Below are 56,849 nucleotides of genomic sequence, written 5' to 3' on the forward strand. Positions count from 1 at the left end.
CACCAGCCGGCCGAGCGCAGCGACATCCACCATGGGCATGAGCACCTCCGCTTGTTTACGGACAGTATGCGCCGATCACACAGCGAAACCACGCCAATGATCGAGGAGGCTCCGGCGGTCGGTGTCAGCCCGCCGGCAGTACCGCTGGGTCCGGTCGACCGTCCACCAGGATCGCCGAGCCCCCCTCACACGCAGGAAGCGGATTGCCGACGGAGGCGGGCCTCCACCGCCGGCCTTGACTCGGCGACCGCCGCGCGGTCCGAACGGGCCAGGCGGTTCCACGAGCGTTTCCGGCGCCTTGTCAGCCGTTCCCCCGGGATGTCGGGGAATTCGACGAAAGCCTCACCCGTTCGGCTTGCTTCCTTGACTGCCGGGCGAGGCATGACCGGGGCGCCTGCCACCGCCGAGTCTCGGCACCGCCCATCCTGGCCGCTACCGGATACGCGTCCGGTAAGCCTCCCGCGTCCGAACGGAGTTCCCGTTGAGTTACCTTCAGTTCCCGCGCCTCCACTTCTCAGGAAGGTTCGTTTTCGACCCTTCCACCGTCAACAACGATCCACGGCACTTCGACAACGACACGTTCCAACCTCGATTCCACAGACGCAGTGGTTCCACGAAGGACGGCTGGTGGAATCCACGGGGAAGCGCCTCGTTCCGCCTGCGCGACTGCAGGGTGACCAGCATCGTGGGGGCGGATGGCCGCCTGGTGACGTCCGGTGCGATCGAGCCCGTCGTCGGCGGCTCCCTGGTGGACGACGGCGATCGCGTCAGCGCGAAGATCCAGGACCTGGACCCGGTGCAGCAGGGTGTTTCCCAGATCTGGGGTCTGCGGCTTCGGTTGTTCGACAGCGGGCGGCGGCAGCTGCTGTACGGGGATTTCCGCCATGCCTCGTTCGTCGACCTGTGGGCGCGCTGCCCCCGGGCCGCAGGCCTGGACCGGTACTCCGCCGCCTACCAGTCCGTCATCAGGCTCAGCCCCGACCAGACGGACACGGGGTCGTCGCCGTTCCTGAAGGAGCTGGTGGAGAGCACGGCCGATGACGAGTTGTCCATCAGGTTCATGCTCGACGGTTACGAAGCCGACTGGCGCTCGCCGCGGTTCGCCACGGGCCGCATCGTGGGCTCCATCGGGCCGACCGCGTCCGGAGAGCCCCGGCACTTCACCGCGGCGCGCCGACTGCGCAGCCCCGCCGGGGGTGGACCCTTCATGGACGCGCCGTGCCGCATCGACGGGCAGGACCGGCTGCACATCGATCTGGGCAACAGCGTCCCCACCGGTACCCCCGGCGGCCCTCCCCTCGACAGCATCGGCCTCCTTCAGGTGGTGGCCCTGCCGAAGGGAGACGGTGAACCGGATGTGCTGGCTCAGCTCGGCCCCCTCGACGACGGGTTCCTCACCGAGCGCGCGGGCATCGCCACCATCCAACTCGGGCAGGACAAGGCGGTGTTCTCGGACCGTCGGCTCGCCCTGACGGCTCTCGACGGCACCGTGCTGCTGGAGGAGAACGGCGACGCCAGTTTCGCCCGCGCCGACGACGTCGTCTTCCACGTCTACCCCCCGGTGCAGGAGGGGGAGGGACCGACCACCACCGTCCACGCCACCCGGTTCGGCGAGCCGGCCGCCAACGTCAAGATCGTTTTCGGCAACGCCGCCATGGAAGACGCCAAGCGGCATTCCGACGACGAGTCGCTGGTCGCACCGCCGATCCCGATGGGCGAGCGAGGCGGGCTCCAGCCGATCCGGCCCGTGACCACCGATCAGCGGGGGCAGGCCACGGTCCGACTGGCGGCGACCGACCCGGGCAACCCGCGCGGTTACATCGACGGACAGGTCTACAACGTCGATTACGGCCCGGAGCACTCCAGCGGCAGCGGGACCGCGATGTACCAGGAGGACCAGCTCAACGTGCTGGTCTGGGACGAGTACAAGGAGCCGGCCGACATCGCCTGGATCCCCGACGTCAAACCGATCCTCCAGCAGTACGCCAACCTGTACCCGGTGATGCGGGACGTACTCGACCTGGCGAACTACCACGACGTCATCAAGTACAAGCACCGCCTGGAGCACGTCCTCGCCGAGCCCATGGATTCACCGAGCCACATGCCGGTCACCCGCGACCTGTCGCCGGGAAAGCGGGACGCCATCGTGAGGTGGCTGCGCCAGGAGCGGCCCCCCTTCCTGGCGCTCCGGAACGTCGACGACCTGCGCCACGCACTCCAGCTCGCCCTCGAGCTCGAGCACTCCACCGTTCCGGCGTACCTGTACGCGCTGTTCTCCCTCAAGCCCGGCAGCAACCGCGAGGTGGCCGAGATCATCCGGGGCGTGGTGGTGCAGGAGATGCTGCACATGACCCTGGTGGCCAACATCCTGACCGCGTTGGGCGGGAAGCCCCGGATCGGTCGGCCGGGATTCGTGCCGACGTACCCGAACCACTTGCCCGCCGGGGTACTGCCCGACCTCGTCGTCTCGCTGCGCCGGTGTTCGATCCAGCAGATCCGCGACGTGTTCATGGGGATCGAGAGGCCCGAGCGACCTCTCACCAAGGCGAGGACGCCCTATCCGGAGCCGGTCGTCCCCGAGCGGATCGAACTCAACGAGCTGGGCGAGGTCACGTCCTACCACTACGAGTTGCCCCAGAACAACACGGTCAAGACGGCCCAGGCCATTTCGGCGCAGGATCTGGACACCCATCTGTTCTCCCCGCTGAGGACCTTCTTCGAGGAGGCGGAGTTCGAGGAGTTCACCATCGGGTGGCTCTACACGCAGATGGCCAGGAAGATCAGCGAGATGGGGGACGGCGTCTTCACAGGAAGAGAAAGGCCCCAGGTGCTGAACTGGCCCGGCGAGGCGCCGGGGAACCTCCACAGGGTGTACGACGTCGCCACCGCCCACGCCGCGATCTACGAGATCATCTATCAGGGCGAAGGCACCATCGGGAACCCCGAGTACCAGGGGCGGCCCTCCCACTACTACCGGTTCCAGCAGATCGTCAGAGGCAGACGCCTGATCCAGAAGGACGGCGCATGGGTGTTCGAGGGCGAGGAGATCCCCTTCGACCCGGACGGCGTGTACCCGGTGATGGACGACCCCGATACGTCCGCGATTCCGCAGGACTCCCCCGGCCGGCTCGCGTCCGAGCTGTGCGACCGGACGTACGGCGATCTCCTCGGGGCCCTGGAGCGGGTCTTCGACGGGCACCCCGAGCACCTACAGGACGCGGTCTCGCTGATGTACTCCGTGGAGGTCCGCGCCAAGGAGCTGTTCCGCCACCCGTCCGCTCCCGGCGCCGACACCGTCCTGGGACCGAGCTTCCAGGTCTGACGCGACGCCAGGCGACCACCACCTCCACGACCGCCACTCGCGCAGGTGCGTCCAGGGCCCGGCCGGAGCACTGCCCGGCCGGGCCCTGACTCCTGTCGTTGCCCCAGGGCGAGGGAACCCGTGGGCCCGCCGTCCCGGCGACGGGCTCCCGGCGGGGCGGGCACGCGCTACCCGAGGCCCGCCAGCCGCAGGAGCAGCGGCTTCACTTCGGTGGCCCCGACCCGACCGCAGACGGCCCCGGAAGCCGAGCACACGATGACCGGCCCGTCGTCGGGGTCCTCGGGCAGGCGGCCGTGGCTGCCGCGGACGGGCGACGGGTCGAGTGGCACGACCGCCATGCGGTAGCGCATGCCGAGCTTCTTGCGGGCGAGCGCCCACATCGCCCTGGCTCTCACCCAGGGATCGAGGGGGTCCAGGAACAGCTCGGCGGGGTCGTAGCCGGGCTTGCGGTGGATCTCCACCGTCCGGGCGAAGTCCGGGGCGGCCGCGTCGTCCAGCCAGTAGTAGTACGTGAACCAGGCGCCGGGCTCGGCCACGGCGACCAGGTCACCCGAGCGCGGGTGGTCCAGGCCGTGGTCCTTCTTGCCCCGGTCGTCGAGGATTCGTTCCACGCCGTCGAGGGCCAGGAGCGCCCCGCGGGCAGCCTCCAGGTCCTCCGGACAGCGCACGTAGACGTGCGCCACCTGGTGGTCGGCCACCGCGAAGGCGCGTGAGGCCGCGGGGTCGAGATACTCCATGCCCTCCTGGGTGTGCACCTCGAGCAGTCCGGCGCGGCGCAGGGCCCGGTTGATGTCGACCGGGCGGCTCACACGGGTGATGCCGTACTCGGACAGGACGACGACGGTGCGGCCCTCGGCCTCGGCGTCGTCGACGAGCGGGGTGATCACGGAGTCGAGTTCGGCGGCGGCCCGCTGGGAGCGCGGGTCGTCGGGGCCGTACCGTTGCAGGTCGTAGTCGAGGTGCGGCAGGTAGGACAGGACGAGGTCCGGAGCGCTGGAGCGCATGATGTGGCGGGTGGCCTCGGCGATCCAGCGACTCGAGTCGATGCCCGCGCCCGGTCCCCAGAAGCGGAACAAGGGGAAGGTGCCGAGCGCCCGGGTGAGCTCGTCGTGGAGCCGGGGCGGGCGGGTGTAGCAGTCGGGCTCCTTGCGGCCGTCGGCGCGGTAGACGGGGCGGGGGGTGACGGTGATGTCGGTCTCCGCGCCCATCGCGTACCACCAGCAGACGTTGGCGACGGTGTAGCCGGGGTGGGCGCGCCGGGCCGCGTCCCACAGTTTGTCGCCGCGGACCAGTCCGTTGTGCTGGCGCCACAGGAGCACCTCGCCGAGTTCGCGGAAGTACCAGCCGTTGCCCACGGCGCCGTGTTCCGCCGGGAGCGCGCCGGTGAGGAACGTGGACTGTGCCGCACAGGTCACGGCGGGCAGCACCGTCCCCAGGTGCGCCCATGAACCGGACCGGGCCAGCGTCGCGAGGCGGGGCATGCGGTCGAGCAGGCGCGGGGTCAGGGCCGCGACGTCGAGGACGAGGAGGGGCCGTGGCGGGCGGTGACTCGTCACGGCAGCTCCTTGAGGCCCAGGTCGACGAGGAGGTCGCGGGCGAGGGCCAGTTCGGCGGCGATGCCGTCGGCGAGCCGGCCGGGGCCGCCGGGGCGCAGCTCCGCGGGGAGGACCTGCCAGGTGTAGGTCTCGACCTCGAGGTGGTGGCTCAGCGGCGCCGGGCCGCCGACGAGGTGTTCCAGGGTGTCCCGGAGCACGTCGGTGGTGGAGGTGAGCGGAGGGGAGGGCGGCGCGTGCAGGGGAACGTGGAAGTGCGCACGCCACGGCGACTCGTCCGGCAGGACGCCGCCGGCCAGCGCCTGCGCGAGGTCGTCGGTGCCGAGCAGGCCGGCGACGGTCCGGGTGCGGGTCTGGTGCAGGAAGCGGGGCTCGGCGAATGCCGCGAGGGCCTCGCGTACTTCGGGCAGACCGGGGTGCTCGGCGTGCAGCGCGGCGGAGAGCTGGACCTTGGGCACGGGGATCCGGGCGGCCTGGAGGGCGTCGAGCGCGGTGCGCGGGTCCTCGAAGCAGGTGGCGAGGTGGCATGTGTCCAGGCAGACGCCGATGCGGTCGCCGGGGACGGTGGTGAGCTGGGAGATGGCTTCGGCGGTGGTCTCGATCACGCAGCCGGGCTCCGGCTCCAGGCCCACGCGGACGCGGCGGCCGGTCTCCGCCTCGAGGATGGCGAGCCGTTCCGCGAGCGCGGCCAAGGCGGCACGGGCGGCCTGCGCCCGGGCTGCGTCGAAGGGGGTGCGCCAGGCGACGGGGAGAGTCGAGACGGTGCCCTCCGCGGCGTCGTCCGGCATCAGTGTGGTGAGGAGCCTGGCCAGGTCGGCGGTGTGGGCCAGACGCCTGGGGTCGGTCCAGTCGGGCCGGTAGACGCGGTACTTGACCTCGGCGGCGCCGAATCCTTCATAGGGGAAGCCGTTGAGGGTGACGACCTCGAGGCCGCGCCGGTCGAGTTCGGAGCGCAGTCGGCGCAGGGCGGCGGGGTCCGCGGTCAGGGTGCGGACCGCGTCCCTGGAGAGCCACAGGCCGACGCCGAGCCGGTCCCGCCCGAGCAGCCGTCGCACCGGCTCGCAGTGGTCGCGGAGTTGGGCGAGCACCCCGTCGAGGGTCTCGGCCGGGTGGACGTTCGTGCAGTAAGCGAGGTGGACGACGTCGCCGTTGGGGTGGCGGAAGCGCACGGGGGCGCCTACTGCTCGCCGCGCAGGACGGAGTTGCCCTCGTAGGGGGCGTCCGGTCTGCCGCGGTCGAGGCTCAGTCGTCCGCTCAGTCCGTAGAACGCCACGGGGTTGCGCCACAGCACCTGGTCGGCCTCGTCCTCGCCGAACCCGGCCCTCAGCATGGCATCGCCGACCTTGCGGGTCGTGAGGGGGTCGCTTCTACCCCAGTCCGCGGCGGAGTTGACCACGACGCGTTCGGTCCCGAAGTCCTTGAGGACGGCGACCATGCGGTCCACGTCCATCTTGGTGTCCGGGTAGACGGAGAAGCCGAGCCAGGCACCGCTGTCCTTGGCCTCCTTGGCCGTGGTCTCGTTGAGGTGGTCGAGCAGCACCCGCTCCGGAGGGAGGGCCGACTCGCGCACGACGTCGATGGTGCGGCGCAGGCCGTTGAGCTTGTCCCGGTGCGGGGTGTGGACGAGGGCGGGAAGCCCGTGGTCGTGGGCGAGCTGGAGCTGGGCGGCGAACGCGGTGTCCTCGGCGGGGGTCTGGGAGTCGTAGCCGATCTCGCCGACGGCGACGACGTGGTCCTTGACGAGGTAGTGCGACAGTTCGTCGATGACGGGCACGCACCGCGGGTCGTTGGCCTCCTTGGGGTTGAGGGCGATCGCGCAGTGGTGGGTGATGCCGTACTGGGCGGCGCGGTAGGGCTCCCAGCCGAGCAGCGCGTCGAAGTAGTCGAGGAAGCTGGCGGGCGAGGTCCGCGGCTGGCCCAGCCAGAACGAGGGCTCGACGACGGCCCGCACGCCCGCCGCGCGCATGGCCTCGTAGTCGTCGGTCGTTCGGGAGGTCATGTGGACATGCGGGTCGAAGATGCGCATCAGGGTTCCTCCGCCTCTGCGGTCAGGGCTTGGACGAGGTACAGGTCGACGGGTACGGGGCGGCCTGCGGCTGTGCTTTCGCCGGTGTGGTCGGCGAGCATGCGGGCGAGTTCGGCGTCGCCGCGGGCCCGCCCGGCCAGGCCGGCGACCGCGGCCACGGGGACCCCGGTGCACAGGCACTTGAGGACCGCGTGCCGCCAGGCGTGCGGGGCGAGGTGTTCGGCGGCGTACGGGCCGACCGCAGCGGCGATCAGGCGGGTGTCGCTCGTTCGCAACGCGTCCTCGACGAGCGGCAGCCCTTCCGCGGGGGCGAGCTCCAGGCCGGGCAGGGCGAGCAGCACGGCGCGGCGTTCGTCGGCGGTGCCCCGGTGGTAGAGCCGCGCCGCGGTGACGGCGCCGGCGCCCGCGGTGTGCAGCAGCAGGACGCGCGCCGTGTCGGCTGCGGCCTCGGAACCGCAGCGGCGGCCGGCCTCGGCGAAGCGCGACTCCCAGGCCGGCGGGCCCCGCCGCTCTCCGGCCGGGGCCGCGGGTGCGGCCGCCTCGGCAAGGGCCGCGCCGAGCCAGACCCGGGCGGCGGGCGGCAGCCGCTCGTCGAGGGCTGTGAACGGCTCGTCCGCTGCCGCTCTCGTGATGGCCGGCGGGGTGGTCACCATGTGCCTCCGTTCCGCAGGAAGCGCAGGGAGCGCTCGGCAAGGTCCGGGCCCCTGTGCGAGTGCCGGGGCAGTTCGACGACGGTCAGGCCCCGGTAGCCCACGGTGCTCAGGGCGTCGAGGACGGGCGGGAAGTCGATCTCGCCTTCGCCGAAGGGCAGGTGCTCATGGACCGCGCGGCGCATGTCCTCGATCTGGACGTGCCGCAGCCAGGGCGCGGCGGCTCGCACGCAGTCGGCGGGCAGCTCGGGCTCGAGGCACTGGCAGTGCCCGATGTCCAGGGTGAGGCCGAGGACATCCGGGTCGCCGAGGTCCGCGCGCAGGCGGTCGAAGTCGGCGAGGGTGCCGAGGAGGTGGCCGGGCTCGGGCTCGACGGCGAGGGGCAGCCCTTCGCGTTCCGCCGCGGCGAGCACCGGTTCGAGCGCTTGGCCGAGCCGCTTCCACGAGGTGCCGTCATCCGCTCCGTCCGGCACGGTGCCGCTGAAGCAGTGCACGGCGTGCGCCCCGAGTTCGGCGGCGATGTGGACGGCGGTCACCAGCAGCCGGGCCCTGGTGGCGCGTGCTTCGGGGTCGGGGTCGATCAGGGAGGGTCCGTGCTTGCGCCGGGGGTCGAGGATGTAGCGTGCGCCGGTCTCGACGGTCACGCCCAGGCCGAGCCGCGCGAGGCGCCGCGCCACCTGCCGGGCGCGGGCGAGCGCGTCGGGAGCTGCCGGGTCGAGGTGCATGTGGTCGAGGGTCAGCCCGACCCCGTCGTAGCCCAGGTCGGCGAGGAGTGCGAGGGCGTCGTCGAGCCTGAGGTCGGTCAGGCCGTTGGTGCCGTAGCCGAGTCGCAGGCTCATGTCGGACTGACCCTCCGTGAGAGCCTGCGCGCGGCCGGCGCCAGGGTGATGATGGCCGCCGCGGCACCGACCGAGCCGTCCCGCGCCGCCAGTGCGGCCTGCAGCGGAACCATCGCCCGGATCCCGCCGCCGACGGCCCGCCGGGTGAGGGCGGGCGAGGGGTCGAGCACTGCACGGATCAACGGCCCCGCGACCGTGGCCGCGAACCCGGCCGCGCACCAGGCTGCGAACCCGGCTGCGAACCCGGCGCGGGTGAGGCCCTCGGGGGCACGGCTCCGGCTCCGCCCGAGCCCGCGCCGACGGCTCGTCACGATCCCCACCGCTGCCGTCGTGCCGAGCGCGGCGAGGGGGGCGGTCCGCGAGCCTCCCAGCGCCTCGTGGCGGGAGACCATCGTGACGGCGAAGGTGTGCGCTCCCAGGGCGGCCGCCGGACCAAGCGCCGCCCGCGTTCCTGAGCGGGACGTGGCCGCGGCGCCCAGGAGCAGGTCCAGGCAGCGGGCCGCCGTCATGACGGCCGGGCCGGCCTTGGTCCGCTTCAGGCCCAGGTCGTACGCCCACGCCGTGGCCGCGAGGACCGCCGCGGTCCGCGCGGCTTCGCGGCCCGCCCGGCGAGCCAGCGCCAGGCCGGCCGCTGTCAGGCCGGCCGAGGCCGCGAGCGCGGTGCCCGGCCTGATCCGACCGGAGGGGATCGGGCGGTGCGGTCGGCAGGTCGCGTCCTCGTTCTGGTCCGCCCAGTCGTTGAGGGCCATCCCTGCCGCGTACAGGCACAGTGAGGCGCCCATCGCGAGCCCGGTGCCGCGGGTCGGCCGCTCCCCGGTGGCCGCCGCCCCGGCGAGCGCATCACCCGGAACCGTGACCAGGGCGGAGACTCTCAGGAGTTCTGCCCAGGCACGCAGCCGGGACGCAGGCCGCGCGGCGGTTCCCCGGCCGTCGCCCGGCATCACTGCGGCTTCCGCAGGCGCTCGGCGAAGCCCAGCAGGGCCGTGTACTGGTCGGCCAGCGCCGAGGAGCCGCCGTCGGGGTCCTTGAAGTAGAAGCCCAGCTCCGGGCGTGGGCCCGTGATCCCCGCCTCGTGGGCGCGGGCAAGCAGCCGCGCCAGGTCGAGGACCAGGGGTGCGGCCAGCGCCGAGTCGCAGCCCTGCCAGATCGTCTGCAGGAACATCCGCGCACCGAGGAAACCGTCGAAGGCGACGTGGTCCCAGGCGGTCTTCCAGTCCCCCAGCACCGGCACGTCGTCGATGTGCACCTTTCCTTCGGGCAGCGAACCGAGGGTGTCGTGCAGCGTCCGGTTCTTGCCGGCGTTCTTGGCGGCGGCAGCCCCGGGGTCCGCCAGCGCGGCGCCGTCCCCTCCGCCGAGCAGGTTCGTTCCGGACCAGGCGCGCACCTCCAGTGCACGCTGCCGGAACATGGGCCCGAGCACGGCCCGCAGCAGGGTCTGCCCGGTCTTGCCGTCCCGGCCCGCGTGGGGCACCGCCGCGTCGCGGGCCGCCGCGCGCAGCGCCGTGTGACGCAGGCCCGGGGACGGCGTGAAGTTGACATAGGGGCATCCGGCGCGCAGCGCGGCCGCCGCGTACAACGAGCTGGGGGGCAGACGGGCGTCGCCCTCGGCGGGCGCTGGCTCCGTGGTGGCGACGTTGACCACGACCGTGCGCGCCGCACCGCGGCGGCTCGCGAAGCCGGCGATGTCGGCCGCGAAGCCCGCGATCAGCTCCTCGTCGCCTCGGGGGTCCGCGGGCAGCGGTCCGCCGATCCGTATCTCCGCGTCAGCGGCGTCGAGTTCGGCGCACACCGCTGACGGCAGCCCGTGCGGCAGCACTCCCGCAGCGGCCAGCGACTCCGCCTTCTTGGACAGCGGGTAGCCCGCCGTGTCGTGCCCTCCGAAGACGAACGAGGACAGCGGGGGCAGCCCGCTCCCCTCGAACGGCGGGGTCTCGGTCACCATGCCGGTCGGCGGCAGCAGTCCGGCGGTGACGGCGGCGCACCCCGCGACTGCCGTGACGGCGACGGAGCCCCGGGCCCCGACGAACCACACTCCGGTCGGGGATCCGGCCTCGGGCCCGGACCCGTTGGCGTGAAGGGACACAGGGTGCCTCCCAAAGCCGCCGACTCTCGACGGTCTGTAATCCTGATATCACGGAATAAGATCCCATCGCATGTCTTATGTCCCTCTTGTGCCAGTGCCGTGCCCCGTGGCCGCGCGCCCCTCTCCGCCCTGCCGCCGCGGAGGGAAACGGTCGGCCGTCCGCTCGGGCTCCGCCCCTCGTCCGGGGTGCCGGACCACTCCGGACGGCCCAAGCCGACAGGGCGGCGGCGGCTGTACCGACGATCCTGCTGTGTGAGGTGCCAGCTCACAGCCGCTCGCGGCAGAGGAGGATCCCGATGAGCAGTGCGGACGTGCCGGCGGAGGATGCCGAGCGGTCGAGCACGGACCGGGCGGCGGACACCGCGCGGGCGGCGACCGGATCGCAGAAGATCACCTGGCTCACGCTGGCGCTGATGACCACCAGCTCCGTCGCGAGCCTGCGGGCCTCGCCCACCATGGCCGTCTACGGCCTCGCGTGCGTGTTCCTCTACCTGCTGCCGGCCGTCGTGTTCCTCATCCCCACGGCCCTGGTGTCGGCGGAGCTGGCGTCCGGTTGGAGCGGCGGGGTCTACAACTGGGTGGCGCAGGGGCTGTCGAAACCGCTGGGGTTCCTGGCCGTGTGGTGCCAGTTCGCGATGACGATCTTCTACTACCCGAGCCTGCTCGCCTACGTCGCCAGCACGATCGCCTACGTCGTCAACCCCGGCCTGGCCAGCAACGGCGTCTACACGGCGATCGTGATCGTGGTGGTCTACTGGACCGGCGTGTGGGTGTCCTCCCGCGGCACCAACGCGGTCGCGGGGCTCGCCTCCTGGGGGCTGATCATCGGCACGCTGATCCCCGGTGCGCTGCTGGTCGTCCTGGGCTTCGTCTTCCTCGGACAGGGCAACCCGTCCGCCGCGCCGATGGACGCCTCGCACTTCTTCCCCCAGTGGACCGGCATCGCCAGCCTGGTGCTGATCGTCAACAACTTCCTCAGCTACTCCGGCATGGAGATGAACGCCGTCCACGTGAACAAACTGCGCGACCCGGCCAGGGAGTTCCCCAGGTCGATGTTCCTGGCCATGGGCATGGTGCTGCTGATCTTCATCCTGCCCGCCCTCGCCATCAGCTGGGTCATCCCCGCCGACCAGCTCAGCCTCACCGCCGGCGTCATGCAGGCCTTCGACGCCTTCTTCCAGTACTTCCACATCGGCTGGCTGGTGCCGATCATCGCGGTCGGACTGTGCGCCGCCTCCGTCGGCGGCATGCTCACCTGGCTCGCCGGCCCCTCCAAGGGCCTGCTGCTGATCTCCCGCCAGGAGGGCTACCTGCCGCCCTTCCTGCAGAAGCTGAACGCCCACGGCATCCAGCAGAACATCCTCGTCACCCAGGGCCTCGTCACCACCCTGATCGCCCTGCTGTACGCCCTGATCCCCGACGTCTCCAGCGTCTACTGGATCTTCTCGGTGATCACCACCCAGGTCTACCTGATCGTGTACCTGCTGATGTTCGTCGCCGCGATCCAGCTGCGCCGCAGACAGCCCGACCATCCCCGCGGCTACCGCGCCCCGGCGCTGACCACGCTCTGCGTCGTCGGGCTCGTCGCCTCGGCACTGGCCATGGCGATCGGCTTCGTGCCCTCCTCGCAGTTCGGCGGGAGCAGCGCCTGGACCTACGTCGCCATCGTCGGCGGCGGTCTGCTGCTGCTCGGCCTGGTCATCCCGCTGGCCTTCCTCAAGGCCCGCAAACCCGGGTGGCGCCGGCCGGACGCCGCCGACGCCCAGGCGGAAGGGAGCGCCGCATGAGCCGCACCCTGATGGGATCGCAGCACCGCTGGATCTACGTCGGTGCGATCGTGGTGCTGGTCGGCCTGGTGGTCACCGCGCTGCTCACCTTCACCCAGCAGAAGGCCACCAACGAGGCCCACCGGAAGGCGAACCAGCTGAACGAGGCCCTCGTCGCCCGGGGATTCGCCTCACGCGACGCCGGCAACATCGCCGACACCCTCGGCACCGACGGCGGCGCGGTCTGCAAGGACCCCGTCTCGGCGCTGAAGCAGGGCCTGTGGCTCGTCCAGCTGGCCAACGGTGCGGGCGGACCGGGCATGCGCCCGGTCATCGTCGACAAGAAGGTCCTGGAGGCGGGCGCCGAGGTGGTCAAGGTGTACTGCCCGGAGAAGCTGGACGAGTACCAGCGCAAGATCAACGACCTCAAGACCTCGGATGTGATCAATGACTGAGGCCTCGCCCGAGAGCGCCCCGACCGACGACCTCGCCGCCCGGGTGGCCGCCCTGATGCCCCGGGCGAAGGCCGACCTCGCCGAGCTGGTCTCCATCCCCTCGGTCGCCGACCCCCGCCAGTTCCCGCCCGAGCAGTGCCTGCGCGCCGCCGAGTGGGTCGCCGCCGCCTTCACCGGGGTGGGCCTGCGGGACGTCCGGCTCGCGCGGACCCCGGACGGCAGCCACGCGGTGCTCGGCCACCGGCCGGCCCCGCCCGGCGCCCCCACCGTCCTGCTCTACAGTCACTACGACGTGCAGCCTCCCCTCGACGACGCCGCCTGGCAGTCACCACCCTTCGAGCTCACCGAGCGCGACGGCCGCTGGTACGGGCGCGGCGCCGCCGACTGCAAGGGCAACATCGTCATGCACCTCACCGCGCTGCGCGCACTGGGCACTGACGTCCCGGTGGGCCTCAAGCTCGTCGTGGAGGGCTCCGAGGAACAGGGCACCGGCGGGCTGGAGGCCTACGTCCCCGACCACGCCGACGAGTTGCGGGCCGACGCGCTGCTCATCTGCGACACCGGCAACGCGGCGGTGGGCGTCCCCACCGCGACGACCGCGCTGCGCGGCCTGGCCAACGTCGTCGTGACCGTCTCCACGCTGACCGGGGACGTGCACTCGGGCATGTTCGGCGGCCCCGCCCCCGACGCCCTGGCCGCGTTGATCCGGATGCTGGACACGCTGCGCGACACCGACGGCAGCACCCGCGTCAACGGCCTGGACGGGGCCGGAACCTGGCCGGGGATCGGCTACGACGAGCAGCGGTTCCGAACGGACGCCGGAGTGCTGGACGGGGTCGAACTGCTCGGATCCGGCAGCGTCGCGGACCGGCTGTGGGCACGCCCGGCCGTCACCGTCCTCGGCATCGACTGCCCGCCGGTGGTGGGCTCCGCCGCCGCCGTCCCCGCCCGGGCGCGGGCCCGGGTCAGCCTGCGCGTGCCGCCCGGCACGGACTCCGCCGCCGCGGCCGACGCCCTGACCGCCCACCTCAGAGCCGCGGCGCCGTGGGGCGCCAGGGTCGAGGTGGAACGGGAGAGCACCGGCTCGGCGTTCCGCGCCGCCACCGACGGCCCCGCGTACGCCACGCTCGACCGGGCGATGCGGGAGGCCTACGGCGAACCGGTCTCCTTCCTCGGCCAGGGCGGCTCGATCCCGCTGTGCAACGTCCTCGCCGGCACCTTCCCCGACGCCGAGCTGATCCTCATGGGCGTCGAGGAGCCCCGCTGCCTGATCCACGCGCCGAACGAGAGCGTCGAACCGTCGGAGATCGAGCGGATGGCCCACGTCGAGGCGCTCTTCCTGCGCCACTACGGCCGCGCAATCGCGCGTGGTGACACCGCGTAGGCAGCCGTCGGGCCCGCGGAGGGGCAGCCCTGGCCGGCCGCTCGGCACCGTGCCTACGGTGGAGGTACCAGGGCCTGCCCGTGCGTCGCGTTCCGCCCGGCGCGGGCCGGGACCGCGGCTCGCGTTCACCGGGGAGGGGCGGGCTTCGCCCGGGTGAGGCCAGACGTCCACAGGTGAGGACATCCCATGGAACTCGTCTCGACCGTGCGCGCGGGCGGATGGCTCCCGTCCGACCAGCGCTTCCTGCGGGACTGGCTGGACGACCTGATCGAGTCCGTCAAGGTCAGGGGCCGGTTGGGCAGGACGGAGCCGCTGAAGCCGTCCGTCGCCAGGCTCCAGGACCTGATCGACAGCGATCCGAAGACCTACATGCTCTTCGACGACATGCTGAGGCAGCTGTCCCACCGGGAGACGCCGACCGGATACCCCCAGGTCACGTCGGTCGACCAGCTGCTCCGGCTGTTCGACGCGGCCATCCGGAGCGCACCGCGTTTCAACACCTCCGGCCTCGTCGGCTTCCCGATCAACGCGATCCTGAACTGGGCGATGGGCACCCAGGCCGGCTTCGCCGCCTTCCTCGACGACAAGGTCAACGAGCGCCTTCACGACATGCTGAACGAGTGGGGCGCGTACCTGAAGAGCCCGGAGTCGACGTACGTGCTCGACCGCGACGACCCCACCGGCTGGTTCGGGGAAAGGGCGCTGGAGGCCATGCCGAAGTTCGTGGAGACCTACCGGTGCGACCCCGACGACCAGTACTACGGATTCACGTCGTGGGACGACTTCTTCACCAGGAGGCTCAGGCCCGGCGTACGGCCGATCGCCACCGGCAACGACGTCGCCAACGCGTGCGAGTCCGTCCCCTACCGGCTGGCCAGGAGCGTCCGGCAGCGCGACACGTTCTGGCTGAAGGGCCAGCCGTACGCCCTCGCCTACCTGCTCGACTCCGCCCACAAGGGCCCGGAGGAACCGGAACCCGAGGAGTTCGTCAACGGCACCGTCTACCAGGCCTTCCTCAGCGCCCTCAACTACCACCGTTGGCACAGCCCCGTCGACGGCACGATCGTCGCCGTCCGCAACATCCCCGGCACGTACTACTCCCAGACACCCGCGGCGCTGTGCGACGTCGCCGCCCCCGACCTCTCCCAGGGGTACATCGCCCACCTGGCCGCCCGCGCCGTGGTCTACCTCCGGGCCGAGGAACCGGCGGTCGGGCTGATGGCCTTCGTCGCCATCGGCATGGCCGAGGTCTCCTCCTGCGACGTGACCGTGAGTGTCGGCCAGGAGGTCGAGCGGGGCGACGAGATCGGCACCTTCCACTACGGCGGCTCCACCCACTGCCTGGTCTTCCGCCCGGGGCCGGACCTCGACTTCGTCCCCACGAAGTTCCCCGGCGACTCCAACCTCGACGTCAACCTCCCGGTCGCCCACCTGAAGACGTGAGCCGCCCGGAGCGCGGCGACCGGATCCACCGCGCTCCCCGCCCCGTCCCCACCTCGGCCGCGCGACACCGCCGGCTATCCCTTGGTGACGTCGGCCACCGGCTCGAAGTTGAAGGAACGGATGAAGCAGTCCCTGGGCTGGCTCACGGCGAACAGCACGCAGTCGAGCAGCGACTGCGAGGTGAGGGGCGAACCGGCCCGGCGGTCGGTGGCCTCCCAGTCCTCGCCCAGCGGGTCCACGTTGTCGAAGTCCGGCGGGTACAGCGAGATGACGCGCACGCCCTCCGGGCGCAGCCGCCGGGACAGGATCTCGGCGAAGTTCGCCTGGGCTCCCTTGGCGGCGTAGAAGGCCGGGCTGCCCGAGCACTCGTCGATGCGCGGGGAGGCGGCCACCGAGACCATGTTGACGATGTCGGGGCGCTCCGAGGCGCGCAGCAGCGGCAGGAAGTGCTTGACCATCAGGACGGTGCCCGCGCCGCCGGACGTGATCGTCGCCAGGATCTGCTCGTCGGTGGCGGTGCCGAGGTCGAAACCGTCCAGCCACATGGCGCCGTTGTTGAGGAGGATGTCCACCCGGTCGGTGAGCGCGCCGACCTGCTCGGCGAACCCCCGCACCGAGGCCGGATCGGTCAGGTCGCAGGAGAAGGCGTGGACCTTGTCGTGGCCGAGCGCGCGTATCTCGTCGCGGGTCGCCTGTGCCGCCTTCAGGCTGCGGGCGGACAGGTAGACCTCGGCGCCGAGCTGGGCGAACCTGATGGCCAGGGTCCGGCCGAAGTCGCGGGCCGCTCCGGTCACGACAACGCGCGTGTTGTCAAGTGTGGTGTTCATAGGTGTTCCTCAGTTCACGGTGAGACCGGTCGCATCGCTCTGCGCCGGCAAGCGGTGGAGTAGGTAGTCGACGGCGTTCTCGGCCCAGGCGTCGACCCATTCGGCGTCGGTGCCGTCGACCCGTTCGAAGCGGTGGCCGTCACCCGGTTCGGACGCCAGGTCGCTCAGCGCGCCGGCACTGCGGCCGCACCCCGCCACCGGATGGCCCAGTGCGGCGAAGCGTCGGGCCGGGGCCCGTCCGAGCCCTCTGGTCACCCCGGAGACGACCACCGGCTGCCTGCGGTCCGTCACTGTGTGCCTCCCGTGCGACTCGGTGCTCTGCTCTGCCGACGCCCGAACCGTCGGGGGTCAGCCGTCCTACCCGGCCAGGAGCCTGACCGGATTGTGGGACCGTGGCGGGCCCGGGTGCCGGGCTCCGGTCCGTCAGTTCGGAGCGCCGTCCGTCCCGGATGCCGCCCGGGCGAGGGAGTCCGCCACCGTCGCGCAGGCCAGGCGGGTCACCGATCGCAGCTCGGTGCCCGGGGCGCCGGCCCGGCTCAGCACGGCCAGCGACTGGTTGACGGCGACGACGAAGGTGGCGAGCTCGTCGAGCGTCCGGGCGTCGGCCGAGGAGTCCGCCAGGGCGGCGCGGACGCGTCGGTGTTGCAGGTCGAGGAGGCCCCGCACCCGCGCGCCGCTCTCCTGCGTCAGCGTCGGCGACTGCGCGGCGGACTGCGCGATGAGGCACCCCGTGGGAACCGACGGGTCGGCGATGCGCTCCAGGACGACGTCGAAGAACGCCTCGACGGCGCGCACCGGATCACCGGGGTGGGCGGCGAGCGCCCGCTCGTACCGGGCGCCGTAGACCGACGCGTAGCGGTCGAGGCACTGGTGGAACAGCGCCTCCTTGCCGCCGAAGGTGCCGTACAGCGAGCCGCGGCCGAGGCCGGTGGCGGAGCCGAGGGCGTCCAGTGAGGCTCCCGCGTATCCGCGCTGCCAGAACACCCGCATGGCCTGGTCCAGCGCCGCGTCGACGTCGAACTGCTTCCGGCCGGCCACCGCACCCACCTCCCGTTTCACCTGTCCGGGGCGAGCCTACCCGCGTCTTGGACCGACCGGTCAAACATTCTCGGGCCGGGCGGTGGGACCATCTTTGACCGATCAGTCCAAGATGGCTACCGTGACGGCCAGTGGCCCGGCGTCAGCACCGCGAGAGGAAAGACCATGAGCCTGTCGTCCACACCCCCGACCACACCCCAAGGCCCCGGCTCCGCCACCGGGGCACCGGAGCTCCCGGCCGGATTCGCGCAGACCTTCACCAGCCGGTACGTCGACACCGGGCATCTGCGCCTGCACGCCGTCACCGGCGGCGAGGGCCCCCCGCTGCTGCTGCTCGCCGGCTGGCCGCAGAGCTGGTACGCCTGGCGCCTCCTGATGCCCGCGCTGGCACAGGACTTCCGGGTCGTCGCGGTCGATCCACGCGGAGTCGGACTGTCCGACAAGCCCCTGAACGGGTACGACACCGGCACGCTCGCCCGCGACCTGGTGGAGCTGATGGACGCCCTCGGGCACCGCCGGTTCGCCATGGTCGGCCACGACGTCGGCATGTGGACCGGCTACGCCCTGGCCGCGGACCACCCCGACCGGCTCGACCGGCTCGTCGTCGCCGAGGCGGCGGTCCCCGGACTCTCCCCCACGCCGCCGCTCTTCGGCAGCCAGGACGCCAACGACCGGCTCTGGCACTTCGCCTTCAACCGCCTCGACGGCCTCAACGAGAAACTGGTCAGCGGACGGGAGCACCTCTACTTCGGCCACCAGTTCGCCACGAAGTCCGCGAAACCACTGCCCGACCACGCCGTCCGGTACTACGCCGGCCTCCTCGCCGCCGATCCGGAGGCCCTGCGCTGCAGCTTCGAGTTCTACCGCGCGCTCGACACGACCATCGCCCAGAACCGGCAGCGCGCGGCTCGGCGGCTGTCCCTCCCCGTCCTCGCGATCGGCGGGGCGCGGAACCTGGGCGCCGCGGTCGGCGCGACGATGGAGCTCGCCGCCGACGACGTGGAGAGCCTGGTCCTCCCCGAGTGCGGCCACTACCCCGCCGAGGAAGCCCCGGAGGCGATGCTGGCGGCCCTCACCACCTTCCTCGCTCCGTACGGCGGCAAGCGGACCGCCTCGGAGCCCTCGACGGCCGAGGCGGCTTCGGAGAGCGGGTCGTCGTGGTGACCGGGGAGGTCAGGACCAGGCGATCAGTTCGCCGGTCATGGTGAATCCCAGGAAGAGGGAGAGGGTGATCCGACGGCCGCCCGCGAAGTCCTGGACCTGGTGGAAGTTGCGGCAGTCGAAGAAGACGCCTTCGCCGGGCCCGGCCAGCACCGTGGCCGAGGGCGCGTCGGCGACGGCCTCGGGGGCCCAGCCGTAGCCGTCCCCGAAGGCGTCGTCGGCGGGGATCCAGCGGTGCCGCCAGACGGTCAGCGCGCCGCCGTGTTCGGCGGCGGTGAGGTGCAGGTTGAAGGCGAGCTGCACGATGGGCCGGTCGTCCAGGCGGCCCGGGAACTCCCGCTCCACCTCGTCGTAGTGGATCTTCGAGCCGGTGGGGAACTCGCGGAGGATGCCCACGTGCAGCGCGCGCCCACCGATGGTCGCGGGGCGCACCGGGATGCCGAGCTCGGCGTTCAGCCGTCGCAGGACGGCCGACGCCGGGTCGCTCCCGCCGTAGAGGTCGCGTGCGGCCTCTCGGGTCCGCTCCGCCTTCACCCAGTAGGCGTCCCGGAGTTGGCCCTGGGTGTAGTAGTCGTAGACCGCGGGGCCGAACTTCAGGATCGGCGGATCGAGCCGCTCCTCGTCGTAGGGCTCGAAGTCGGCCCGCTCGATGCGGGTTCCGAGGTCGGCCAGGTCGCCCTGGAGCAGGTCCGGCACCCGCACGATCGCGCAGGTGCCGGCGGCCAACCGCTGCAGAACCTCCCGCAACTCCCCCTGCCGGGCCGTCTCCACGGCGAACATCGCCTCGTCGCGGCGCCGGTCCGGCGTCATGTCAGCCATGGATTCCCCGTGGTGAGAGGTCGAGCGGAAGGGCGGGAGCCCGCTGCCCCCTCCACGACGCGAGTCGCTACGCAAGGGAAGCATTCGATCACTATAGGTGATGCACGGGGCTCGCCGAACGAAGGGAGCCCTCAACCGATCCTGCTGTTCATCCAGTTCCAGCCCTTGGCCGGGCCGGTGGCGCTGTCCCACGCCAGCTCCGGGCCCGTGAACCCGGTACCGGTGCCGGTGGAGGTCCACAACCCCTGGACGGCGCCCGGCCTCAGCGGACGCGGCCCTCCCAGCTCCAGCCGTCGGCCGGGCGGCGCGGGTGTCCGGGGAGAGCGGTGCGGCCGGTGCACCAGAGCAGGGTGTGACTGGAGCCGTGGCCGTGCGGAGCGTCCGGGAACAGCCGGGCCAGGGCGGGGGCCGCGAGGCGGTCCGGCGGCCGCCAGGGAAGCCCGTGGGCCTTCGCCAAGTCCCGGCCGTGGACGAGGAGTTCGACGATTCCCATGGCGGCGAAGCCGGGACCGTCCGAGTGGCCCCAGGGGTGCCAGGCCCGGACGTCCGGCGGGGTGTCGCGCACGGTGGTGGCGAGCAGGCCGGCGGCGATGCGCAGGCCCTCCAGGCAGTGCACGATCGGGGCCGCCGGGTCGAGCGAGCCGAAGAGGGTGATGTAGCGGTCGGTGGGGCGGGCGGTGAGCAGGCCGGCGTAGCCGAGCAGGCCGAGTGCGAGGTGGTCCAGGGTGGCGCGGGCGGTCCAGTCGCTCCCCGCCGGGACACGGGACCAGTCGGCGGACGCCGCCTGATCCAGGGCGCTGGTGGTCTCCGCGGCGGCCTCGATGACCAGCCCGGGCCAGTCGGTGCCCACGGCGGTCGAGTCGGCAGTCGAGTCGACGGCCAAGGGGGCAGCGGCCTCGGCAGCGCCACCAACCTCCGCCGCCACTTCACCGCCCGCGTCGGTGTCACCCCCACCGACTACCGCCGGGCCTTCCGCTCACCCGCCGCACCCGCCTGACGCGGCCGACGACCCGCTGTCAGGGTGTGCGGGACCGGGTGGGCGTCAGATCCGCGGCCAGGAGCGCCAGCAGTTCCGCCGGTGCCTCGATGAAGCGGTAGTGGCCTCCCTCCAGGAGTTCGAAGGCCGCGTCGCCGCAGGCCGACCAGCCGGTCATCAGCGACGGCGTGATGCCCGTGTCCTCGGTCCAGCCGATGGCGGTGACCGGGCACGGCAACCGGACGGGCTCGGCCACGTGGTACCGCTTGTTCATGTCGACGTCGTTCCGCAGGACGCCGAGGTAGAGCGCGAGCAGGCTCGGTTCCAGGGTGCCGCCCAGTTCCGCGACGAGCCCGCGCAGTTCGGCGGCCAGCTCGTCGTCGCTCATGTCGAGGAAGCGCCCGTAGGGGCCGTCCTGCGGCGCGACCTCGGCGGAGACGAACAGCCGGGTCGGGGCGGGGCAACCCCTCTCGACCAGCCGTACCGCGGTCTCGTACGCCGCCAACGCGGAGCCGCAGTGCCCGAACAGCGCGTAGGGACGGTCCACGTAGGGGCGCAGCGCCTCGCAGAGGTCGTCGGCCAGCGCCTCGTACGTGGTGTGGGCGGGCTCGCGCATCCGGTTCTCCCGGCCGGGCAGCTGCACGGGGCAGACCTCGACGCCGTCGACCGAGGACGGCCACTGGCGGTACATGCTCGCTCCGCACCCGGAGTAGGGCAGGCAGAACAGCCGGGCCGGTGCCACCGGCGACGGCTCGCGGAGGAACCACTTGTTGCGGGTACGGGCCGTCGGAGCGTCCACTGATGTCCTTCCGGGTGGGGGCGTTCTTCTCGGGTTCGGCCGCGGTGGTGCGGGCGGCCGCGGTGCCGGCGGGCGGCGGCGGGGCGTCGGCTCCTATCGGGTGCGCGCGGTGATCGGCAGGTGTGTGAAGCCCGCGATGATGTTCGAGCGCATGCGCCGCGGCGTCCCGGCGAGTTCGAAGCCGGTGAACCGGCCGAGCAGTTCGGCGAACAGGATCCGCAGGGCCACCCGTGCGACGGTGTGTCCGATGCAGTAGTGCGCGCCGACGCCGAACGCGATGTGCTTGTTGGGCCGCCGTCGGATGTCGAAGGTGTCCGGGTCCGCGAACACGGTCTCGTCGCGGTTGGCCGACCCCAGCCACACGACGACCGCGTCCCCCGCGGGGATCGGCACGCCCCGGATCTCGACGTCGCGGGTGGTGTGGCGCATGAAGTGCTGGGTGGGCGAGGCCCAGCGCAGTGCCTCCTCCACGCCGCAGGCGAGCAGCTCCGGGTGTGCCGCCCAGTCGTCCGGGACCGCCGTCCCGGCGAGTTCGGCCATCGCCGCGACGGGCGGCTGGGCGGTGGTGACGGTCGCACCGAGCAGCAGGCTGTAGCAGTTGGACACGATCTCGCCCGGCGACAGTCGGCGTCCGTCCAGTTCCATGGTGAGCAGCACGCTGACCAGGTCGTCGCCCGGTGCGCGCCGACGGGCGGTGACGAGGTCCTGGAAGTAGGCGAACAGTTCGCGGTGGGCGGTCACGAGGGTGGCCCGTGGCCCGGCGGCGAGCTGGAACTCGGGGTCGTCCGCGGCGATGCAGGCGTGGGCGAGCCGGGTCAGCCTCGGCCAGTCCTGTGCCGGTAGCGCCATCATGGTGCCGATCACCGCCATCGGCAGGGTGGCCATGGCGGCGGCGAAGTCGAACGGGCCGCCGTCGGCCAACGGCCGGAGCAGCTCGACGACGGCCCGGCGGATGGCCTCCCGGTCGTTCTCCACCGTCTTGATCGACAGCGCCTGCTGCAACGGGCCGCGCAGGTGCGAGTGCCGGGGCGGGTCGGTCGCGGCCATCTGCCGGCCGCCGGCGGGGTCGCCCTGGCCGAGGAGGTTGAGCAGGGTGCCCTGTTCGGAGGTGAACGTGGCGTGGTCGCGGAGTACCCGGTTGGCCTCGGCGTAGCCGACGACCGACCAGTAGCCGATGTCTCCGACCGGCTGCCAGCTCACCGGGGCGTGGCGGCGCAGCCGTCGCCACACCTCGTGCGCCCCGCCCGATTGGTAGAGGTCGGGGTCGATCAGGTCGACCGGCCGGGGGGCGAGGACGGGACATCGTGTGGTCGGGGGAACCTCCGTCATCGGGACCGCTCCTCCCACGCCCCGTCGGCCGGGCCCTCCGTCGAGCCGTCCGTCGCGCCCTCCGTCGAGCCGTCCGGGACTGCCGTCCGCATCCGGGTGGTGAGGGCCGTCGCCAGCTCGGCGACGGTCGGCGACAGGTACAGGGCCTGCGCGGGGAGGTCCACGTCGAACTCGCGCTGGGTGGCGACCAGGAGGTCGGTGGCCAGCAGGGAGTGTCCGCCGAGGTCGAAGAAGTCGTCGTCGATGCCGACCGGTTCGACACCCAGGACGTCGCCCCACAACTCGGTCAGTCGCGTCTGGACCTCGGTGAGGGGCGGGACGAACTCGTTGGCCACGTTGCGCGGTACCCGGGTGGCGGTGGGCAGGGCCCGGCGGTCGATCTTGCCGTTGCGGTTCACCGGCAGCTTGGGACGGACGAGGATCGCCCAGGGGATCAGGTAGCCCGGCAGCCGGTCCCGCAGTTCACGGCGCAGCCGCCGGCCGAGGTCCGCGGTGCCGGCCGGATCGGGTTCCGCGGGCACGACGTAGGCCAGCAGCCGGGTACCGCCCGCCGGATCGGGTTGCGGCAGCACGACCGCGTGCCGCACCTCGGCGAGCCGTTCCAGCTCGACCTCGACGGCGCGCGGTTCGGCACGGTAGCCCTGGACCTTGACCTGGTCGTCCGCGCGTCCGACGAACTCCAGCGTGCCGTCCGGCAGCCATCGCACGAGGTCGCCGGTGCGGTACATCCGGGAGCCCGGCTCGGTCCCGAACGGATCGGGCAGGAACCGTTCGGCCGTCGCGGCCGGGCGGCCCAGGTAGCCGCGGGCCAGGCCGGCGCCGGCCACGTACAGTTCCCCGCACTCGCCGACGGGCACCGGCCTGAGGTCGCCGTCCAGCACGGCGACCCTGGTGCCGCTGATCGGGCGGCCGATCGGCACGCTCCGCAGTTCCGGGAGGGTGCTGCTGGTCCAGCAGGTCGTGTAGGTGGTGTTCTCGGTCGGCCCGTAGCCGTTGGTGAAGAGCAGCTCCGGGTAGCGGGCCAGCAGGTGCTGGACATGGCCCGGGGAGGCCACGTCGCCCCCGGTGAGGACGTGCCGCACGCCGGCGAACGCCTCCGGGTGGGAGCTCACCATCTGGTGGAGGAGCCCGGTGGTCAGCAGCAGGACCGTCACGCGCTCGGCACGGACGACGCGCGCCACGTGCTCCAGCGTGATGGCGACCGGAGGGAAGAGGACCAGCCGGCAGCCGTTGACGAGGGGGGCCCAGATCTCGAACGTGGACGCGTCGAACGCCACCGGCGCGAGGTGGAAGAAGACGTCCTCGGCGCGGACGTCCATCCAGTCCGCACCCCGGACGAGCCGATCGATCGCCCGGTGGGGCACGCCGACGCCCTTGGGCTCACCGGTGGAGCCCGAGGTGTAGCTGACGTAGGCGAGCCGGTCGGGGTCGCCGGGGCGGGCCGGGGCCGCCGGACCGGTGGCCGACTCCTGCGCCGAGCGGCCTTCCGTCACCGTGACGACGGTGCCGGGCACCTGCTCGCGCAGGGCCTCCTCGGTGATCACCATGCCCGCGCCGGCGTCCTCGAGCAGCAGCGCGTGGCGGCCGGCCGGGTCGTCCGGTTCGAGTCCGAGGTACGCCCCGCCCGCGATGAGGACGGCGAGCAGGGCCACGATCAGCTCCGGCGACCGCGGCACCAGCACGCCCACGACGTCCTCCGGCGCCAGTCCGGCCGCTCGCAGCCGCCCGGCGAGCCGGTTGGCGCGGTCGTTGAGCTGCTGGTACGTCAGGGTCCGTCCGTCGCAGGTGACGGCGGGCGCGTGCGGGGCCCGCCGTGCCTGTTCGGCGACCAGCTCGTGGATGGCCCGTGCGTCGAACGGTGGCCGTCCGCTGCCGACGAACGCCGGGGCGTCGGAGGTGCCGGAGATGCCGGAGATGCCGGAGATGCCGGACGTACCGGAGGTGTCGGAGGTGAGGACCGTCTTGGTCAACTGCTTCCCGCTTTCCTGTGCTGAGGTGTCCCCGTCGGGGTCGAACGTGTGAGGGCGTGGGCGGTCGTCGCGGTGGCCGGTGCGCGGCAGGTGGTGCGCGGTGGCCGGTGCGCGGTGGGTCCGGGCGCGTCCGCCGCCTCAGACCGCCGGCACGTGGAAGAAGGTGTCCCGTGCGGCGATGCGGCCCTGCGGCGTCATCCGGAAGAAGTCCGCGAACCGCAGCTCGACCTCGTCGCCGTCGTGCAGCACGCCGCGGAACAGGCCGTGCACGGCCACCTCGTCGCCGGTCGTGACCACGGTGGCCAGGGTGTGCACGCCGGTGCGGATCACCCGCTGGTCGCGGTAGAAGCGTTCCAGTTCGGCGTGCCCGACCATGGGTCGGTAGCCGGGGCGGCGGTAGCGGGCGTCCGGGGTGAACAGGGCGACCAGCGCGGGTACGTCCCCGGCGTCGACGAGCTGGTAGTACCGGCGGACCTGGGAGACCCCCAGTGCCGGGGCCGTCGGGGTTTCCGCTGTGGCCGGTGGTGTGGGTGGTGTCGGCGTCTCGTCGGGCTGGGGAAGGGTGTGGACCATGCCGAGCTGCTTCCTGTGATCGCTGTCAGAGTCGTGTACGGGGTGAGAGGTCCGGTACGGCCGCGGCGTCCGGGGCTTCGTCGAGCGCTTCGACCAGGCGCGCCGGGGTGGGTGCCTGGAACAGGGCGCCGAGGGTGAGTTCGCGGCCGAAGCTCACCCGGACCCGGTTGACCAGCCGGGTCGCGAGCAGGGAGTTGCCGCCCAGCGCGAAGAAGCCGTCCTCGACGCCCACCGTGGGCCGGCCGAGCACCTCGGCGAACAGGGCGCACATCGTCTGCTCCGCCGGGGTCCGCGGCCCCGGGCCGGACGGTGCCGGTGCCGGGTCCGGGACGGGCAGCGCGGCCCGGTCGATCTTCCCCCTGGGGGTCAGGGGGAGGGCGTCGAGCGTGACGATCACCGAGGGCACCATGTAGTCCGGCAGTACCGCGCGGGCGTGCTCCCGCACCGCCGCCGGGTCGAGCCCCGCGTCCCCGGCCGGAACGACGTAGCCGATCAGACGCCTGTCGGGCGAGGTGGTGCCCGGCGCGGCGACGACGGTCGCCTGGGCGACGGCGGGATGCCCGGCCAGGACCGCCTCGATCTCGCCCGGTTCGATGCGGAAACCGTGGAGCTTGACCTGCTCGTCCGCGCGGCCGAGGAACTCGAGTTCCCCCTCGGCGTTCCAGCGGACCACGTCGCCCGTGCGGTACATCCGCTCCCCCGGTTCGCCGAACGGGCACGGCACGAACTGGCCGGCCGTCCGGCGGGGGTCGTTCAGGTACCCGCGCGCCACTCCCGCACCGGCCACGTACAGCACGCCGGCCACCCCCGGCGGCACCGGCGAGAGCGCCTCGTCCAGGACGTAGACCCGCCTGTTGTCCACCGGTCGGCCGAGGGGGACGACATCGGGCACGGCCTGACCGGGGCGCAGCACCCTGCGCGTGGTGAACGTCGTGGCCTCGGTGGGGCCGTACCCGGCGACCACCACGGAGTCCGGGCAGCGTGCCAGGACGCGCCGCACCGCGTCGGCCGGCACGATGTCACCGCCGGTCCACACCTGAGCGACCCGGGCCAGCGTGCCGGGGGACTCCTCGGCGAAGACCCGGAACAGCCCGGCCGTCAACCACAGCGAGCCGATCCGGTGATCGACGATGAGCCGGTGGAGGTCCGAGAGCGCCAGCTCTCCGGGCGGGGCCACGACCACCCGGCCGCCGTTGAGCAGCGGCACCCACCACTCGTAGGTCGAGGCGTCGAAGGCGTGCGGGGAGTGCGCGAGGACGCGCGGGCCGTCCTCCTCGCGCCAACAGCGCTGCGCGGTCAGGCTGACGACGTTGCGGTGGCTCAGGGCCACCCCCTTCGGCGTGCCCGTGGACCCCGAGGTGTACAGGACGCACGCCAGGTGGTCCGGGCGCAGCGGCACGACGGGGTCGGAGGCCGGCTCGTCGGCGAGGCCGGGGTCGGCGTCGACGACGACGGCCGGTGTGTGGGGTGACGGCGCGTGGTCCCGGGTGGCCCGGTGGGTGAGCAGCACCGTCGCCCCGGTGTCCGCCAGGACGCGCCGCAGGCGGGCCGTCGGGGCCCGGGTGTCCAGCGGTACGTAGGCGCCGCCGGCCTTGCTGATCGCCAGGACGGACACCACCACGTCGACGGAGCGTTCCATGAGCACGGCCACCGTGCTGTCGCAGCGGACGCCCAGGGCGATCAGCCGGTGCGCCAGCCGGTTGGCCCGGGTGTTCAACTCGGCGTAGGACAGGGTGGTTCCGCCGCACACCACGGCGGGCGCGTCGGGCGTGCGCCGGACCTCGGCGGCGAAGGCCAGCGGCACCGTCGGGTGCGGCAGCGGACGCTCGGTGCGGTTGGCGGCCACGACGGTCCGGTGCCGTTCCTCGGGGGTGAGGAGGTCGGGCCGGCCGATCGGCCGGTCCGGGTCCGCGTGGGCCACCGCGTTCAGGAACCGCAGGAACCGCTGCTGATGGGTGGCGAGTTCGGCCTCGGAGTAGAGCGCGGGGTTCGCGTCGACGTCGAGCCGGGGCTCGGTGCCGTCGGAGCGGTCGTAGACGGAGAACGAGAGGTCCTCGACCGGACCGTTGGACAGGTTGTGCACGGTGGCCCGGACGCCCGCGAAATCCAGGTGGTAGTAGAAGGACATGATGTTGACGACGGGCCCGAACAGGACCCGCTCCGAGCGCGCCGGATCCACCTCCCTGCGCAGGTCCTCGCTGCGGTGGCGCTGGTGCGGGCGCAGGGCGGTGACCTCCTCGGCCACCTGTCGCGCGAGTGCGGACAGACCCTGCTCCGGGTGCACGCGCAGTCGCAGCGGCACCACGTTCGCCACCATGCCGGGGACGGCCGGCGCGGAGGAGCCGGTGCGCCCGGTCACCGGCGCGCTGAGCACGATGTCCCGTTCGCCGCTGAGTCGGTGGAGGTAGGCGGCGACCGTCGCGGTGAAGGCGGTGGGCCAGCTCGCCCGCGCGGGTCGTGCGGCCCGCCGCAGCGCGGCCACGGTGGGCGCGTCGAGGCTGCCGGTACGGCGCAGGAAGGTGTCCGAGGCGGCCGCCGAGCGGCTGGCGAGGCTGACCGGGTCCGGTCGGCCGGCCAGCCTGGCCGCCCAGAACTCCCGGTCCCGGGCGGGCTGTCGCGACGTACGGTAGGCGGCGTCGTGTTCCAGCAGCCGGCTCAGCGGCGCGAAGGCCGGTCCTGCCCCACCCCTGCCTTCGACCAGCGCGGTGTAGGTCCTGGCGACGCGGCGCGCGATGAGCGACATGCTGAAGCCGTCGACCACGATGTGGTGCACGCGCTGGTACCAGAGGAAGCGGTCCGGCGCGATGGTGAACAGGGCCTGGCGGAAGAGCGGGTCCCGGGTGAGGCCGACCGGTGTGGACAGGTCGGTGCGCATCCAGCGCTCGGCCGCCCGCAGCGGATCCGGTGTCGACGTGAGGTCGACGCGGTGCATCGACCAGCCGGACGAGGGGGTGACGACCTGGCGGGGGCCGTCGGCACCGTCGGTGAGGCGAACGCGCAGCGACTCGGTCTCGTCCACCACGCGCCGCACGGCCGTCTCGAACAGCTCCGGGTCGATCGGCCCGGGGATGTCCACGTACTCGCCGGTGTTGTAGGCGGGACTGCCGGGGCGCAGGTGGTGGGCGAACCAGATGCCGGACTGCGCCGACGACAGCGGCAGCTCGTGTCCGTCGTTCATCCGAGTTCCTCCAGGACGGCCGACAGCGCGTCGGCGAAGGACGCGACGTGGGGCGGCGACAGCATGTCGTGGTGGTTGCCGGGTACCTCGACCACGTTCAGCGCTCCTCGGGTGCGTTCGCGCCACCGGGCGGGGACCACGACCGGGCCGGCGAGCTCGGGGTGGGCCTCCGCGCTCGTGAACAGGTGGATCGGAGTCCGCAGCCGTGCCGTCGACCGGTAGCGCCGGGCGGCGTCGCCGTTGGTGGTGAGGACCCGCACCATGCGGCGCAGTTGTTCGGTGCGCGCCCGCGGGGGGAGGAGCTCACGGGCGTGCGCGTCGTGGAGCGGCAGGGAGAGGGCATCCTGCTCCTCGGCCCCACCGGTGGGCCCGTGGACGGCACCCCGGTCGGACCCTTCGGTGGGTCCACCGGTGGACGCGGGCGCTCCGGCGTCGATGATCCCGAGGAATCCCGGGGGGTTCCCCCGCTCCTCCAGCAGGCGGGCCATCTCGAAGGCGACCAGCCCGCCGAAGGACCAGCCGGCCAGCAGGTACGGGCCCTCGGGCAGGACGGACCGCAGCTCCCGCAGGTAGCGCCGCGCCTGCTCCTCGACGGTGGCCAGTGGCGGCTCGTCGGTGTTGTAGCCGACGGCCTCCAGGCCGTAGACGGGCCGACCGCCGGCGAGGCGCTCGGTGAGCTGTCCGGCCAGGTGGAGGAAGGAGCACACGTCACCGCTCTGCGGGTGCACCAGGACGAGCGGCGCCCTGCGGCGGTCCCCTTCGGCCAGCGGGACGACGAGCCGGCGCAGGGCCCGCGACGCGTCGGGCAGTTCCGCGCACAGCGCCTCGACGGTGGGATGGCGGAACACCGTGTTCAGCGGCACGGCGATCCCCCACTCCCGCCGGATCGCCTCCACGAGCTCGACCGCCCTGAGGGAGTGCCCGCCCAGTGCGAAGAAGTCGTCCCGGACGCCGACCCGCGGGGTGCCCAGCACGCGCTCCCAGATCCTGGTCATCAGGAGTTCCAGCCGGTCGCGCGGCGGCAGCGCGCCCGCCTCGTGCGCGTGGCGGGCGGGCGCGGGCAGGGCCCCGCGGTCCACCTTGCCGTTGGTCGTCAACGGGATCCGGTCGAGTGCGGTCAGCGTCGTGGGCACCATGAACTCGGGCAGGGTCTCGCGCAGGGAGCGCCGTAGGTCCCCCGGGTCACCGGGCCGGTCCTGCCACACCAGGTAGCCGGCCAGTTCGGCGTCCGTCCCGTCGCCGCGCACCGTCACCGCGGCCCGGGCGACGCCGGGCTGCGCACACAGCGCGGCCTCGACCTCGCCCAGCTCGATGCGGTATCCCCGGATCTTCACCTGCTCGTCGGTGCGGCCGAGGAAGACCAGGCTGCCGTCCGGCAGGTACCGCGCCAGGTCACCGGTCCGGTACAGCCGGCCGCTGTCGGCGCCGAACGGATCGGGCACGAAGCGCTCGGCGGTCAGCCCCGGCCGGTTGGCGTACCCACGGGTGACGCCGACCCCGCCGATGTGGATCTCACCCGGCACGCCGACGGGCACCGGAGCGCCGGCGGGGTCCAGCAGGTGGATCCGGAGGTTGCCGATCGGCCGGCCGATCGGCACGGACCCTCCCGGCCTGGCCAGATCCCGTTCGGCGTCCACGCGCCGGGTGACACAGCCGACGGACGCCTCGGTCGGGCCGTAGCCGTTCCACAGCGTGGTGACCCTGTCGAGGAGCCGCCGGGCCAGGGCGGGCTGGAGCGGTTCGCCCACGCAGATCGCCTGGAACCGGCCGCCCTGCCATCCGCCGTCCAGCAGCAGGAGCCAGGTCGCCGGCGTGGCCATCAGCGTGGTGACGCCGAACTCGCGCATCATCTCCGTCAGGCGCGGACCGTCGACCGCGACCTCCGACGGGGCGATCACCACGCTCGCGCCCCAGGCCAGGGGCATCAGCACCTGGGGGACGATGACGTCGAAGGAGATCGAGGCCACCGAGGCGACGACGTCGTCCTCACAGAGGTCCAGCTGCCGACCGCGGACCACCAGGTAGTTGACCACTCCCTCGTGCGGGACCAGCACGGCCTTGGGGCGGCCGGTCGAACCGGAGGTGTAGATCGAGTACGCCAGATCGGCAGGCGTCGCGAGCGGTGGCAGCCGGTCGTCGGGCAGGGCCTCGACGAGCCGGGACTCGGAGTCCGTCCACACCGTCGCGGCGTCGTGCCGCGGCAGCCGGTCGGCCAGGGAGCGCTGGGTCACCAGCAGCGGAACCTCGGCGTCGGTGAGCATGAACGCCATGCGCTGTGCCGGGAGGTCCGGGTCCAGTGGCAGGTAGGCGGCGCCCGACTTGAGGACGGCCAGCAGGGCCACGACCAGGTCCGCGGAGCGCGGCAGGCAGACCCCGACCAGGCGTTCCGGCCGCGCTCCCCGGGCCCGCAGGTGCCGGGCCAAGCGGTTGGCCCGGCGGTCGAGTTCGCGATAGGTCAGCCGCTCGGCGCCGCAGCGGACCGCCACCGCGTCGGGGGTCCGCCGGGCCTGCTCCTCGACCAGCTCGTGGACGCAGAGGTCCGCGGGAAAGGGTTCGTCGGTGGCGTTGGCGGCCACCAGCAGCGCTTCGAGCTCGGGCTCGGTGAGCAGGTCCAGGCGCGAGACGGGACGGTCGGGATCGCCGGCCGCGGCGTCCAGCAGCCGGAGGTAGTGGCCGACCAGTCGCTCCACGCTCGCGCGGTCGAACAGATCGGTGTCGAAGGCCACCGTCCCGGTCGTGCCGGTCGGCCGCTCGGCGATCACCAGGCTGAGGTCGACCTTGGCCGTGCCGTTGTCCACGTCGATCTGTTCGACCTCCGTCCCCACCAGGCGCAGGGAGGCACTCGGGCCGGAAAGGCCGGCGAACATCACCTGGAACAGCGGGTTGCGGTCGAGGCCGCGGGCCGGCCGCAGCTCCTGCACCAGCCGTTCGAAGGGCACGTCCTGGTGCGCGTAGGCGTCCACGGCGGTACGGCGGACCCGATCGAGCAGTTCGGCGAAACTCGGGTCGCCCGAGAGGTCGGTGCGGACGACCACGGTGTTGATGAACGAGCCCACCAGCGGTTCGAGTTCCGGACGGGTCCGACCCGCAACCGGTGTGCCGACCGCCACGTCGGACTGCCCGCTGTAGCGGGCGAGCAGGGCCTGGAACGCGGCGAGCAGCGTCATGAACACCGTCGCGCCGTGCCGCCGGCCCAACAGCCGCAGCCGCCCGAGCAGTTCCTCGGGCACCGTGAAGGTGATCCGCTCGCCGCGGCCCGTGCGGACCGGGCCACGCGGACGGTCGGTGGGCAGGTCCAGGGGTGAGAGTCCGGACAACTGCTTCGTCCAGTAGTCCAGTTGGCCCTGCAGGCGTTCCCCGGAGAGCCGGGCCCGCTGCCAGTGGGCGAAGTCCGCGTACTGGATCCGCAAGGGGGGCAGCTCGTGCTCGCGCCCCTCCAGCCGGCTGCGGTACATCTCCGACAGGTCGTCCCAGAGCAACGGCATCGACCAGCCGTCGACGGCGATGTGGTGGACGACCACCACCAGGAGGTGTTCGTCCTCGTCGACCCGCAGCAGTGACGCGCGCAGCAGCGGGGCGGCGGCCAGGTCGAACGGGCGCAGGATCTCGGAGTGGACGAGATCGAGGGCCAGCCGCGTCCGGTGCTGCGCGGGCTCGGTCCGCAGGTCCGTGACGGGCAGGTCGAGCGGCCTGGCAGGTTCGACCGAGGGGCTGGGCCGCCCGTCCTGCTCGGGGAACGCGGTGCGCAGGACCTCGTGGCGCCGCACCAGCTCGGTGAGGCTGTGGCCGAGGGCGGCCACGTCCAGCGGGCCGCGCAACCGGAAGACCTCGTGGACGTTGTACAGCGCGGGGCCGTCGGAGAGCCGCTCGATCAGCCACATGCGTTCCTGGGTGAACGACGCCTCCCGCGCACCCTCCGGGCGGGGTGGGACGGCTGCCTCCGGCTCGCTCTCGGCGGCCCTGCTCCGGGCCGCGCGGACGCGTTGGTCGAGCAGGGCCCGTATGGCGGCCGGCGTGGGGCCGGGCGGCCGGCCGGGCTCGGGTCGACTGTGCTGTGCCTTCACGGGTGACGGGCCTTTCCGGCGGGCAGCGATTCCGCTTCGGCGGCACCGAGGTCCGCCAGCAGCGCCGCGTCGATGCCGTCGGCGAGTTCGGCGACGGTCGGGTGGTGGAACAACAGGGCGACCGGCAGTTCGAGGTCGAGTGCCCGCCCGAGCCGGGACATGACCTTCGACACGAGGAGCGAATGGCCGCCCAGCTCGAAGAAGTCGCTGTGCACGCCGTCCGGGGTGACACCGAGCACCTCGGCCCAGGTCTCCAGCACGAGGAGCTCCGTCTCGGTCTCGGTCCTGGTGACGGGTGTGCCGGACCGGTCGGCATCCGGCTGCGGGGCCGCGGGCTGCCCGGTGGCATCGGCGGGAGCCATCGGAGCGGAGTGGCCCACTCGCAGGCCCGGAGGGGTCTCCCAGGCCGATATCGGCCGTTCGGGGCTGCCGGCGAGGTGGCCGAGCAGCGCCCTGAAACCCTCGCAGAGGCGCCGCACCGTGTCCCGGTCGTAGAGGTCGGCGGCGTAGCGGATGACGCCGGTGAAGCGGTCGCCGTGGTCCGTCATGGAGACCTCGAGGTCGAACTTCGCCACGCCGTTCGGTATCCGGTGGTCACTCACCTCCAGCCCCGGAAGGCCGGACGGGAGCGCGGGCGGATCCTCCACCTGGAACATGGCGGTGACCAGCGGGTGCTGGCCGAGGTCGCGTTCGGGCCGCAGCTCCTGCACCAGCCGTTCGAAGGGGACGTCCTGGTGGGCGTAGGCCTCCACGGCACACCGCCGTACCCGGGCGAGCACGTCGGTGAACCCGGGGTCGCCCGACAGGTCGGTGCGCAGGACGAGGGTGTTGACGAAGAAGCCGACCAGCGGCTCCACCTCGATCCGGGTGCGCCCGGAGATCGGCGTGCCCACCGTCACGTCGGCCCGTCCCGTGCAGCGCGCGAGCAGGACCTGGAAGGCGGCCAGCAGCGTCATGAACGGCGTCACCTCGTGGGCGCGCCCCAGTTCCCGTACGCGGTCGGCGAGTTCTGCGGGGATCTCGATCTCGGCCTGGTCGCCCCGACCCGACCACACGGCGGGGCGCGGCCGGTCCGCCGGGAGCACCGACGGGCTCAGGCCTGCCAATCGCTCGCGCCAGTAGGCGAGTTGGTCCAGCAGTACCGGCCCGTCCTGGTTCCTCCGTTGCCAGTCGGCGAAGTCGGCGTACTGGACGGGGAGGTCGGCCAGGGTGATCGGCCGGCCGGCGACAGCGGCGCCGTATCCGGCGGAGAACTCCTGCCACAGCACCGACAGCGACCAGCCGTCGCAGGCGATGTGGTGAATCACCAGGAGCAGCAGGTGGTCGTCGGGGGCGACGCGGATCAGCCGGGCCCGCAGCATCGGAGCGGTCCCGAGGTCGAACGGGGTCGCCAGATCGGCTGCCACCAGCTCCCGGGCCCGCTGCCAGGCCTGCTCCGCCGGGGCGTGCGTCAGATCGGTGACCGTCGGCACGAAGGTCTCGACCGGCTCCGTGACGTGGCGCGGACCGTCGTCGGAGTCGGCGATCCTGCCGCGCAACACCTCGTGGCGCCGCACGATTTCGGTCAGCGCCCGGACGAGCGCCTCCTCGTCCAGTCGGCCGCGCAGGCGGACCGCGGTCGGGACGTTGTGGTCCGGCCGGCCCGGCCGCAGCCGGTCGAGGAACCACAGCCGCTGCTGGGCGAAGGACAACTGGGTCGGAGCGTGCGCGCGCCGATCGGGACCAGGCATGACGGATCCACCTTTCACGGCGATCGGGACCGCTTCAGCGTCCCGGAAATCCCCTCGCCGATTCGCTACTTCGCGAACAGTACGGCGGATACTAGGAGCCTCCCGTCTCAATCCGCAAGACGCGGCAGGGGGTTGCGGGCATCAAGACAATATTTACGCCAGCCGACGGGAATCCTTATGTAGATCGAACACACTCGATGGCTAGCATCGGCGCGGCAGCCCAGCGGAGGGTGCCTGACGTGCCGTCATGGCTTGGCTGAAGAAGCAGGCTTCTCGCGGATCAGGCAGCCCACTTCCACAGACGGGCACCTCGTGATAATTCTTCTTCCACCCGGCGGGAGACCGCTTCGGGGCGCTTTCGTGCCGGGCCTTCATTGTTCCGAATGAGATCGGTGAACCCGTTGCACGAACTCATCCGTTGTATATGAACGCACCCTCGTTGCGCGAACTCGGAGAATTCATGGTGCAGCAGCAGAGCCTGGTGGGTTCATTCGTCTCGCACGCCACCGACCACCCCGGTGACACGGCGCTGGTGTGGCACGGAGAGGAGACGACCTACCGTGAACTCCACCGACTGGCGGAGCGGGAGCGCGTCCGGATCGCCCGGCTCGCCCCGGGCGGGGACGAGCCGCTCGGCATCGTGGCCGCCAAGTCGCCCTCGGCGATCGCCCTGGTGCTCGCCTGCCTCCTCGAAGGACGGCGCTTCCTGCTGCTGCCGACGCCGACGCGGGAGGGGAGAACGTCCGACGCGCTGGTCGAGCGGGCCTGCATCCTGCACGTCCTGTCGCCGGAGAGCCCCCAGGCACCCGGCCCCGCACCCGGCCCCGCGCCGGGCCCCTCGGAGCGGCCGAGTACCGCGGACCGGCCGGGGGAACCGAAGGCACCGCACCGTACGGAGCCCGCCGACGTCTCCTTCATGTTCACCACCTCCGGATCCACCGGGCGGCCGAAGGTCGTACCCCTGAGCACGGGGGCGGTGGACCGCTTCACCACCTGGGCCGGCGAGCGGTTCGGCATCCGCCGGGGAACGACGGTCCTCAACTACGCCCCGCTCACCTTCGACCTGTGCCTGCTGGACATCTGGACCACACTCAGGTTCGGCGGCCGTGTCGTCCTCGTCGATCCGGCCCGGGCCACCCATCCGGGCCACCTGCTGGACCTCGTGTCCCGCCACGAGGTCCGACTCGTCCAGGCAGTACCGATGTTCTACCGGCTGCTGCTCGACGCGACCGCCGGGAGCGGGCGGCGGCTCGACACGGTCGCGCACGTCGTCTTCACCGGTGACAGCATGCCCGCCCGCTGCCTGGCCGAACTTCCGCACCTGTTCCCCGAGGCGCGGCTCTACAACGTCTACGGCTGCACCGAGACCAACGACAGCTTCCTGCACGAGGTCGACGGCACCGAGCCGACGGACGGCCCGGTGCCGATCGGGCGCCCGCTGCCCGGGGTCCACGCGGTGATCGTCGGTGCCGACGGCGGGATCCTGACCGGGCCGGGAAGCGGCGAGCTCCACGTCGCGACGCCCTTCCAGACCGACGGCTACCTGGAGCGGGAACAGGACGCGGACCGGTTCGCGACCCACCACCACGAAGGACGGACGCGGCGCTACTTCCGCAGCGGCGACCTCGTGCGGCGTGACCGTGACGGCCGCATCACCCTGGAGGGCCGCAACGACCACCAGGTCAAGGTCCGCGGCGTACGGGTCAACACCCACGAGGTCGAGCAGGTGCTGCTCGACCACCCCGACGTCGTCGAGGCGGCCGTGGTGGCCGTGCCCGACCCGGTGGCCGGCCGCCTGCTGCGGAGCGTGGTCCGCCGCGCCCCGGACAGCCGACTGAACTCGCTGGCGCTGCGCCGGCACTGCGCACAACGGCTTCCGCTCACCGCGGTCCCCTCGGCCCTGCTGATCGTGGACGACCCGCTGCCCAGGACGTCCACCGGGAAGATCGACCGCACGCCCCTCCAGCACGCCTGCTCCCCCGCCCAGCCAACCGAAGGAACGGCCACGTGAAACACGCCGCGGCAGTCACGCAGTTCATCATCGAGGAATTCCTGCCGGACGTCGGCGCGAACGAGCTGGACGTCGACTACGACCTCGTGGACGGCGGGGTCATCGACAGCCTCGGCCTGCTCAAGACGATCGCCTGGATCGAGGACCGCTTCGACCTGCGCGTCGAGGAGTTCGACCTCGACCCGGACAGCTTCCGCTCCGTCGGCTCGATCAGCGGGTTCATCGAGCGGGCCCAGCAGCACGGGACGGACTCCCCCTAGTCATGCACGAGGTGCTGCGAGCGCTGATCGACCGGGACCGCACCGTCGATCAGGAGATGTGGGGGTCCTTCTGGGACCAGCTGCGGGACGGCGCCCTGCGGACCGGCGAGACGGTGGCGCTGCTGTCCTCGCTGTCCACCCGGATGCCCGAGGGGGACACGCTGGTCGGGATGCTCCGCTCACTGGACGAGCGCCGTCCGGCCGTCCCCGCGCGGCCGGCCGGCACGGCCAACATCGTCGGCACCGGAGGCGGGCCGGCCACGTTCAACATCTCCACCGCGGCGGCGTTCGTCGCCGCGGCCCTGGGCGTGCGCATCGTCAAGACGGGCTCCCGCGCCTACACGAGCACCTGCGGCTCCCACGACCTGCTCGACCGTCTCGGCATCGCGACGACCACCTCGTACGAGCAGACCGACGCACAGCTGGAACGCTTCGGCATCGCCTTCCCGGGGAACTTCGTCTACCCGCGGGAGGTGGCACTGCTGGCCCGCAGCATCGTCCCGCTGGACCTGCGGATGATCGGCGGATTCATCAACTCGGTCGGCCCCTTCCTGGCCGCGATGCCGGTCCGCGCCCAGCTCGTCGGTGTCTCGGACCGGTCGCTGCTGCCGGCTCTCGGCCAGGTCGCCGCAACCGTCACCGACCGGAGGATCTGGCTGTGCTCCAACGAGCTCGGAATCGACGAGCTCGTCAGCTCAGTCGACAACCTCGTCCTCGCCAACGACGACACCGAGCGGATCCGGCTGCCCGCCGAGCCGCCCGGCCCCGGGCGCGGCACGATCGCCGACCTCCGGCCGACCGCGGCGGGAGAGGACGTGGTCGGCCACTTCCTCGGCGTGCTCAGCGGAGAGGGGACGGCTCTCGCGACGCGCACCGTCTGCCTCAACGCCGCCGCACTGGCCGTCGCCGGCGGGCTGGTCGACGGCTGGCCGGAGGCGATCAGGGCGGCCGACGACGCCCTGCGCAGCGGCGCCGCACGCGGCCTCGTCGACCGCCTGCGCACTCGAACGGCGCGCCGCGTGGTGCCCACGGCGCGTGCGCGGTGAGCGGCTTCTTCGCGCGCCGGCCACCGGACCGGCCCGGCCTGGCCGTGTTCCTCAACGCCGGAGACCCCCCGCTCCCCGTACTGGCCGACGTCATGCGGATGCTCGACGACTGCCGCGTGGACTGCCTGGAGCTGGCGGTGCCGTTTCCCCACTCGGTCACCGACGGGCCCGTCATCCGCCGATCGGCGCAGCGGGCCCTGGCCGACGGCATCGGACTCGACGAGGTGCTCGACTTCCTCGGCGGGATCCTGCCCCGGCTGCGCCACCTGCGGGTGGCACTGCTGGCCGACTGGAGCCACACGGTCAGAGGCCTGACCGTGCCCGGCTTCGTCCGGCAGGTCGCCGACTCGGGCGTCGACGGGCTGCTGGTCCACGGCCTGCCACCGCGACTGCGGGCCGGCTACCTCGAAGCGGTGCGGGAGGCAGGGCTGCCCGTGGTGGCCACCTGCTACACCACGTCGGCGGCCGAGGTGAAGGCCGCGGCCGCCGAGTGCGCCACCGCGTACCTGTACCTGGTGGCCCACTACGGCCGCAGCGGCGGCGGGTTCACGGCCGACCACCGGGAGCTGGCCGCCGCGCTGGCCGCACTGCGGAAGACGACCGCCGTACCGATCGCCGTCGGATTCGGCGTCCGCTCCCGGGCGGACATCGCCCTGCTGCACCGCCTCGGCGCCGACGCCGCGGTCGTCGGCAGCGCCGGGGTCGCCCGGATCGAGCAGGCCCTCGCCGAAGGGGCCGATGTGGTCGAGGAGTTCCGCACCTTCGTGCACACCGTTTCGCCGTATTCAACAGACCTGGGAGGCACACCCGATGATCGTCCGACGCCTTGACGAGGTGACGTCCGTGGACTGGGGCAACGGACTCAGCCGCAGGTTCCTTCTCGAATCCGACGGCCTGGGCTACACGGTGACGGACACCACCGTCCGCGCCGGCACCAAGTCGAGGCTGGAGTACCGCCGCCACCTGGAGTCCTGCTACTGCATCGACGGAGCCGGCGAGGTGGTGCTCGCCGACGGCACGTCCCACCCGATCGAGCCGGGCACCCTGTACGCGCTCGACCGCAACGAAGCCCACTTCCTGATCGCGAGCCAGGAGGAGGACCTCCGCCTGGTGTGCGTGTTCTCGCCCGCGTTGCGCGGAGACGAACGCCACGACCTGGACTCAGCCGAATTCTCCGAGTACTGATGAGGACTGACGGATGATCAGGTGGAACGCCGACCAGATCGCTCTGGGCGAAGGGATCCGCCGGTGGTGCGAGGAGCTCAGCTCCGGCCATCTCGAACGGGACGCGGAAGGCACCTTCCCTCGGGACAAGTGGAGGTTGATCCAGCGGTCCGGAATCCTGGGCCTGCCGTTCGACGAGCGGTGGGGCGGGCTGGGCCAGGACCTCCTCACCACCATGCACGTGCTCGAACAGCTCGGCACCGGGTGCCGTGACGGCGGACTGAACTTCTCGGTCGCCACCCACCTGGTGAGCGTCGGAGTCCCGCTGCAACGGTTCGGGTCACCGGAGCTCAAGGCGCGCCACCTGCCGGGGATCTGCTCGGGAACGACGATCGGGGCGCACGCGATCAGCGAGCCCGGGAGCGGCTCCGACGCGCTGGCGATGCGGACCACGGCCACCCGCGAGAACGATGGCTTCGTGCTGCGGGGCTCCAAGGCCTTCGTCACCAACGGCCCCGTGGCCGACGTGTTCGTGGTCTACGCGCGCACCCACCCGGCCGGCGGCCCGCTCGGCGTCACCGCCTTCGTCGTGGAGCGGGACACCCCCGGGCTCGTCGTCGGAGCACCCGTCGCCACCATGGGACTGCGGACCGCGCCGCTGAGCGAACTGCACTTCGACGACTGCAGGATCCCCTCGTCCGCCGTGATCGGCCGGGTCGGATCCGGGTTCCTCGTCCTGGACCACGTGATGAAGTGGGAGATCCTCTGCTCCTTCGTCATCAGCACCGGGCAGATGCGCCACCGGCTCGACCGCTGCGTCGAGTACGCCAAGGAACGCGTCCAGTTCGGCAAGCCGATCGGCTCGTACCAGTCGGTCTCCCACAAGATCGTGGACATGCGGATCGGCCTGGACACCGCGCGGAAGTGGCTCTACGACACGGCGGTCCGGCTGGCGGAGGGCGAGAACGTCACGACGGACATCGCCGCCACCAAGCTCCTCGTCAGCGAGAACAACCTCTCCTCCGCGCTGGCCGCCGTGCAGGTCTTCGGCGGCAGCGGGTACCTGGCCGAGTACGGGCTGGAGAAGGACCTCCGCGACGCGATCGCCGGACCGATCTACTCGGGCACGTCGGAGATCCAACGCAACCGCATCGCCGCCATGTTGGGGCTGTGAGGCCTGATGCTGGTCAAGATCTGCGGAGCCACCTCGGCCTCGGACGTGGCATCGCTCGACCGTGCCGGAGTCGACCTCGTCGGCCTGTGGCACGGCGTTCCCGGGGGCCGCGCGAACCTGACGATCGACCGACTCGCGATGCTCACCGAGGCGGTGCACCGATCCGCGCGTCTGCGTCCGGTCCTCGTGACCTTCCTCGACGACGCCGAGGCGCTGCGCGCGGCGACGGCGGCGGCCCGGGTGCGGTGGGTCCAACTGCACGGCTACCAGCCGCCGGGCCTGGTCCGCGCCCTGAAGGCCGGCACCGACCTCACCGTGGTCAAGGTGCTGCACCTCGGTGCGGACACCCGCGCGGAGCGGTCCCTGATCCCGGCGTACGAGCGGGCGGGAACGGACCTCTTCCTGCTGGACACGGTGGCCGGGGACGGCCGGCTGGGCAGCACCGGACAACCGACGGACTCCGCGGCCGTCACCGGGATCGCGGACCGCCTCTCCCGGCCCTTCCTGCTGGCCGGCGGCATCTCGGCCGACAACCGGGAGGACTACCGGGCGGTGCTGGACCACCCCCTCTTCCTGGGCATCGACGTGGACACGGCGGCCAGGGACCCCGACGGACGGCTGAGCACCGGCCGGGTCACGGCCGTGCGGCGCGGCTGGCGAGTGCCGGACGCCACCGGAGCGGCCCGATGACGGCCGCGTTCATCGAGGCGCTGCTGGACGCCCGCCGGCCGGTGATCATGGAGCTCAAGCGACAGGACGCCGCAGGGCAGGACCTGTTCGGTGGCAGGTCGGCCGCCCGCCTGGTCGCCGACTACCAGGACGTCGGCGCCCCCTGCCTGTCCGTGGTGACCGGGCGGTGGTTCGGCGGCACCCGGGGCCTGCTGCGCGAGGTCGTGGAGGCGACGGACCTGCCCGTGCTGCAGAAGGACTTCATCACCCGCCGGAGCCAACTGCACCAGGCCCGCGAGGACGGCGCGTCCGCGATCCTGCTCACCGCCGCGCTGCTGCCGCGCGCCACCCTGGGCCACCTGGTCGACCTCGGCCTGCGCCTGGGCCTGACGCCGTTCGTCGAGGTCGCCACCGAGCAGGAGATCAGCCGCGTGCCACGCGCCGAGGAGTGCGTGGTCGCGGTGAACAACAAGGACATCGCCACCCGCGAACGCGGCGCGGGCGACCTCGGGCGGAGCTCGTCGCTGCTGCCCGCGGTGCTGCGCAGCGGCACCCGGTGCCCGGTGAGCGCCGGGGCCATCGGCCACCCAGAGGAGGCCGCCCGCCTGCTCGGGGAGGGCTTCGCCGGTGTGCTCGTCGGGACGGGCCTCCTGCGGGCCGCAGACCTGCCGCAATGGCTGGACGGCCTGGACGCCCGCCTCGACACCGGCCGTGACTCCCCTCGTGGCACCGGCCCCGGCCATGGTCCCGGCCCCCCGCCTCGCACAGGCCTCGGCACCGGCCGCGCACCGACCCCACCCGTCCGCCGCCCGGCGGACCCCCCGACCACAGACATCCGGAGGTAACAGCATGACCGGCGAAGCACCCGAGCAGTGGAAGGTCGTCGTCAACGACGAGGAGCAGTACTCGATCTGGTCCGCCGACCGCGAGTCCCCGGCGGGCTGGCACGAGGTCGGCGTACGGGGCGCGAAGGACGAGTGCCTCGCGCACATCGAACGCGTGTGGACCGACATGCGCCCCCGCAGCCTGCGCCTGCGCTCCGTCCCGAAGGACGGTGAGCAATGAGCCGGACGCTCGTACCGCACGGTGCGCCCCCGGCGACCGGGCCCGTGCTCACCACCTCCCTGAACCTCGCGAGCTGCCAGGCCCGGGGCTGGGTCGTCGTCGACTCCGTGGTCGACGGCCTGGCCATGGGCGGCACCAGGACGGCCGGGACGGTCACCGAGCAGGAGCTCGCCGGGCTCGCCAGGGCGATGACCCACAAGCTGGCGCTGGTCGGGCTGCCCATCGGTGGCGCCAAGGCCGGCATCGCACCCGATCCGGGCGCCACCGTCGAGCGGCAGGAGCTGATGCGGGGGTTCGGCCGCGCCGCGGCCCCGCTGCTGCACGGCGGGGTGTACCTGGGGTGCGACCAGGGCACCACGTACGCCGACCGGCAGCTGGCCTTCGAGGCCGCCGGTTACGACGTCACCCGCCGCCCCGGCACCACCCGCCTCACCGTCGACTGGGCCGAACTGTGGGACCACATGGGCGACATCACCGGGTTCGGCGTGGCCGTCGCGGTGCTCGGCGCCCTCCGGGCCTCCGGTGCCCGGACCCCGCAGCGCATCGCGGTCCAGGGCTTCGGCACCGTCGGGCGCGCGGTGGCCGGCCACCTGGCCGCCCACGGCCACCGGGTGGTGGCCGTCGCCGACGTCAAGGGCACCGTCGAGGACCAGCGCGGACTGCCCGTCGCCGAACTCGCCGCGCTCACCAGCAGCGACGGCACGATCGACCGGAGCCGGCTGCCCGCCCGGGTCACCGTCCACGGGCCCGGGCAGGCGTGGCTGCACGTCGACGCCGACGTGCTGGTGCTGGCGGCGTCCGCCTCCGCGGTCGACGAGCAGGCGGTGCCGGCGGTCCGGGCCCGCCTGGTGGTCGAGGGCGGAAACCTGAGCTGCACCGCACCGGCCCGCCGGTTGCTGCGCGAGGCCGGCCACACCGTCCTGCCGGACGTGGTCGTCAACGTCGGCGGCGCGGCGGCGACCGGGTGCGTGCTCGCCGGCCTCGCGCCGTCCGACCTGCCGCTCCCGCACCTGTCCGCGTGGCTGCGCGCGTGGGTCTCCAGCAAGGTCACCAGGAACTGCGAGCTGGTGCAGGAGCTGAGCGCCTCCGGCAGCGCCGATCCGGTCGCACAGCTCCTCGGTTCGCGTTGAGCCCCGCCCGGCACCCTCGTGACGGGCGGGGCACCGGCCGACCGGGCCCTCGGACGACCGCATGCCGGGGCTGACACCGAAGAGCCGGGCGATCGAGGTGATCGGCTGGGCGGAGCGGGCCGTCGAGCGGATCGGGGCGTCCCTCGCACCGCCCCGACCCGCTCGACGGCCTGATCCGCCGGGGAAGAACACCCCCACCGGGCCGGCCCGGGTCCGAAACCCGTGTGACAGGGCCCGCGCCGAACTCGGCCGCCTCGTCCGGCCCCTGGACGCGGCGCTGCACGACCGTACCCTGCCCGACCCCTTCGCCCACCGCCGCGGGTGGCGCACCGAGTTCTGGTGGTACCGCCGCCTGGCCGACCCCGCCTGGCAATGACGGGCGGCGCGGGCCCCACGACGACCACGGGTACGGCTACGGGCTGCTGACCGGGCGGGGGCTCACGCCGGCCGGACGAGGAGACCCCCGACCGCTCAGGCGACCGGCGCGGCCGCACGGTCCGGTCGGCCACCGGCGGGCTCGCCGTCCTCGGACGCGCCGGTCGGCGGCGCCGCCGGGCCCGGCGCGATGGGCGGCACGGGCTGCTCCGATCCGCGCACGGGCGTCGACCGCGGCCGCTTCGGCCGCGGGAGTCGTGCCTCGCTGACGAAGACGCCGAGGACGATCAGCGCCGCACCGAGGATCGCCATCCCGGGCAGGCGGTCGCCGGCCAGGCGGCCGACGATGCCGCCCCAGACGGGCTCGCCGGAGTAGATCAACGTCGCCCGCACGGCGGGGACGGACTGCTGCGCCCAGTTCATCGTCAGCTGGATCACGGCGCTCGCGGCGCCCAGCCCCACGGCCGCGGCGAGCCAGACCCAGGAGAACGCGGGCAGCGACTCGCCGGCCGCGGGCATGGCGAGGAAGGACAGCACGCTCGCCGTGAGCAGCTGGACGACGGTGATGCGGCGCAGGTCGACCCGTCCGGCGAACCGGCTGATCAGGACGATCTCGCCCGCGCCGGCCACCGCCGAGCCCAGTGTGGCCAGTTCGCCGGAGCCCCATGCCGCGCCGCCCACGGCTCCGGGCCCGGCGAGGAGTATCAGCCCGGTGAGGGCGAACGCGATTCCGAGCATGGCGGCGGGCTTGGGCGGCCGGCGCAGGATGATCCACTGCAGGAGCGGGACCAGGGGGACGTAGAGCGCGGTGATGAAGGCGACGGTGCTGCTGCTGACGGTCCGCAGGCCGTACGTCTGGAGCGCGTAGCCGAGGAAGATCGTCGCCCCGACCGAGACGCCGGCCACCAGCTCCCTGCGGTTCAGGCCCCGTAGGGCCTTGCGGAACACGAGTAGGGTGAGCAGCCCGGCGGTGGCGAAGCGGGCGCCGACGAAGAAGAGAGGACCGCTGTGGCGCATGGCGGTGTGCACGATGAGGAAGGTCGTGCCCCAGAACATGGTGACGGCGACCAGGGCCAGGTCGTGACGGCCGAGGCCCAGGAGGCGGCCGTCCCGGCCGAGGTGGGGGAAGCGAGAAAAGTGCACCATAGTGCACATGCTAAGGGCACTATGATGCACACTTCCGAGGGGAGGTCCGACGTCCTGGCCTTCGTCGGCGAAAATCTGCGCCGCCTGCGCCACCAGGCCGGGATGAGCCAGGCCGCGCTCGCGGAGGCGTCGGGCATCAGCCGCCGCATGATCGTCAAGCTCGAGGGCGGTGACACCAACGTCAGCCTCGCCAGCCTCGACCGGCTGGCCGAGGCACTCGGCACGACCATCGTCGAGGTCGTCAGCGACCCCGCCGAGCGCAGCCGCCGCCGCATCGAGGCGGTGGCCTGGCGCGGCGGCCACCCCGGCAGCGAGGCGGTCCTGCTGGGCAGCGTGCCCGCCCGCACCGGGGCCCAGCTGTGGCGCTGGACGCTCGGCCCCGGCGACCGTTACGCCGCCGAACCCGACCCCGAGGGCTGGCACGAGATGATCACGGTGACCGAGGGCCGGGTGCTGATCGACCTGGCGGAGGGCCCGGTGATCGTCGAGGCCGGCGGCTACACCATCTACAGCACCGCCCAGACGTACGCCTACGCCAACGTCGGCGACGGTGTCGCGCGCTTCATCTGCACGGCGGTGGCGTGATCCGCACCCGAGTGCGGCGGACCCGGGGCCGCCCACCGAGCACCGGGGCGCCTACGGGGCCGGGTGGGATCACCGCTTCGCGCGCAGCCACTGGGAGAAGGCGGCCAGGCCCTCCTCGGAGTCGGCGCGGCCGACGCCGATGCGGAAGCGGTCGGTGGGGGTGGCGGTGAGTTCGGAGCGGTAGATGCTCGCGGGCAGCAGCAGGACGCCGGCTTCCTCGACCAGTCGGGTGCAGAACTCCTCCACACCCTCGGGGCCGAGGTAGCGGGGGTAGGCCACGCAGCCGCCGTCCGGGGCCCGCCACTCGAAGAGGTCCCGGTGCTCGGCGAAGAACGCGTCGAAGAGCGACAGGTTGCGGGCGATGAGGGCCCGGTTGCGGTCCAGGATCGTGGCGCGGGCCTTGAGCGCGATGCGGGCCAGCACCTCGCTGGGAGCGGAGTTGCAGATGGTGGTGTAGTGCTTGGCCCGCTCCAGGCGGGACAGCAACTCCCGGTCGCGACAGGCGATCCAGCCGATCCGCAGGCCCGGCAGGCCGAGCGCCTTGGAGGTGACGTTCAGCGACAGGGCACGCTCGGACAGGTCGGCGGCCTGCGGCAGCGTGCCGGCCGCGTCGCGCTCCAGGCCCCGGTAGACCTCGTCGCTGAACAGGTGGATGCCGCGCTCGTCGCACAGCCGCGCCAGCTCGGTGAATTCGGCAGCGCCGATGACCTTGCCGGTGGGGTTGTTCGGGAAGTTCACCGAGACGACCCGGGTGTTCGGGCGGATCGCCGCCCGGATCGCGTCGAGGTCCAGGGCCCAGTCCCGGTCCGGGTCCAGGGCCACGCCGGCGACCTCGCACAGGGCGAGCGGCACGGTCTCGGCCGCCTGGTAGTTCGGGGTCACCACCACGGCGTGGTCACCCGCGCCCAGCAGGACGTTCATCGCCAGGTAGAGGGCCTCCTCGGCGCCCGCGAAGCAGATCACGTCGGCCGCGTCGGCCCGCTCGTACATCCCGGCGATCGCCTCGCGCAGGGCCGGGTCGCCGTAGGTCTCGGTGTAGCCCAGCGACAGGTTCTCGAACGCGGCCCGGTCCCCGTCGTCGGCCAGGGCGAGCAGTTCCCCGAGGGTCATGGTCTGCACGTCGGAGGCGGTCAGGTGGTGGCGAGCGGTGAACTCCCAGCGGGAGAAGTAGGTTTCCAGGCGGAAGTCGGGCAGCCGGGTCATCGGGTGGTGTCCTTCGTGCTGGGGGTGCGGAGTTCGGCCAGCAGGCCGTAGAGGGTGGATCGGGAGACGCGCAGGGCGGCGGCGACGACCGGGGCGGCGCGGCGCACGGCGAAGACCTTGGCCTCCTCCAGCCGGGCGAGGACGGCCAGGCGGTCGGCGCGGGTCAGCCGCTCGACGGGGCGACCGCACTCGCGCACGTACGCGCCGACGATGTGCTGGACGCTCTCGTTCCAGTCCTGCTCGAACAGCGGCTCGGGCCGCGGCGTCGTCGGGGCGCCGAACGCGGACAGCACGGCCGCGGCCTGCTCCAGCGGCGTGCGGTCGAGGTTGACGCACAGCACCGCGGCGGCCTTCCCGTCCGGATCGCGCAGGACGGCGCTGACCGACGACAGCCGCCGGCCGTCCGCAAGCGTCTTCTCGTACGGGCCGAAAACGTCCCGCGCCGACGGGTCCAGCGCGTCCAGTTCGCCCAGCAGTGAGGGGTCCCCGGGTCCACGGGAGGTCATCGGGTTCCAGATCGCCAGGACCCGGTCGGTGTCCGGGTCGTGCAGGACGACCTCGGCGTACGGGCCCAGCAGCAGTGCGACGGCCCGGCCCACGGGCGCCCACAGCCGGACCCGGTGATCTGTGCTCTCTTCGGCGGTCTCCACGCTCTGGACTATACGTCCATCTTGGACGGACAGTCCAGGGAGCGGCCGGACAGCTCCCGGGCCGCCGCGCGCCCGCGGCCGGGATGTCAGGCGTCCGGGGTGCGGCCGGCGGTCAGGAGCGAGACGTCCAGCGGCAGCTCGTGGCTCGTTCGGAGCGTCAGCCCTGCCCCGGCGAGGAGCTCCCGGTACTCGGCCAGGGTGCGCTCACGGGCTCCGGGGAGCATGACGAGCATCTGCATGTTCCAGGCGAGCGCGAGCCGGTCCTCGTCGCCCTCGGGCATCAGCCGTTCGAGGACCAGCAGACGCGCGTGTCCGGGCATCGCCCGCGCGACGGCTCGCAGCAGCGCCAGGCAGCCGTCGTCGTCCCAGTCGTGGAGGACCCGGGAGAGCAGGTAGACGTCCGCGGTCACCGGCACCTCGGCGAAGAAATCGCCGGACACCAGCGTGCAGCGGTCCAGGAGGCCCAGCTCACCGAGATGGCGGCGGGCGTCCTCGATGACGTGCGGCGCCTCGAACAGCACGCCCCGGACGGAGTCGACGGCGCGCAGCACCTCGGCCAGCAGCGAGCCCTTGCCGCCGCCGATGTCCGCCACCACGCGGGCCCGGCCGAAGTCGAAGAGCTCCGGGACGGCACCGAAGAACGAGGTGCCGGCGGACATGGAGCGTTGGAAGGCCCCGCCCAGGTCCGGATGGGCGGCCAGGTACGCGAAGAGCGGCGCGCCGAAGACCTCGCTGAAGGCGTCCCGCCCGGTCCGCAGCGAGTACAGCAGACTCCCCCACGCCTGGTAGCTCGGCCCGCCGTACATCAGGGCCAGGCCGCGCATCGAGTCGGGGTGGTCGTCCCTCAGCAGGGCGCCCGCGTCGGTGAGGGCGAACCGTCCGCCCTCGGTGCGGCGCAGCATCCCCAGACCCACGAGGTAGGACAGCAGCCGGGCCAGCGCGTCGGGGTCGGTCCCGGTCAGTTCGGCCAGCCGTCGTGTGGTCGCGGCGGACCGGGCGAGGTGGTCGGCGATCCGCAGTTCGGCCATGGCGTGGAGCGCCTGGGTGCGCCAGGCGCCCGTCAGCAGGTGCAGGACGGCCCGGTGGACGTGATCGCCCGCGGCGGAGCCCCCTCCGGGTTCGACGACGTCGGTCACGGTGCAGCTCCCGATCCGGTGGTCTTCCGGCCCGCCCCGCCCCGTCGGTGGGGAGGCCGGTGCCCGGTGGCGTCCCGCCGCAGAGGCCCCGCAAGGGTCCGGCGGGTCACCGACCGCGGGCAGACAGCCTGTCGGGGCCGTGCCAGCACACTGTCACAGCCGCGCGGGACAGGGCTCCTCAGCACGCCGAAGGAGTGAACGCGAACAGCACCCCGGGCGCCGACCCGGGGCCCGGGGCCCGAGGCCCTGCCGACGGTGCCGACCGAGGCCCTCGCAGCGAACTCCCGTCCGGCAAGGCGAGGTTCAGCGGAGCGGAGTTGCGCACGGCCGAGCAGCTGATCGACGCGCTCACCGTGGACTGGCGGCCCGAGGACTACCGTGACACCTTCGAGGAGCAGGTCCGCGAGCCGGTCGAGGCCAAGGCCGAGGGGCGGGAGATCGCCGTCTCCGAGGGCGCACCGCCGGAGACCACCAACGTCATCGCCCTCATGGAGGTGCTGAAGCAGAGCCTGGAGAGCGCCCGCGGCGGCGAGCGGTCACCGGCGCGGGAGCGTTCGACCATGACCGCGGCGAACTCCAGAAGGCGGTCGAGAAGGCCACCAGCGGACGGCGGCTGCGCGCCGCCTCGTGAGCCGGCCGTGCGGGGAGGCCACCGGCTGCCCCGGTGGAGGGCCGATCCCTGGCCCGAGCAGTTCAGGAGTGACCACGATGACCGCCACGCCCACACAGGCTCCTGGCAGCCCCCACCCGCGCTGCCCCGGCTCGAAGGCACCCGGGGCAGCGGCTTGACCCAGGAGGGAACCGCTCATGGCCGCACGGATCGCCTACCGGCGGATCTACGAGGAGGCGTCGCCGCAGGACGGGCAGCGGGTGCTCGTCGATCGGGTCTGGCCGCGCGGGATGAAGAAGGAGAACGCCCACCTGGACGAGTGGCTGCGGGACGTCGCCCCGTCGACCGAACTGCGCCGCTGGTACGGCCACGAGCCGAGCCGGTTCCCCGAGTTCCGCCGCCGTTACCTGGCCGAACTGCGCGACACCGGACACCGCGAGGCGGCCGGGCACCTGCGTGACCTCGCCTCCCACGACAAGGTCACGCTGCTGACCGCCACCAAGGACGCGGACCACAGCCAGGCTGCCGTACTCGCCGAATGGCTGGCCGGGGACAGGCGGTGACCGGCGCCCGCCGGCCCACGGCCGGCACTCCACGAGGGCAAGGAGGCACGGGACGATGGCGAAACTGACCGTCGAGGGCGGGGACCTGGTGCTCCGACTCTCCTGGTGGGAACGCCTGGTGACCGGGACGGCGCCGGTCCGGGCGCCGCTGACGGCCGTGACGGGCGTGACCGTCCAACGGGAGCCGTGGCGGGCGTTCCGCGGCTCCAAGGAGCGGGGGCTGCTGATTCCCGACCGGCTCTGCCTGGGAGTCTGGCGGCACCCCGGTGGGCGGGACTTCCTCGCCCTGCGCCGCCCGCGCACCGGCGAGGCCGTCGTCCAGGTCGACCTGCGCCGGCCCTGCCCGTTCGCCCGGATCGCCGTCCAGTCCCCGCACGCGCCGCAGCGGGCGGCCGAGCTGCGCCGCCCCTGAGCCCACGGACGGGCTCAGGGGCCACCAGGCCCCCGCCGCGTTCCGCGCCGCGCGCGAACGGCTCTCGCAGGCCGGCGCGGCGCGGCGCGGTCTGCCAGAAGCACACAGCGCTCCGCCCCCGGGCAGTGCCGGGGACGGGAGCGCCGGTGATGGGGTGCGTCCGGGTCAGCTCCGGCTGGCCACCAGCTGGCTGGAGCCGTCCGGCAGGCCCGCGATGGCGGCGCGCTGGGCCGGGAAGGTGCTCGCGCCGTACGCGCCCTGGACGGCGGCGAAGCCGGACCAGGCGCCGTTGGTGAAGCGGGTCTCGTGGTAGAGGTTGCCGTCGTTGCCGACCACCGCCACCTGGGACGAACCGTCCGGCAGACCGGCGATGCCGACCGCCCGCGCGGCCATGGTGGGCGTGCCGCCGCCGGGGAGCGCGGCGAAGCCGGACCAGTTGCCGTCGGCGAAGCGGGCCTCGTGGTAGATGTTCACGTCGCTGCCGATCACCAGGACCTGCGAGGAGCCGTCCGGCAGGCCCGTGATGGACACCCGCGAGGCCGCCATCCGCGAGCTGTTCACACCGGGGAGCGGGGCGAAGCCGCTCCAACTGCCGTTGGCGAAACGGGTCTCGTGGTAGACGTTACCGTCGTTGCCGACCGCGAGGACCTGGGCGGACCCGTCGGGCAGGGCGGCGATGGCCACGTCCGAGGCCCCCATGGTCGGGGTGCCGACCCCGGGGAGCGCTCCGTAGCCCGACCAGTTGCCGTCGGCGAAGCGGATCCGGTGGTAGACGTTGCCGTCACTGCCGACGGTCACCACCTGCGAGGAGCCGTCCGGCATGCCCGCGATGCCCGCCCGGCGGGCCTGGGTGGCCGGCGTGCCGTCGTCGGCCAGCGCGGCGAAGCCGCTCCAACTGCCGTTCGCGGCGCGGACCCCGTGGTAGAGCCGGCCGTCCAGACCGATGCCCAGCTCCTGCGAGGAGCCGCCCGGCATCCCGGCGATCGCGGCCTCGGAGCCGCGGAAGACGCCCGCCCCGCCCGTCAGCGGGCTGAAGCCGGGCCAGGCGCCCGAGCTCTGGCGCACGCCGAGGAAGAACGCGGAGGACTGGGACGGCGGGGCCGTGGCCAGCTGGATGTCCAGGTAGTCCTGGTCGATCCCGATCGAGTACCCGCCCCAGGTCTCCGGGTTCTGCGGCGCGGCGTACTGGTGGGCGCGCTGGTGGTTGCTCCAGTAGCCGGCCGGAATCGCCGGGTCGGCGGTGTCCTCCTTGCCGTTCCAGTTCGCGCTGAAGACGGCGTCGGGCATGGTGTAGGCGCTGTTGCCGGCGTTGGCGACCAGGTCCTTCATGCCGGACGAGGAGCTGCTGTAGACGCCGGAGTTGTAGCCCCAGGCGTGCAGTTCGTTGGTCCAGGCGGTGAGGAAGGCGAGCACCGTGGCCGAGTACTGCGGGGTGGTGTACGCCTCCATGTCGTAGTAGAGGACCGTACCGGGGCCGAAGCCGAGGGCCTGCGCCTGGCTCACCGCGTCGTCGGCGGCGTTGGCGCCCTCGGTGGTGGGGTAGGCGATCTTCGGGGCCTGCACACCGACGTACAGCGGCATGAAGGCCCAACCCGCGGACTGCTGCTGCTGGACCCAGGAGGCCGTCAGGTTCGGCTGGGCGCAGGCCCGCCGGACACCACCGATGTAGATGCCGACCGCCCGGTACGGGGAGGAGCTCATCCACGCGTTCATCGCGGCGCCGGAGGGCGCCGTGCAGGCGTCGAAGCCCTTGCCGGTGTAGTTCGTCGCCGACGCGGGTATCGACGCCGCCGCGGCCGGTGCGGCCTGGATGGACGGCGCGGCAGCGGTGGCGGTGGACCGCGGGGCGACGGCCGTCCGGGATCCGGCGGGCGCCGGCTGCGGCCGCTGCGTCGGCGCGGGGGTGAGCCCGGCGCCGGTGATGATCCGCCGCACCAGCGACTGGTCCGTGTCGTACGTCCCGGTCACCGCGACGGCACCGTCGTTCGCCCGGACCGTCTGCGCGACGGGGTTGGAGCCGTCCCGGTCCGGCGCGGCACCGGTGGCGGGCTCGACCAGCAGTGCCTCCGTGCGGCCGACCAACCGCGGCGGGCAGACCTGCTGTTCGCCCGGGTGACCGAGGTACACCGCGTGCTGGTCGAAGCGGACACAGGCCTGCGGGTCCGCGGCCAGATCCACCACCGGCCAGGCCGTGGGCACCCGGAAGACACGGCCCTGGTACGTCACCGCCTTGGTGTCCGGACTTGCGGCGGGAGCTGCTACGGCGGTGCCCGCGGCAGCGGGCGCCGCCACGAGCACGGCCGCCACGACGGCCGCGGCGCTCCGGAGCGCTGTCATTGGGGACTTCACCCAGTTCTCTCCTGACGTGACGAAAGGCCGCACGCCGTGGAGTCGGCGGGCGGCGTCGGCCACGATATCCGCGCCCGCAAGGGGTTTTGCCGCAGGCCCCGCCCGCCCGGTCCGCCCGTCCGACCGGCTGTCAGGGCTCTTTCCCGGAAGGCCCTACCAATCGTGGGCGACCGACCGTTGCATCGACCTGCGTGTCGGCATACGCCCACCCCCTACGAGACCTGCGGGGCCCGAGGGTCCGACCAGCCCCCCAGGGTCTCTGCCCCGAGCTCGTCGTGATCGGGGACGAGGTCCCGGGCACGAAGCACCCCCGCCTCCGCCGGAGGTGGGGGCGCGGAGGCGAGCCACCGGATGAGTCCTCGGGATCTGCTCCCGGATGACCTTGAACAGGAAGCCCGAAGTCACCCCTTCGGGGATTCGCACCGCCTTGGGCTGACTGCCAGTCAGTGATTCGGCTCGCCTCGATGGTGTTCGATCAGCCATTCCAGCCCCCCTTGACCTCGAGAGTCCGGCTAACTCGTACCGACAGTCCGTCGATTACTGGATTCACCGACCGTAACTTCATGACTACGGAATCGCCGATGGCAGCGGAAGCCTAGTACCAACTCGGCCTCCTGCGAACAACGATGATGCCCTGGCGTACAGCCCCGTGCGGGCCCGCACCACCCCTCACCGCTGCTCGTCCCTGTCCGGGCGGGCGGCACCAAGCCCTGATTGGAGAGTCCCATGACCACCACCATCAAGTCCTGCGTCGAGTTGGACGAGCTGGGTAAGTTCTTCACGATCGCCGCGCGCCGGATCGCCGCGGGCGAGGCCGCGCCGGAGATGTTCTCCGCCGCCGTCGACTCGGCATGGCACCGGCTCGCCGCCGACCCGACCGCACACGAGGCGTTCGCGCTCAAGCACGCCGGCCGCAAGCTGACCCACATCGAGAGCAGCGGCGCCGGCTTCATCTCCTGGGTGAGCACGTACGAGGAGGCGTACGGGCCCCTGCCGGAGATCTGGTTCACCGACGCCGACGGCGCGGTCGACGCCGAGGCCATGTCCCGCTACCGCGAGACGGGTGAGGTCTCGGCCGAGTGGGACTGCTCGCCCGAGCCCGGCGACGGTGACGACCTCGTTCCGGTGGCGGCCACCCAGTGATCACCGCACCATCCGACGGAGCGTCCCGGCCGACCGCCGGGGCGCTCCGCCTCACCGAAGCCCGGACGGAGAGCCCCGTCAGCATCGACGTCGGCGGCTACCTCGCCGGGCTGTACGAGCACTGCCCGTTCCTGCGACCGTCCATCAGTCGCGGTTTGACCGGGTGGACGGTCTACGAGATCACTCCGGGCAGCCACCGGTACGCTGTGGAGGCCGAGTTGTTCCACGCCGGGGTTCAGGCCGCGGAGTGGATCCGCCCGCTGATGCAGCGGCCGTTCGGCATTCTCGCGTGCGAGAACATCGTGCTGCGCGGGCACTGCGAAGGCGTCGACCACCGTGAGCTGATGGCCTGGCCGCACTGGGCGCTGAAGCACCTGTACACACCGGTCGGGGTCATGTTCGGCAAGTTCCCCCAGGACGCCGCCGAAACCGGCCGGCGCGGGCAGAGGATTCCGCCGCCGCCCTTCTCGTTCCTCCCGGTACGGGCGGGCGTGCGGCTGCTGGACCCGCCATTCCTGGAGAGTACCCCCGACCTTGCGGCGGCGTTGACGGTTTCGTCCCACGACGGCCGCGACGTCTTCGAGCACATCCCTTGCGATTGGAAGGCAGTTCGAGAATGGGCGAGTTCATTGCCGAGGCCCGAGAAGCGCTGAGGGCCGCGGAGGCCTTCTGCGGCCCAATCGAGCTGACGGAGATCAGCAACCGTCGGGGCTCGGCGGTATGGCAGGCCAACGGCCCGCGAGGTGTGGTGAGCATCAAGCTCGGCACCGGCGAGGCCGCCGAGGTCACCGCCCGCGAAACCGCCGTCCTGGACCAGCTCGCCGGCTACACGGTGACGGCTGGCCGCTTCGACGGCGGAACCTGGTACGTCACTCCGTGGCTGGCCGGGCCGTCGACCTGGCAGGTCTTCCGCCCCGTTCGCAAGGGCGGCAGCGGACGGGAGGAAGCCCTGGCCGCGGCGGTCGGGCTGTGCCGCGCCGTAGCGGACCTCCACTCCGACGGGTGGGTGCACGGAGACCTCCAACCCGCGCACGGCATCCACGGCGACGACGGTACGGTTCGCCTCCTCGACTTCGCGTGGTCCCGCAAGCTGGGCAGCACGCCGTGGCCGAGGTTCGACGGCACGATGATCCACCTCACCGCGCCCGAACTGGCCGCCCGGATCATCAACGGCCCCCAACCCGTCGAAACGACCCAGGCCGCCGACGTCTACGCCCTCGCCGGAAGCCTGTGGACCTGCGTCACCGGGAAGTGGCCGTTGGACTACGACACCGCCGGCCTCGAAGCGGGCGCACCGGTGGAGGAGATCCGCAAGGCCATCGCCCACCGAGCCGTCCCCGTGTCCACCACGATGCCCTGGCCCGCCCTCCAGGCCCGGCTGCGCCACGTCCTGCTCGCCGCCTCCGACGACCGACCCACCGCCACCGAACTGGCCGAGCTCATCGAAGCGGTGGACGGGTGATCGAGCTACGGGAGCTGGGGTCCGGCGACGAAGAGTCCCTGCTGCGGATCTACAGCGTGGAGTCGACCGAGTACTTGGGCCGGGCTCCGATGGACGCCGACGAAGCCTGCTCCCGCGTACGCGACGTCATGGCGGCCGCGGCACAGTCGCCCCGCACGCTGTACGTGCTCGGCCTCGTCGTGGCGGGTGATCTCCTCGGCATCGTCAAGCTCCACCGCGACCGTCCCGCGGCCGCCGTCAGCTACATCCTGCGCGCGGACTCCTGGGGCCGGGGCTATGCCACCGAGGGGGTCCGCAACATCCTTGCCCTGGCCTTCGGCCGCCTCGAACTGCCGGAGGTCCGGGCCAAGCACCGCCCGGACAACCCGGCCTCCGGCCGCGTCCTCCGCAAGGCAGGTTTCGCCCCGATCGGCGAGCGCAACGGGTTCATCACCTACGCCATCCGGCCTCCCCGAACCCCGAGGGCCCCATCCGGTCGCCGGGCGCCGACGCCGAAGCGGACCAGCCGTCACTATTCCCTACCTGAACGGAACTTGCAGGACCGAGCAGAGCCCGTCCATCCGTCAGCGAACAATGCATGATTAATGTCCAGGCGCTACGGTGAGCGGCATGACAGAGCCGACGTGCCACAGGTTCCAGGAGCGCGTCGCCGTGGTCACCGGCGCCGCCGGCGGCATCGGCGCCGCGACCGCGCGGCGGCTGGCGGCGGAGGGGGCGACCGTGGTCGCCGTCGACATCGCCGACGCCGCGGGCCGTGCCGTGGTCGAGGAGATCACGCGCGACGGGGGGCGGGCCGAGTACCGGCACGGCGACGTCTCCTCCGCGGCCGTGTGGGAGGAACTGGCCGGCCATGTGCGCCGGACCCACGGCCGCCTGGACGTGCTGCACAGCAACGCCTACGCCGTCGTGGTCAAACCCGCCCACGAGCTGACCGAGGACGAGTGGGACGGCCAGCTGGCGGTCACCCTCAAGGCCTCCTGGCTCGCCGTGCGGGCCTTCGCCCGGATGCTGGGCGAGGCGGGCGGATCGATCGTGCTCACCTCCTCGGTGCACGCGCTGGTGGGCCTGCCCGGCCACCCGGCGTACGCCGCCGCCAAGGGCGCGCTGTGCGCGATGGGCCGTCAGCTGGCCGTCGAGTACGGGCCGCAGGTACGGGTCAACACGGTTCTGCCGGGTCCGATCATGACGGCGGCCTGGGACCGGGTGGACGAGGCGGGACGGGCCGACAGCGTGGCCGGGACGGTCGCCGGGCGGTTCGGCAGACCCGAGGAGGTCGCGGCCGCGGTGGCCTTCCTCGCCTCCGACGACGCCTCCTACATCACCGGCACCACCCTCGTGGTGGACGGCGGCTGGTCGGTCGTCAAGGCTTCCGCGTGACCGCGTCGACGGATCGAGGTGGAGGACGGCGGTGACGAGCCTCGCGCGGCGGGAGGCGGCCCGCATGGACCGGGTGGTCATCGAGGCCGGCCTCCGGGTGCGTGACCACCTCGTGCACGGCGCCGAGCACTGGCCCGACTCCGTGCCCGCCCACCGGGCCGTCCTCGACGCCGTCCGCGCCCAGGACCCCGAAGCCGCCGAACGCGCCGTCCGCCTCCTGCTCGCCCAGGCCGACAGCGACCTCCGCGGCCTGGCACACGACGGCGGGAAGAGCGACCTCCGCGGCCGGGGACAGGACGACGGGAAAGAGGACGGATGAAGATCACATCACTGGAGACGTTCCTCGTCGCACCGCGCTGGCTGTTCCTGCGCGTCGCCACCGACGAGGGCCTCACCGGCTGGGGCGAACCCGTCGTCGAGGGCCGCGCCGAGACCGTCCGCGCCGCCGTCCACGAACTCGCCGACCTCCTCGTCGGCGAGGACCCGCTGCGCATCGAACACCACTGGCAGGTGCTCACCAAGGGCGGGTTCTACCGCGGCGGGCCGGTGCTCTCCAGCGCCGTCGCCGGCATCGACCAGGCCCTGTGGGACATCGCCGGCAAGGCGTACGGCGTCCCCGTCCACCAGCTGCTCGGCGGCCCGGTCCGCGACCGCCTGCGGGTGTACTCCTGGATCGGCGGCGACGAACCGGCCGAGCTGGTCGACCAGGCACGCGCCCAGGCCGAGGCCGGGTTCACCGCGGTCAAGATGAACGGGTCCGCTCAGCTGCGGCCCATTGACACCCCGGCCCGGACCAACGCGGTCGTCGACCGCGTCGCCGCCGTCCGCGAGGCGCTCGGCGACGAGCGCGACGTGGCGATCGACTTCCACGGCCGGATGTCCGCCGCCATGTCGCGCCGCGTCCTGCCACTGCTGGAACCGCTGCAGCCGCTGTTCGTGGAGGAGCCCGTCCTGCCGGAGCACTCCGACGACCTGCGCCGCCTGGTCGACGCCACCTCCGTGCCGCTGGCGCTCGGCGAACGGCTGTACTCGCGATGGGACTTCCGCTCCGTCCTGACCAGCGGCATCGCCGTCGCCCAGCCGGACGTCTCGCACGCCGGCGGCATCTCCGAAGTCCGCCGGATCGCCGCCCTCGCCGAGACGTACGGCGTCGCGATCGCCCCGCACTGCCCGCTCGGCCCGATCGCCCTGGCGGCCAGCCTCCAACTCGGCTTCGCGACACCGAACTTCCTCATCCAGGAACAGAGCCTGGGCATCCACTACAACCGCGGCAACGAGCTGCTCGACTACCTCCTCGACCCCACCCCGTTCCGGTTCACCGACGGCCACGCCGC

General features: G+C 72.7%; 50 protein-coding genes and 2 pseudogenes (1 of these 52 running past the window's edge). 28 read left to right on the forward strand and 24 right to left on the reverse strand.

Annotated features, from left to right (window positions below; translation table 11 throughout):
• Positions 1-673 precede the first annotated feature (673 nt).
• Positions 674-3,322 (forward strand): ferritin-like protein, encoded by a 2,649-nt coding sequence (locus ABZ449_RS15285; RefSeq protein WP_360345625.1) that lies wholly within the window; start codon positions 674-676, stop codon positions 3,320-3,322.
• A 167-nt stretch (positions 3,323-3,489) separates the two neighbouring features.
• On the opposite strand, the gene ABZ449_RS15290 is transcribed toward ABZ449_RS15285, so the two are convergent.
• From ABZ449_RS15290 to ABZ449_RS15320, 7 genes are read right to left on the reverse strand one after another with little or no spacing between them, the layout of a single operon-like run.
• Complete coding sequence (locus ABZ449_RS15290; RefSeq protein WP_360345627.1) at positions 3,490-4,878, reverse strand: nucleotide pyrophosphatase/phosphodiesterase family protein; 1,389 nt, start codon at positions 4,876-4,878, stop codon at positions 3,490-3,492.
• Positions 4,875-6,044, reverse strand: a complete 1,170-nt coding sequence (gene eboE, locus ABZ449_RS15295; RefSeq protein ID WP_360345629.1) for a metabolite traffic protein EboE — start codon at positions 6,042-6,044, stop codon at positions 4,875-4,877. Before eboE ends, ABZ449_RS15290 begins: the two co-directional genes overlap by 4 nt.
• A gap of 8 nt (positions 6,045-6,052) precedes the next feature.
• Complete coding sequence (locus ABZ449_RS15300) at positions 6,053-6,901, reverse strand: TatD family hydrolase (RefSeq protein WP_360345631.1); 849 nt, start codon at positions 6,899-6,901, stop codon at positions 6,053-6,055.
• Complete coding sequence (locus tag ABZ449_RS15305; RefSeq protein WP_360345633.1) at positions 6,901-7,554, reverse strand: EboA domain-containing protein; 654 nt, start codon at positions 7,552-7,554, stop codon at positions 6,901-6,903. The genes ABZ449_RS15300 and ABZ449_RS15305 overlap by 1 nt, the downstream gene beginning before the upstream one ends.
• Complete coding sequence (locus ABZ449_RS15310) at positions 7,548-8,390, reverse strand: sugar phosphate isomerase/epimerase family protein (protein WP_360345635.1); 843 nt, start codon at positions 8,388-8,390, stop codon at positions 7,548-7,550. Before ABZ449_RS15310 ends, ABZ449_RS15305 begins: the two co-directional genes overlap by 7 nt.
• Positions 8,387-9,331 carry an SCO3242 family prenyltransferase gene (locus ABZ449_RS15315; RefSeq protein WP_360345637.1) on the reverse strand — a complete coding sequence of 315 codons (945 nt, stop codon included), beginning with the start codon at positions 9,329-9,331 and terminating at the stop codon, positions 8,387-8,389. Before ABZ449_RS15315 ends, ABZ449_RS15310 begins: the two co-directional genes overlap by 4 nt.
• The gene (locus tag ABZ449_RS15320) at positions 9,331-10,473 is read right to left on the reverse strand and encodes an inositol-3-phosphate synthase (protein ID WP_360345639.1); all 1,143 of its coding nucleotides are present in this window, start codon (positions 10,471-10,473) and stop codon (positions 9,331-9,333) included. The genes ABZ449_RS15315 and ABZ449_RS15320 overlap by 1 nt, the downstream gene beginning before the upstream one ends.
• Before the next feature lie 296 nt (positions 10,474-10,769).
• Between ABZ449_RS15320 and ABZ449_RS15325 the strand changes: the two genes are divergently transcribed.
• The 4 genes from ABZ449_RS15325 (at position 10,770) to ABZ449_RS15340 (ending at position 15,521) form a co-directional block, all read left to right on the forward strand.
• Positions 10,770-12,260, forward strand: coding sequence for an APC family permease (locus ABZ449_RS15325; protein ID WP_360345641.1), 1,491 nt, complete (start codon positions 10,770-10,772; stop codon positions 12,258-12,260).
• Complete coding sequence (locus ABZ449_RS15330) at positions 12,257-12,694, forward strand: hypothetical protein (RefSeq protein WP_360345643.1); 438 nt, start codon at positions 12,257-12,259, stop codon at positions 12,692-12,694. The genes ABZ449_RS15325 and ABZ449_RS15330 overlap by 4 nt, the downstream gene beginning before the upstream one ends.
• Positions 12,687-14,078: a dipeptidase gene (locus ABZ449_RS15335; RefSeq protein WP_360345645.1), complete on the forward strand. Its 1,392-nt coding sequence runs from the start codon at positions 12,687-12,689 to the stop codon at positions 14,076-14,078. The genes ABZ449_RS15330 and ABZ449_RS15335 overlap by 8 nt, the downstream gene beginning before the upstream one ends.
• 186 nt (positions 14,079-14,264) lie before the next feature.
• Positions 14,265-15,521: a phosphatidylserine decarboxylase family protein gene (locus ABZ449_RS15340; protein WP_360345647.1), complete on the forward strand. Its 1,257-nt coding sequence runs from the start codon at positions 14,265-14,267 to the stop codon at positions 15,519-15,521.
• Between the two features lie 74 nt (positions 15,522-15,595).
• Here the strand turns inward: ABZ449_RS15340 and ABZ449_RS15345 are convergent, their stop codons facing one another.
• From ABZ449_RS15345 to ABZ449_RS15355, 3 genes are all read right to left on the reverse strand, one after another.
• Entirely contained in the window at positions 15,596-16,348 is a 753-nt protein-coding gene (locus ABZ449_RS15345; protein WP_360345649.1) for an SDR family oxidoreductase, read from the reverse strand.
• Between the two features lie 9 nt (positions 16,349-16,357).
• Positions 16,358-16,639, reverse strand: a complete 282-nt coding sequence (locus ABZ449_RS15350; RefSeq protein WP_360345651.1) for a hypothetical protein — start codon at positions 16,637-16,639, stop codon at positions 16,358-16,360.
• Positions 16,640-16,771: 132 nt separating this feature from the next.
• Complete coding sequence (locus ABZ449_RS15355) at positions 16,772-17,386, reverse strand: TetR/AcrR family transcriptional regulator (protein ID WP_360345653.1); 615 nt, start codon at positions 17,384-17,386, stop codon at positions 16,772-16,774.
• 165 nt (positions 17,387-17,551) lie between these two features.
• Between ABZ449_RS15355 and ABZ449_RS15360 the strand changes: the two genes are divergently transcribed.
• Positions 17,552-18,550, forward strand: coding sequence for an alpha/beta hydrolase (locus tag ABZ449_RS15360; protein ID WP_360345655.1), 999 nt, complete (start codon positions 17,552-17,554; stop codon positions 18,548-18,550).
• A gap of 9 nt (positions 18,551-18,559) precedes the next feature.
• Here ABZ449_RS15360 and ABZ449_RS15365 read toward each other — a convergent pair whose 3' ends face one another.
• On the reverse strand, positions 18,560-19,366 hold the full coding sequence (locus tag ABZ449_RS15365) for a proline hydroxylase (RefSeq protein ID WP_360345657.1): 807 nt from the start codon (positions 19,364-19,366) through the stop codon (positions 18,560-18,562).
• 262 nt (positions 19,367-19,628) lie between these two features.
• Positions 19,629-20,249 carry a maleylpyruvate isomerase N-terminal domain-containing protein gene (locus ABZ449_RS15370; protein ID WP_360345659.1) on the reverse strand — a complete coding sequence of 207 codons (621 nt, stop codon included), beginning with the start codon at positions 20,247-20,249 and terminating at the stop codon, positions 19,629-19,631.
• 6 nt (positions 20,250-20,255) lie between these two features.
• Here ABZ449_RS15370 and ABZ449_RS15375 point away from each other — a divergent pair.
• Positions 20,256-20,363 (forward strand): annotated as a pseudogene (locus ABZ449_RS15375) (AraC family transcriptional regulator); the annotation flags it as partial.
• A gap of 19 nt (positions 20,364-20,382) precedes the next feature.
• Here ABZ449_RS15375 and ABZ449_RS15380 read toward each other — a convergent pair.
• The 7 genes from ABZ449_RS15380 to ABZ449_RS15410 form a co-directional block, all read right to left on the reverse strand.
• On the reverse strand, positions 20,383-21,141 hold the full coding sequence (locus ABZ449_RS15380) for an alpha/beta fold hydrolase (RefSeq protein ID WP_360345661.1): 759 nt from the start codon (positions 21,139-21,141) through the stop codon (positions 20,383-20,385).
• Positions 21,142-21,234: 93 nt separating this feature from the next.
• Entirely contained in the window at positions 21,235-22,470 is a 1,236-nt protein-coding gene (locus ABZ449_RS15385) for a cytochrome P450 (protein WP_360345663.1), read from the reverse strand.
• On the reverse strand, positions 22,467-24,440 hold the full coding sequence (locus ABZ449_RS15390) for a non-ribosomal peptide synthetase (RefSeq protein ID WP_360345665.1): 1,974 nt from the start codon (positions 24,438-24,440) through the stop codon (positions 22,467-22,469). The genes ABZ449_RS15385 and ABZ449_RS15390 overlap by 4 nt, the downstream gene beginning before the upstream one ends.
• Before the next feature lie 138 nt (positions 24,441-24,578).
• Positions 24,579-25,013 carry a nuclear transport factor 2 family protein gene (locus tag ABZ449_RS15395; RefSeq protein WP_360345667.1) on the reverse strand — a complete coding sequence of 145 codons (435 nt, stop codon included), beginning with the start codon at positions 25,011-25,013 and terminating at the stop codon, positions 24,579-24,581.
• A 25-nt stretch (positions 25,014-25,038) separates the two neighbouring features.
• Positions 25,039-28,191, reverse strand: coding sequence for an amino acid adenylation domain-containing protein (locus ABZ449_RS15400; protein WP_360345669.1), 3,153 nt, complete (start codon positions 28,189-28,191; stop codon positions 25,039-25,041).
• Positions 28,188-32,255 (reverse strand): amino acid adenylation domain-containing protein, encoded by a 4,068-nt coding sequence (locus ABZ449_RS15405; RefSeq protein WP_360345671.1) that lies wholly within the window; start codon positions 32,253-32,255, stop codon positions 28,188-28,190. The genes ABZ449_RS15400 and ABZ449_RS15405 overlap by 4 nt, the downstream gene beginning before the upstream one ends.
• On the reverse strand, positions 32,252-33,985 hold the full coding sequence (locus ABZ449_RS15410; protein ID WP_360345673.1) for a condensation domain-containing protein: 1,734 nt from the start codon (positions 33,983-33,985) through the stop codon (positions 32,252-32,254). Before ABZ449_RS15410 ends, ABZ449_RS15405 begins: the two co-directional genes overlap by 4 nt.
• A 424-nt stretch (positions 33,986-34,409) precedes the next feature.
• On the opposite strand from ABZ449_RS15410, the gene ABZ449_RS15415 reads away from it, so the two are divergent.
• The 11 genes from ABZ449_RS15415 to ABZ449_RS15465 all read left to right on the forward strand — a co-directional run bounded on the left by ABZ449_RS15415 (position 34,410) and on the right by ABZ449_RS15465 (position 42,880).
• On the forward strand, positions 34,410-35,996 hold the full coding sequence (locus ABZ449_RS15415) for an AMP-binding protein (RefSeq protein ID WP_360345675.1): 1,587 nt from the start codon (positions 34,410-34,412) through the stop codon (positions 35,994-35,996).
• Complete coding sequence (locus ABZ449_RS15420; RefSeq protein WP_360345677.1) at positions 35,993-36,256, forward strand: phosphopantetheine-binding protein; 264 nt, start codon at positions 35,993-35,995, stop codon at positions 36,254-36,256. Before ABZ449_RS15415 ends, ABZ449_RS15420 begins: the two co-directional genes overlap by 4 nt.
• A gap of 2 nt (positions 36,257-36,258) precedes the next feature.
• On the forward strand, positions 36,259-37,302 hold the full coding sequence (locus ABZ449_RS15425; RefSeq protein WP_360345679.1) for an anthranilate phosphoribosyltransferase: 1,044 nt from the start codon (positions 36,259-36,261) through the stop codon (positions 37,300-37,302).
• Entirely contained in the window at positions 37,299-38,132 is an 834-nt protein-coding gene (gene trpA, locus ABZ449_RS15430; RefSeq protein WP_360345681.1) for a tryptophan synthase subunit alpha, read from the forward strand. The genes ABZ449_RS15425 and trpA overlap by 4 nt, the downstream gene beginning before the upstream one ends.
• Positions 38,113-38,487 (forward strand): ectoine synthase, encoded by a 375-nt coding sequence (locus tag ABZ449_RS15435; RefSeq protein WP_360345683.1) that lies wholly within the window; start codon positions 38,113-38,115, stop codon positions 38,485-38,487. The genes trpA and ABZ449_RS15435 overlap by 20 nt, the downstream gene beginning before the upstream one ends.
• 13 nt (positions 38,488-38,500) lie before the next feature.
• Complete coding sequence (locus tag ABZ449_RS15440) at positions 38,501-39,640, forward strand: acyl-CoA dehydrogenase family protein (protein ID WP_360345685.1); 1,140 nt, start codon at positions 38,501-38,503, stop codon at positions 39,638-39,640.
• A 6-nt stretch (positions 39,641-39,646) separates the two neighbouring features.
• Positions 39,647-40,330, forward strand: a complete 684-nt coding sequence (locus tag ABZ449_RS15445; protein ID WP_360345687.1) for an N-(5'-phosphoribosyl)anthranilate isomerase — start codon at positions 39,647-39,649, stop codon at positions 40,328-40,330.
• Positions 40,327-41,154, forward strand: a complete 828-nt coding sequence (locus tag ABZ449_RS15450) for an indole-3-glycerol-phosphate synthase (protein ID WP_360345689.1) — start codon at positions 40,327-40,329, stop codon at positions 41,152-41,154. The genes ABZ449_RS15445 and ABZ449_RS15450 overlap by 4 nt, the downstream gene beginning before the upstream one ends.
• A 4-nt stretch (positions 41,155-41,158) precedes the next feature.
• Complete coding sequence (locus tag ABZ449_RS15455; RefSeq protein WP_360345691.1) at positions 41,159-41,374, forward strand: MbtH family NRPS accessory protein; 216 nt, start codon at positions 41,159-41,161, stop codon at positions 41,372-41,374.
• Positions 41,371-42,504 (forward strand): Glu/Leu/Phe/Val dehydrogenase dimerization domain-containing protein, encoded by a 1,134-nt coding sequence (locus ABZ449_RS15460; protein WP_360345693.1) that lies wholly within the window; start codon positions 41,371-41,373, stop codon positions 42,502-42,504. The genes ABZ449_RS15455 and ABZ449_RS15460 overlap by 4 nt, the downstream gene beginning before the upstream one ends.
• Positions 42,505-42,565: 61 nt before the next feature.
• Positions 42,566-42,880, forward strand: a complete 315-nt coding sequence (locus tag ABZ449_RS15465) for a hypothetical protein (protein ID WP_360345695.1) — start codon at positions 42,566-42,568, stop codon at positions 42,878-42,880.
• A 95-nt stretch (positions 42,881-42,975) separates the two neighbouring features.
• Here the strand turns inward: ABZ449_RS15465 and ABZ449_RS15470 are convergent, their stop codons facing one another.
• The gene (locus ABZ449_RS15470) at positions 42,976-44,025 is read right to left on the reverse strand and encodes a DMT family transporter (RefSeq protein ID WP_360345697.1); all 1,050 of its coding nucleotides are present in this window, start codon (positions 44,023-44,025) and stop codon (positions 42,976-42,978) included.
• 21 nt (positions 44,026-44,046) lie between these two features.
• Here ABZ449_RS15470 and ABZ449_RS15475 point away from each other — a divergent pair, with 21 nt between their 5' ends.
• Positions 44,047-44,610 carry a helix-turn-helix domain-containing protein gene (locus ABZ449_RS15475; RefSeq protein ID WP_360345699.1) on the forward strand — a complete coding sequence of 188 codons (564 nt, stop codon included), beginning with the start codon at positions 44,047-44,049 and terminating at the stop codon, positions 44,608-44,610.
• Positions 44,611-44,679: 69 nt separating this feature from the next.
• Here ABZ449_RS15475 and ABZ449_RS15480 read toward each other — a convergent pair whose 3' ends face one another.
• The 3 genes from ABZ449_RS15480 to ABZ449_RS15490 all read right to left on the reverse strand — a co-directional run bounded on the left by ABZ449_RS15480 (position 44,680) and on the right by ABZ449_RS15490 (position 47,599).
• On the reverse strand, positions 44,680-45,813 hold the full coding sequence (locus ABZ449_RS15480) for an aminotransferase class I/II-fold pyridoxal phosphate-dependent enzyme (protein WP_360345701.1): 1,134 nt from the start codon (positions 45,811-45,813) through the stop codon (positions 44,680-44,682).
• The gene (locus tag ABZ449_RS15485; RefSeq protein ID WP_360345703.1) at positions 45,810-46,463 is read right to left on the reverse strand and encodes a PAS domain-containing protein; all 654 of its coding nucleotides are present in this window, start codon (positions 46,461-46,463) and stop codon (positions 45,810-45,812) included. Before ABZ449_RS15485 ends, ABZ449_RS15480 begins: the two co-directional genes overlap by 4 nt.
• 86 nt (positions 46,464-46,549) lie before the next feature.
• Positions 46,550-47,599: a methyltransferase gene (locus ABZ449_RS15490; protein ID WP_360345705.1), complete on the reverse strand. Its 1,050-nt coding sequence runs from the start codon at positions 47,597-47,599 to the stop codon at positions 46,550-46,552.
• Between the two features lie 807 nt (positions 47,600-48,406).
• On the opposite strand from ABZ449_RS15490, the gene ABZ449_RS15495 reads away from it, so the two are divergent.
• Together ABZ449_RS15495 and ABZ449_RS15500 are read left to right on the forward strand one after the other, a co-directional pair.
• Entirely contained in the window at positions 48,407-48,772 is a 366-nt protein-coding gene (locus tag ABZ449_RS15495; RefSeq protein WP_360345707.1) for a DUF488 family protein, read from the forward strand.
• Between the two features lie 55 nt (positions 48,773-48,827).
• Positions 48,828-49,184 (forward strand): hypothetical protein, encoded by a 357-nt coding sequence (locus ABZ449_RS15500; protein ID WP_360345709.1) that lies wholly within the window; start codon positions 48,828-48,830, stop codon positions 49,182-49,184.
• Between the two features lie 165 nt (positions 49,185-49,349).
• Here the strand turns inward: ABZ449_RS15500 and ABZ449_RS15505 are convergent, their stop codons facing one another.
• On the reverse strand, positions 49,350-51,521 hold the full coding sequence (locus tag ABZ449_RS15505; RefSeq protein ID WP_360345711.1) for a glycoside hydrolase domain-containing protein: 2,172 nt from the start codon (positions 51,519-51,521) through the stop codon (positions 49,350-49,352).
• Between the two features lie 738 nt (positions 51,522-52,259).
• Here ABZ449_RS15505 and ABZ449_RS15510 point away from each other — a divergent pair.
• The 7 genes and pseudogenes from ABZ449_RS15510 to dgoD form a co-directional block, all read left to right on the forward strand.
• Positions 52,260-52,676, forward strand: coding sequence for a hypothetical protein (locus tag ABZ449_RS15510; protein ID WP_360345713.1), 417 nt, complete (start codon positions 52,260-52,262; stop codon positions 52,674-52,676).
• Positions 52,673-53,329: a hypothetical protein gene (locus tag ABZ449_RS15515; protein WP_360345715.1), complete on the forward strand. Its 657-nt coding sequence runs from the start codon at positions 52,673-52,675 to the stop codon at positions 53,327-53,329. Before ABZ449_RS15510 ends, ABZ449_RS15515 begins: the two co-directional genes overlap by 4 nt.
• Before the next feature lie 95 nt (positions 53,330-53,424).
• Positions 53,425-54,138, forward strand: a complete 714-nt coding sequence (locus ABZ449_RS15520; protein WP_360345717.1) for a hypothetical protein — start codon at positions 53,425-53,427, stop codon at positions 54,136-54,138.
• On the forward strand, positions 54,135-54,719 hold the full coding sequence (locus ABZ449_RS15525; RefSeq protein ID WP_360345719.1) for a GNAT family N-acetyltransferase: 585 nt from the start codon (positions 54,135-54,137) through the stop codon (positions 54,717-54,719). The genes ABZ449_RS15520 and ABZ449_RS15525 overlap by 4 nt, the downstream gene beginning before the upstream one ends.
• Before the next feature lie 28 nt (positions 54,720-54,747).
• Positions 54,748-55,515, forward strand: a complete 768-nt coding sequence (locus ABZ449_RS15530) for an SDR family oxidoreductase (protein WP_360345721.1) — start codon at positions 54,748-54,750, stop codon at positions 55,513-55,515.
• A gap of 73 nt (positions 55,516-55,588) precedes the next feature.
• Positions 55,589-55,834: pseudogene (locus tag ABZ449_RS15535) on the forward strand (FCD domain-containing protein); the annotation flags it as partial.
• Positions 55,831-56,849, forward strand: partial view of a galactonate dehydratase gene (gene dgoD, locus ABZ449_RS15540; RefSeq protein WP_360345723.1) — the 5' portion only. Its footprint extends 127 nt past the window's final position; the window shows 1,019 of its 1,146 coding nt (coding positions 1-1,019); it begins with the start codon at positions 55,831-55,833; its stop codon lies beyond the right edge, outside the window. The pseudogene ABZ449_RS15535 and the gene dgoD, both read left to right, overlap by 4 nt.

The organism is Kitasatospora sp. NPDC005856, from assembly GCF_040629945.1.
In the GTDB taxonomy this organism is placed as follows: Bacteria; Actinomycetota; Actinomycetes; order Streptomycetales; family Streptomycetaceae; genus Kitasatospora.

Bases quoted from the DNA above. Each gene is read 5' to 3' on its own strand.
- ABZ449_RS15300 (WP_360345631.1), bottom strand. From the start codon at position 6,901: ATGCGCATCTTCGACCCGCATGTCCACATGACCTCCCGAACGACCGAC.
- ABZ449_RS15305 (WP_360345633.1), bottom strand. From the start codon at position 7,554: ATGGTGACCACCCCGCCGGCCATCACGAGAGCGGCAGCGGACGAGCCG.
- ABZ449_RS15310 (WP_360345635.1), bottom strand. From the start codon at position 8,390: ATGAGCCTGCGACTCGGCTACGGCACCAACGGCCTGACCGACCTCAGG.
- ABZ449_RS15315 (WP_360345637.1), bottom strand. From the start codon at position 9,331: ATGCCGGGCGACGGCCGGGGAACCGCCGCGCGGCCTGCGTCCCGGCTG.
- ABZ449_RS15325 (WP_360345641.1), top strand. From the start codon at position 10,770: ATGAGCAGTGCGGACGTGCCGGCGGAGGATGCCGAGCGGTCGAGCACG.
- ABZ449_RS15330 (WP_360345643.1), top strand. From the start codon at position 12,257: ATGAGCCGCACCCTGATGGGATCGCAGCACCGCTGGATCTACGTCGGT.
- ABZ449_RS15335 (WP_360345645.1), top strand. From the start codon at position 12,687: ATGACTGAGGCCTCGCCCGAGAGCGCCCCGACCGACGACCTCGCCGCC.
- ABZ449_RS15340 (WP_360345647.1), top strand. From the start codon at position 14,265: ATGGAACTCGTCTCGACCGTGCGCGCGGGCGGATGGCTCCCGTCCGAC.
- ABZ449_RS15345 (WP_360345649.1), bottom strand. From the start codon at position 16,348: ATGAACACCACACTTGACAACACGCGCGTTGTCGTGACCGGAGCGGCC.
- ABZ449_RS15360 (WP_360345655.1), top strand. From the start codon at position 17,552: ATGAGCCTGTCGTCCACACCCCCGACCACACCCCAAGGCCCCGGCTCC.
- ABZ449_RS15365 (WP_360345657.1), bottom strand. From the start codon at position 19,366: ATGGCTGACATGACGCCGGACCGGCGCCGCGACGAGGCGATGTTCGCC.
- ABZ449_RS15385 (WP_360345663.1), bottom strand. From the start codon at position 22,470: ATGACGGAGGTTCCCCCGACCACACGATGTCCCGTCCTCGCCCCCCGG.
- ABZ449_RS15395 (WP_360345667.1), bottom strand. From the start codon at position 25,013: ATGGTCCACACCCTTCCCCAGCCCGACGAGACGCCGACACCACCCACA.
- ABZ449_RS15400 (WP_360345669.1), bottom strand. From the start codon at position 28,191: ATGAACGACGGACACGAGCTGCCGCTGTCGTCGGCGCAGTCCGGCATC.
- ABZ449_RS15410 (WP_360345673.1), bottom strand. From the start codon at position 33,985: ATGCCTGGTCCCGATCGGCGCGCGCACGCTCCGACCCAGTTGTCCTTC.
- ABZ449_RS15415 (WP_360345675.1), top strand. From the start codon at position 34,410: ATGAACGCACCCTCGTTGCGCGAACTCGGAGAATTCATGGTGCAGCAG.
- ABZ449_RS15425 (WP_360345679.1), top strand. From the start codon at position 36,259: ATGCACGAGGTGCTGCGAGCGCTGATCGACCGGGACCGCACCGTCGAT.
- ABZ449_RS15435 (WP_360345683.1), top strand. From the start codon at position 38,113: ATGATCGTCCGACGCCTTGACGAGGTGACGTCCGTGGACTGGGGCAAC.
- ABZ449_RS15440 (WP_360345685.1), top strand. From the start codon at position 38,501: ATGATCAGGTGGAACGCCGACCAGATCGCTCTGGGCGAAGGGATCCGC.
- ABZ449_RS15445 (WP_360345687.1), top strand. From the start codon at position 39,647: ATGCTGGTCAAGATCTGCGGAGCCACCTCGGCCTCGGACGTGGCATCG.
- ABZ449_RS15450 (WP_360345689.1), top strand. From the start codon at position 40,327: ATGACGGCCGCGTTCATCGAGGCGCTGCTGGACGCCCGCCGGCCGGTG.
- ABZ449_RS15455 (WP_360345691.1), top strand. From the start codon at position 41,159: ATGACCGGCGAAGCACCCGAGCAGTGGAAGGTCGTCGTCAACGACGAG.
- ABZ449_RS15460 (WP_360345693.1), top strand. From the start codon at position 41,371: ATGAGCCGGACGCTCGTACCGCACGGTGCGCCCCCGGCGACCGGGCCC.
- ABZ449_RS15465 (WP_360345695.1), top strand. From the start codon at position 42,566: ATGCCGGGGCTGACACCGAAGAGCCGGGCGATCGAGGTGATCGGCTGG.
- ABZ449_RS15470 (WP_360345697.1), bottom strand. From the start codon at position 44,025: ATGGTGCACTTTTCTCGCTTCCCCCACCTCGGCCGGGACGGCCGCCTC.
- ABZ449_RS15475 (WP_360345699.1), top strand. From the start codon at position 44,047: ATGATGCACACTTCCGAGGGGAGGTCCGACGTCCTGGCCTTCGTCGGC.
- ABZ449_RS15480 (WP_360345701.1), bottom strand. From the start codon at position 45,813: ATGACCCGGCTGCCCGACTTCCGCCTGGAAACCTACTTCTCCCGCTGG.
- ABZ449_RS15495 (WP_360345707.1), top strand. From the start codon at position 48,407: ATGGCCGCACGGATCGCCTACCGGCGGATCTACGAGGAGGCGTCGCCG.
- ABZ449_RS15500 (WP_360345709.1), top strand. From the start codon at position 48,828: ATGGCGAAACTGACCGTCGAGGGCGGGGACCTGGTGCTCCGACTCTCC.
- ABZ449_RS15505 (WP_360345711.1), bottom strand. From the start codon at position 51,521: ATGACAGCGCTCCGGAGCGCCGCGGCCGTCGTGGCGGCCGTGCTCGTG.
- ABZ449_RS15510 (WP_360345713.1), top strand. From the start codon at position 52,260: ATGACCACCACCATCAAGTCCTGCGTCGAGTTGGACGAGCTGGGTAAG.
- ABZ449_RS15530 (WP_360345721.1), top strand. From the start codon at position 54,748: ATGACAGAGCCGACGTGCCACAGGTTCCAGGAGCGCGTCGCCGTGGTC.